This is a genomic window from Micromonospora sp. DT231, from assembly GCF_049847025.1.
GTDB lineage: Bacteria > Actinomycetota > Actinomycetes > Mycobacteriales > Micromonosporaceae > Micromonospora.
Genome location: NZ_JBNCNO010000020.1, coordinates 1 through 55,598, shown reverse-complemented (window position 1 = coordinate 55,598; position 55,598 = coordinate 1). Strand labels below are relative to the sequence as shown.

Here is a 55,598-nt window from a genome sequence, read left to right as displayed (position 1 = left end):
CGGACGGCCGAGCCTGGTTCTGCGACTGGACCTGGGTCTGCTCCGGGCCGGCCTGGTTCGACCTGGCCGGCCTGCTGCTCACCGCGTACGCCAGCGGCCTGGACGCGGACCGACTCTTCGCCGCGCACCCGGCGGCGGTGGGTGCGCCCCCGGACGCGCTGGACGCCACCCTGGCCGCACTGGCCGGCTACTACCTCACCGGCGCCGCTGCGGCACCCCCGACGGCCTCACCACACCTGCCCGCCCACCAGCGGTGGAGCGGTGAGCAGTCACTCGACTGGCTGTCGCGCCGTCAGGGTTGGCGGTGAGCCCTCGCGGGGGCCGGGGGCGTAATGTGGTGCCCGACGGGCCCGGTCCGTCCGCACGAGGACCGAGCCGTTTTGGCTCGTCCCGGGCGACCTGGTAACCTGGCTCTTCGCGCAGCGATGACGCATGTTCGTCATCTCGCGCAGAAGCTGACCAACCCGAGCTATCAAGACGAGGCTGTCGCGTGGCGAACATCAAGTCCCAGATCAAGCGCAACCGGCAGAACGAGAAGGCCCGGCTGCGCAACAAGTCGGTCAAGTCGTCGCTGAAGACCGCCGTCCGGAAGTTCCACGAGGCTGCCGAGGCCGGTGACGTCGAGAAGGCCACCGCGCTCATGCTGGACGCCTCTCGCAAGCTGGACAAGGCCGTCAGCAAGGGCGTGATCCACTCCAACCAGGCCGCGAACCGCAAGTCCGCGATCGCGAAGCGCGTGGGTGCGCTCACCGCCTGACGACTTCACCGTCAGACTGATTCGGAAAGCCCCGGGCCTCGGCCCGGGGCTTCCGTGTGTCCGCAGGCCGGCATCATGTCCGTGGAGCAGCCACCCAACCCGACAGGGTCGGCTCGCCCGTGCGGGTCAAGCTCAGCGGGACGGGTCGGCGCGGCGGGTGGGCGCCGGGTCGGCGGTGATCACCACGCCGCTGACGCTGTGCGAGATCCACTCCACCTGGGCCCGGCCGACCACCGGCTCCATCTGCCGGCGAAACCGATCCCGTTCCTGCTCGGGCACGAGCGCGGCCGACCGGACCACGATCGCGGCCACCATGTCGTTGAGCTTGACCATCGCCGCCACCACGACGGGCAGCACCAGCACCGCCCACCAGGTCACCAACTCGGCGAGGGCGAGCAGCACGGCCAGCGCGACGGTGCCCTCGAAGAAGAGGAAGCACAGCACGCCACCGGGGTTGACGAACCGCAGGCCCAGGAGTCGGGCGTAGAGCGGCCGATAGCGCTCCTCGTCGACGGCCAGAGTGGCCCACGCCGGGCGGTTCGTCCCCGTCACCTGATGCCGCCCTGCCGGGCTGCCGCAACCGAGAAGACCGCCCGCTCCAGGGCGTACGCCCGGTCGTCGGAGCCGCCCTTGACGGCGGCGTTGCACTCGGCGGCGACCTGCATGGCCCGGACCAGGCCCTCCGGGGTCCAGCCGCGCCCCTGCCGCTGCGCCCGCTCGATCTTCCAGGCGGGCATGCCGAGGCTGCTGGCGAGCTGGTACGGGCTGCCCCGTCCGGCCGACGCCACCCGGGCCACCGTGCGTACCCCGTCGGCCAGGGCATCCGCGATGGGCACCGGGTCGACCCCGACGTGCAGGGCCCAGCGCAACGCTTCCAGCGCCGCCGGGACGTCACCGACCATTGTGGCGTCCGCCACCGTGAAGCCGGTCACCTCGACCCGACCCCGGTAGTAGCGGCTCACCGTTTCGGCGCTGATCCGCCCGTCGGTGTCGGCGATCAGTTGGGAACAGGCGGCAGCCAGCTCGCGCAGGTCGTTGCCGACCGCCGCGATGAGCACTTCGGCGGCGTCGTCGGTGCATTTTCCACCAGCCCGGCGGATCTCGTCACGGACGAAGGCCACCCGGTCGCGGTGCCCCTTGAGCTTGGCCGCCGGGACGACAGTCGCGCCGGCCGCCCGCAGCCCGTCGGCGAACGCCTTGCCCTTGGCGGCACCCAGGTGCAGCACCAGCAGGTGGACGTCCGGGTCGGGGTTCTTGGCGTACGCCAGCAGCGCGGCGACCAGGTCCTTGCGGGCGTCCTGGCCCGAGCGCAGGATCAACAGTCGTCTCCCGCCGAACAGCGAAGGGCTGAGCATCTCGGCGATCTCACCGACGGTGAGCGCCGAGGCCTGATATTCGCGGACGTCCACCTCGGCGTCGACACTGCGAACCTTCGCGACAGCTTCGGTGACCGCGCGCGTGGCGAGTAACTCCTCGTCACCGAGGACGAGCACAATGGGGGCGAGGTTGGCGGCGGTCACGCCGCCCATATTCGCACGGCCCGCGTCGGGATCGTGCCTGCTCATTCGCTGCTTGGTCGGCGCAGCCCGCACACAGCGCAAATCCAGACATTCACCACAGTTGCCTATTTATTCCTCTTATCACCCGACCGGGCCGCCCTGGATCGGTGCGGGCCCGCGCGCAAGGTCGCGCAGAAATCCTGAATGCAGGGCCCTCGATCGTCAGGACTGCCGGCCTGGTGGCATTCCCCGGCGGGCGACTGCCAGGCCAGGTCCCGCCCGGACAGCCGCCAGGTCGCCGTCGGTGTCGGTCCGCAACACTCGGGCGCCTCCCCTGTTCAGCCGAGCGAGGAGGCTGGGATTCGGGTGCCCGTACGTGTTCCCGGCACCCACCGGCACCAGGGCGACGGCCGGCCTTACCGCGTCGAGGAACCCCGGATCCTGGTACGCCGACCCGTGATGGGCGACCTTCAACACGTCGGCCCGTAGGTGCCCCGGCGCTGCCCGCGCCAGCAGCGCGTGCTGCTCCTCGGCCTCCGCGTCACCGGGCAGCAGGATCCGCACCCCGTCCACCGTGGCGCGCAACACAAGTGAGTTGTTGTTCGGGTCGGACCTGGTGCCGGCCAGCGGGTACGGCGGGCCGAGCACCAGCAGGTCGACGCCCCCGACCGGGTGACGCGCACCGGCCACCGTGGTGAGCAGCGCGGACCGCCCGGCGGTCGCCGCCGCCCGGACCAGGTCCCGGCCGCTCTCCGGATCGGTCGAGGACGGGGTCAGCACGGCGCCCACCCGTCGCCCCCGGAACACCCCGGCCACCCCACCCACGTGGTCGGCGTGGAAGTGGCTGACCACCAACAGCGGCACCTCGCGTACGCCGAGCCGACGCAAGCAACCGTCCACCGCGCCCGGCTCCGGCCCGGCGTCGACCACCACCGCCCGACCGGGGGCGACCGGCAACACCACGGCGTCGCCCTGGCCCACCGCGCAGACCACCACCACCCACCCCGGCGGCGGCCAGCCGGCGAACACCAACCGCACCGGAAGCGCGCCGAGCACCGAGGCGACGCCGACGACCGCCACCAGTCGGCGTACGAGGGGGCGACGCACCGCGATCAGCAGCGCGACCGTCACCACGGTCAGCAGCAGCGCCCCGGGCACCCCGCCGGGCCAGGGCAGGGTGCCGCCGGGCAGCCGGGCGCCCTGGCGGGCGATGACCACCAGCCACCAGGCCGGCCAACTCGCCAGCCACGCGAGGAACTCGGCACCCGGCGGCCAGATCGGTGACACCATCGCCGCGAGCACGCCCAGCACGGTCGCGGGCGCGATGGCCGGCACCGCGAGGAGGTTGGCCGGCACCGCGACCAGGCTGACCGTGCCGGAGATGCCGGCGACCACCGGCCCGCAGGCCACCTGCGCGGCCGCCGGCACGGCCAGCGCCTCCGCCAGGCCGGGCGGCACGCCCCGCCGACGCAGCCCGTCCCGCCAGGGTGCGGCGAGCAGCAGCAGGCCACCGGTGGCCAGCACGGAGAGCGCGAACCCGGGATCCCCGGCCAACTCCGGGTCCACCAGCACCAGCACGGTGACGGCGGCGGCCAACGCGGGCAGCGCGGCGCGGGGACGACCGGCGGCAAGCGCGGCGAGCCCGATCGCCCCCATCGTCGCGGCTCGTACGACGCTCGGTGACGGGCGGACCAGAATGACGAAGCCCACAAGCGCCACCCCGCAGAGCCCGACGGCCAGCCACGGACCGGCCCGCCCCCACCGGGCCAGCAACAGCACCGCACCCACCACGATGGCGACGTTGCTCCCCGAAACGGCATTGAGATGTGTCATTCCGGTGGCCTGGAAGTCCTCCTCGACGGAGGGTGGCAGTCGGCTGGTGTCCCCCACGATCAGCCCCGGCAGCAGCCCGCCCGGGTCGTCGGGCAGCGGCGCGCAGGCCCGTTGCAGGCCGGCACGCAGGGTGCCGGCGGCGCGCTGCGGCCAGGAGGACGCGCCGTGCCGCTCGGGCGGGTCGTTGGTGCTGAGCACCGCCGCGGTGAGGTCACCACCGCGGGGGACGCCGAGCCGACCCTCGGTGGTGACGCGCTGCCCGGGCAGCAGCCCACGCCAGGCCGGGTCGGTGGCAAGCACGAGCAGCCGCACCGACGCGTGCAGTCGCCGACCGTCCGGGCCGGTGAGCCGGATCAGCTCGCTCGACACCAGCAGCATCCCCGGCCGACCGGCGGAACGGATCGGGCGCGGATCGTCCCGGACCACCACCTCCGCGGTGACCAGGGCGCGCTGCTCGGCCAGGGCACGGATCGGCGGTGCGTCCCGGATGGCGAGCCGGGCCGCGGTGGCCGCCCCCGCGCAGACCACACCGAGGCCGACCGCGACGGCGATCCAGCCGTGACGGCGCGCGGCGGCCCGCGGGCGGCCGAGGCGATCGAGCAGGTGCAGGGCGCCGCACGTGGTCAGGACGGCCGCGACCCCGGCCACCAGCAGAAGCGAGCGGGGGCCGAGATGCAGGCCGGCGAGCGCGGTGAGCCAGGCGGCCACGGCCAGCCCGGCGAGCCGCAGATCCGGTGGCGAGGTCTGGTTGTCGGCACCGCTCACGGAGCCGTCCGGCGGCGACGGGTTGCCACTGGCAGGGTGGCGGTTCACACCGTCACCAGGTCCTTGAGCTGCTCGTACCGTGCGTCGCCGATCCCGTCGACCTGACGCAGGTCACCGACGGCCTTGAACCCGCCGTGTCGGTCCCGGTGGTCGAGGATGCGCTGGGCGAGCACCGGCCCGACGCCGGGCAGCGCGTCGAGCTGCGCCAGTGTGGCGGTGTTGAGGTTCAGTGGTCCGGTGGCGGGTGTCGCACCGCCCGCCGCCGGTCCGCCCGGCACCGGCGGCGGCGTCACCCCGACCACGATCAGCTCGCCGTCGGTGACCTTGCGGGCGGGGTTGAGCAGCGCCACGTCGACCCCGGGGAGCGGACCACCGGCCGCCTGCACCGCGTCGGCGAGCCGAGAACCGGCCGGCAACCGCACCAACCCGGGCTTGCGGACCTTGCCGGCGACCGCCACCACCACCTCACCGGAGCCGGACGCGCTGGGGTCCCCCGCCGGAGTGGCCGCTACGGCCTCGCTGCCCAGTGGCACGACCGGCTCGGCGTGCGGCCGGGACCGCCAGGCCCATCCGGCGGCGGCCAGCACCACCACCGCCGCGACGACAGCCAGCGCCCGCACACCGCGTCGCCCTGGGTCGAACGCGCCGGGCCCGGACAGCCGCGGGGCCACCGAGCCTTCCACCGCAAGGGGTACGCCGGTCTCCGCCTCCGCCATCGGCGCCCCGGCCCGGGGTGGCAGCACACCAGCCAGAGGTACGCCCACGAGCGTTGCCCCTGCCGGGGGCGACGACACGTCCAGCGGCGCGTCCGTCAGCCGGCGCAGGCGCTGGCGTACCTCGGTCTCCTCGTCGTGTGACACAGGGCGACGCTATGGCGACGGCGAGGGCGGTGGGGTGTGACGACGTCGTCCTGTGGACAACCAGCACCACTGTGGACAACGCCCTGATCAAGCACAGATCTGCTAGTGGTCTCGGTGGCGGCCGGGGCATCGGTAGCAGACCAGCAAGCGGGCGCCGGCGAGGCTGCGCCGCCACCGCACGGGGCCACCGAAACCGCTGGCGCGGGGACTGTGGAGCGGCAAGGATCTGACGGCGGAGGTGGGCGGCGTGCAGGCTCCACTGCGGCACATATGGATCGACGGGCGCACCTTTGTGTGGCGGGCGGTGATTCACTGCGTGCCGGGCAGCGGCGACTGCCACCGGGGCATCCGCGTTCGCGCCTGGGGCGCCGGCAAGACCAGCCGAAAACTCGAGGTGGACCTGCTGTCGGTCACCGGGCCCTCGCGGTGGGATGCGTGTGCGACAGACGACAGCTACCCCACGGCCGCCGACGTGCGCGCGGTCATCAGCTATGCGCTGGAGAACGGTTGGCAGCCAGAGCAGCGGGGCGGGACGTTCGTGCTGTCCGAGGGCGAGCATGGTGCCCGGTTCTCGCTGCCGGGTTTCCTGCTGGTCGACCCCGTACGCACGGCCGAGAGCGCGGACCCCACGGCGCAGGTGATCCGCGCCTACGCGGCTCGGCAGGGAGGCTGACGGCCGGCGGGCTGCTCCACAGCCCCCAGGGCGCCGGGGTACGCCGTCTCAGTCGGGCATTCCGAGTGGTTCGGCTTGGGCCCGTTGGCGCTCGCCGTCCTGGCCGGCATCCGCGCGTTCGTGGCCGACGAGCACTTCGCCCGCTGGGCCTGGACCGCCATCGCCGTACTCATGCTGATCGCCTGCGCCGTCCACGTCATCTGGACCAGGAAGAGGCGGTCCTGAGCCCGGTCTGGAGGGCAGCCACAGGCATAGACCGTAGGGCGGGTGGTGCCGGCCCGGTGGAATGAGCACCAGGGCCGACACCCTCCTCGACGAGCGGGTGCGCCGCCGCCGACCTCGGTCACTACAGGTACGGCCGGGTAATGATCTCGATGGCGTGGCCGGCCGGGTCGAAGAAGTAGAAGCCCCGTCCACCGTGCTCGGTGTTGGTCTCCCCCTCGCGCTTCAGTTGCGGGTCCGCCCAGTAGGTGATGCCGCGCCCCTCGACAAACGCCAGGCACCGTACGAACAGTTCGTCGTCGACCAGAAACGCGTAGTGCTGCATCTGGATGTCCACCGGCGGCTCGGCGAACTGAAGCAGCTGCCCCTCGTCCAGTTGCACGTTGGCGAAGGGCCCCCACGAGGGCGCCTCCGGCAACTCGAACAGCTCCCGGTAGAACGCGGCCGACGCGCTCTTGTCCTTGCTGGCGATGATTGTGTGGTTGAACGTGACTGTCATCCGTACCGTCCTCTTGCCGGTCGATCCGTTGACCCGACCGGAGGCCCAGAGCCCTCCGCAGCCACAGCGATGACAAAGCCCCGAGGGCACCGACGCCCCGGATCCCGCACGAGAGACGCGCACATCGCGTCGATCTCGGCGTGGTGGCTGAAGTAGCCAGAACCTCCGGGGGGTAGGCCCATCTGGGGCGCGCACGGAGGCTAACACAGCGCCCCTGACCGGATATTCACCGCTTCTGGAACATCACCGAGGCGACTTCCGCCATAAGTTCGACCGCCCAATCAAGCTGTCGACAGTCGTCGCGTCCTCGGCACTCAAGGCACCCGCCCACCCGCCAGGGACGGTCGTTTGCCCGGGTCCAGTGAGCATTCAGTACGCGACGAGCCATGAACAGTTGGGTCGCCGCGGATACCGGTTCGTCGATTGGCATGGTCGACGCCTCTCGCGAGATCCGAAGTAGCCCGCCCGGAGGGAACCTCGGGGCGGGCAGACCAGACACCTCGGGAGTGCTGAAGTCCAGGAGCATCCGATCACTGTCTCACTGTATCCACTGTCTCAGTGTAGTCAAGTTCTCACTATCTCCACTTTGCCGTGTTGTCGCCTTGTCTCGATCGCAACCGGGCTGGAAACATGATCTCTGCTGAAGTCCAGGAGAATCGATCATGCCAACGAGACCGCCGCACTACCGCCGCGTGGCGGACGACATCGAGCAGAAGATCCGCTCGGGCGAATACCCACCGGGCCAACAACTGCCATCGGTGTCCGAGATCGGTGAGCTCTACAACGTGGCACGCTCCACGGCCTACCGTGCCGTCAAGGAGTTGCACGAGCGGGACCTGGTCTACGGTCAGCAGGGGCAGGGCGTCTTCGTCGCCGACAGGTAGATATCCGGTTGGCACGAACGATCCGCCGTCAGCGGGCCTCCGGGTCGAGGCCGAGCACGGCTCGTCCCCCGTCCACCGGCAGGACCACCCCGTTGACGAAGCTCGCCGCCGGTGACAGCAGGTACGCGACGGCCTCGGCCACCTCGTCGACCCGCCCGATCCGGCCCACCGGGTGCAGCCGATTCAGCTCGGCGTCGATCCACTCGGCCTGGGTGGGCTCCTGCGCGGCCAGGAATTCGGTGTGCCGTTCGGTGGCGATCGAGCCCAGCGCTACCGCGTTGGCCCGGATGCCGTACTTCCCGTACTCGACGGCCAGCGCCCGGGTCAGCCCCTCCACCGCGGCCTTCGCCGTCGCGTACGGCAGGGCGCCTGACACGGGCCGGCGGGCCTGGTGCGACGAGACGTTGACGATCGCGCCGCCGGCGGCGCGGGCCAGGAACCGGCGGACGGCCACCGCCGCGCCGACCACGGCCGGGCGGAGGTTCAGCCCGATCAGGTCCAGGACCGTGTCGGCCGATGCCGAGTGCAGCGCGGCGTCGCGGAACACCGCCGCGTTGTTCACCCAGCCGGTCAGGGGCGCCGCGCGTTCGGCCAGCTCGGCGGCATGCTCGGCCACCCGTTCGTCGGCGGCGTCGCCGAACACCGCGACGAGTCGGTCGGCGGCCGGGTGCCCGGTCAACCAGTCGGCCGCGTCGGCGTCGCGCTCCAACACGACGACCGTGGCACCGGTCGCCACCAGGCGTTCCACCACGGCCCGGCCGACGCCGCGACCACCGCCGGTCACCACACACGATGTGGGCACCGCTCAGCGCTCCGGTCGGCGGTGGACGACCACGCAGGCCAGCCCCGGGCCGGCGTGCGCGGCGACGACCGCGCCCGCCTCGGAGACGTACGTGTCGTGCAGCCGGTCACCGAGGCGTTCGGTGAGCGCGGTCCGCAGCGCATCGGCCCGTTGCGGCGCGGCCAGGTGATGCACCCCGAGATCCACATCGTCGTCCCCGGCCGCCTCGACGGCCAGGTCCACGAGCCGGGCCACCCCCCGGCTGGCGGTGCGGACCTTCTCGCGCAGCACGATCGCCCCGTCCGGCATGTGCATGATCGGCTTGACGGACAGGGCCGTGCCGAACAGCGCCTCCGCCGCGTTGATCCGGCCGCCTCGGCGGAGGAACTCCAGCGTGTCGACGTAGAAGAAGACCGTGGTGCGGGCGACCGCGGCGAGCGCCGCGTCGCGTACCCCGGCGAGGTCGACGCCGACCTCGGCGGCGGTGGCGGCCGCGATGGCCGGAAAGCCCAGCCCCATGCCGGCGGACTGGCTGTCCACGACCTCGACCCGGCCGTCCAGGTCGGCCGCGGCCAGGCGGGCGGCCTCAACCGTGCCGGACAGCGCGGCGGAGAGGTGCACCGAGACGATGCCGTCCGCGCCGGCGTCGAGCAGTTGACGGTACGTCCGGGCGAACTGGTCGGGCGCCGGGCGGGAGGTGGTGGCCGTGACCCGCCGGGCGCTCAGCGCCACGGTGGCATCGGCCGGCTGGGTTTCCACCCCCTCCAGCCCCTCCGCGCCGTTGAGCACGACCGTCAACGGGACCACCGTCAGCCGGCGCGCCCGCAACAGCTCAGGCGGAAGATAGGCGGTGGAGTCGATGACGACCGCGACGGGCATGCCCGGCACGCTAGCCGATCGAGACCCCCAGCGCCGAAGCGCGAGCGCTCAGATCGCGTCGACGGCGACCGGAGCGGTGACCAGGCCGACGTTGTGCGCCCGCAACTGCCAGCCACGGACGTCCTGGGGACGCCCGATCGCCGGCGCGCGGTCGTCGTGCCGTAGCTCGCTCCAGTGGCAGTTGGCCAGGGAACCGATGGTGCGCAGCACACCGGTGTCCCAGCCGAGCAGGTGACCGATGCCCTGCCGGGAGCCGCCCCCGTGGGTGGCGATCACCACAGTGCCGCCCGGTGCCGCGTCGGCGGCTTCCCGCAGCGCGGTGCCGACCCGCTCGCCGAGGTCGTGCAGGGGCTCCAGATCCGCACCCGGATCGGGGTCGCCGGCCCGCCAGCGGGCGTACTCCTCGGGGAAACGCTCGGCGACCTCGGTCAGGTGCAGACCCTGCCACTGACCGAAGTGCCGCTCGCGCAGCCTCGCGTCGGTGCGCACCGGAAGCCCCGTCAACGCGGCGAGCGCGGCGGCGGTCTCCACGGCGCGGCTCAGGTCGCTGGCCACGATGGCGTCGGGCCGCAGCGCCGCGAGCAGCGGCGCGGCGGCGCGGGCCTGGTCGCGACCCAGCTCGTTGAGGGGTACGTCGGTCTGCCCCTGGACGCGGTTGGCGGCGTTCCAGTCGGTGTTGCCGTGCCGCCAGACGATCAGTCGGGTCATTCGGCGGCGGCGGACCCGCTGGCGTCGGCCTCGACCAGGTCGCGATCGACGAACGGGATGGTGGGGCAGTCCTTCCAGAGGCGGTCGAGCCCGTAGAACTCGCGCTCCTCGGTGTGCTGGACGTGCACCACGATGTCGACGTAGTCGAGCAGCACCCAACGGCCACCACGCTCGCCCTCGCGCCGCACCGGCTTGGCCTTGTCCGGCAGCTCCAGCAGGCTCTCCTCGATGGCGTCCACGATGGCCAGCACCTGACGCTCGTTGGGGGCAGCGGCGAGCACGAACGCGTCGGTGATGGCGAGCTGGTCGCCGACGTCGATGATCGCGATGTCCTGCGCCTTCTTGTCGGCGGCGGCCTGGGCTGCCGCCATTGCCAGCTCGTGGGCGCGTTCGGAAACTGTCACCGTTCTCCTTCGATCAAGCGTGCGATGCTCCAAGCGTCTCATACCCGGCGACGCCCCGACCGCGCAGTTTCGGTCGGTTAGACGCACAAACCGGCCGAAACTCGGCGTGGTCAGCGCTGATAGAGGCTTCGCTTGGCGATGTACTGCACCACACCGTCGGGCACGAGATACCAGACCGGCTCACCTCGGGCCACCCGCGCGCGGCAGTCCGTGGACGAGATGGACATCGCGGGCACCTGGATCAGGCTGACGGTGTCCGCCGGAAGGTGCTTGTCGGTAAGCGGGAAGCCGGGCCGCGTCACCCCGATGAAGTGGGCCAGCTCGAAGATCTCGTCCAGATCCTTCCAGGACAGGATCCGTTGCAGGGCGTCCGCGCCGGTGATGAAGAACAGCTGCACCTTGGGGCCGTACTCGGCCTGGAGGTCGCGCAGGGTGTCGACCGTGTAGGTCGGACCCCGGCGGTCGATGTCGACCCGACTGACCTGGAAGCGAGGGTTGGAGGCGGTGGCGATGACCGTCATCAGGTATCGATCCTCGGCCGGGCTGACCGGTTCGTCAGCCTTCTGCCACGGCTGCCCGGTCGGAACGAAGACCACCTCGTCCAGGCCGAACCGGTCCGCCACCTCACTGGCCGCGACGAGGTGGCCGTGGTGGATCGGGTCGAAGGTGCCACCCATGATGCCGATCCGCCGGATATCTTCCTCCACCCGATGATCGTAGGCCGACCGCCGCGACCGACCACCCCGGCCCGGGCGAGCGCCCCACCCCGGCCGGCGTCGATCACCACGTGCGGCGATCGCGGCACGTGCGGGATCGCGGTGGGCCTACTCGTGTGCATATACTTGCGGACGAGTAATTGGAAGCGAGCGAGTCCGGAGGGCATCGTGCCGAAGCGGCGTAAGGTCAGCAACCTGCTCGCGTTGGCCGTGTTGTCCGCCCTGGTCCAGCGGCCGATGCACCCGTACGAGATCGCCACCGCGCTGCGCGCCTGGGGCAAGGACCAGGACATGGAGTTCAAGTGGGGCTCCTTCTACACCGTGATCCGCAACCTGGACAAGCACCACCTGATCGACGCGGTGGAGAGCGTTCGCGAGGGCCGACGCCCGGAACGCACCGTCTACCGGATCACCGACGCGGGGCGGGCCGAGCTTGTCGACTGGGCCCGCGAGCTGGTCTCCACCCCGATGCCGGAGCATCCCCGCTTCCGGGCGGGGTTGTCCGTTCTCGCCGCCCTGCATCCCGACGAGGCCATCGACCTGCTCCGTCAGCGGCTCGACCTCCTCGACGACGCGCTCCGGCGGGACCGCGAGACGCTCGACGCCCACCTGCGGGAGGTGCCGCGGCTGTTCCTGGTGGAGTCGGAGTACGACCTGGCCCTGCGGGACGCGGAGGCCGCCTGGCTGCGAGGGCTGCTCGCGGAGCTGACCTCGGGCAGCTATCCGGGGCTGGACACCTGGCGGGCCTACCACGAGACCGGCGAGATGCCCGCGGAGCTGACCGAGTTGTCCGAGAGAACCACCGCGCCGAGAGCCAGCAGCCGGGAAGCCGACTGAAGACGGCTCCGGCGGGGTGCGCCAACACCCCGCCGGAGCCCTTACCCCGAACCGATGCCTGGGAAGGCACCCGGCCCGAAGCGGCAACCAGAGGATAGCCGGGCTCCCTCCCAGGTCGGTCGCACGCGACCACACACCCCAGGGAGAAGAGCATGACCACGGTACGAACCGCGATCGTCATCGGCGGCGGCATCGCCGGGCCGGTGACGGCCCTCGCGCTGCACCGAGCCGGCATCACCGCCACCGTCTACGAGGCGTACCCCGCCACGGCCAACGGGGCCGGCGGCATCGGTGGCACCCTCGCCCTCGCGCCCAACGGCGTGGCGGCCCTGCGCCTGGTCGGCGCGGACGAGGCGGTGACGGCGACCGCCACCCCGATCACGCGCAGCGTCATGGCGGTCGGTCGACGCCGCATCGACCTGCCCACGCTGGCCGGGGTGCCGCCGCTGCGGGTGGTACACCGGGCCGAGTTGCACCGGGCGCTGCACGATCGGGCGGTCGCCGAGGGCGTCGGCTTCGCGTACGGCAAACGGCTCGTCGACGCCGAGCAGACCGACAGCGGCGTGACGGCCCGGTTCGAGGACGGCAGCACCGCCACCGCCGACGTCCTGATCGGTGCCGACGGCATCCGGTCGACAGTTCGTGGGCTCATCGACCCGGCCGCGCCCGGCCCCCGGTTCACCGGGCTGCTCAGCTTCGAGGCGGTCGCCCGGCACGAGGTGGACGTCGAGCCGGGCACGATGACGTTCGCGTTCGGGCAACGGGGCTACTACCTGTACTGGCCGGAGCCCGGCGGCGGCACCCGGTGGGGCGCCAACCTGCCGCAGCAGCGGCCGATGAGCCTCGTCGAGGCCCGTGCGGTGCCGGCGCGACAGTGGTGGGAGACGCTGCGTACCAGCTACGGCGACGACGACCCGGGCCGGGAACTCGTGACGACGAGCGACGCCGACGGGCTCCAGGTGGCCGGCTCGTTGCAGATCATGCCGCCCGTGCCGCACTGGCACCGGGGCCGGATGGTGCTGGTCGGCGACGCGGTGCACGCGCCGTCGAACAGCTCCGGACAGGGTGCCTCGCTGGCCATCGAGAGCGCGGTACAGCTCGCCCGCTGCCTGCGTGACCTGCCGGACGTGGCGGCGGCGTTCGACGCGTACGTGCGGCTGCGCCGGGCCAGGGTGGAGAAGGTCGCCGCCCGCGCGGCCCGGATCAACCACGCCAAGGCGCCGGGGCCGGTCGCCCGGACGCTGATGCCGCTGCTGATGCCGCTGATGGTGCGCACGGTGATGGACCCGGAGAAGACGATCGCCCACGAGCAGCGGTACGTCATCGACTGGGACGCGCCGGTCACGGCGGAGCCCGCGGCGCGCTGAGCTACGGGTGCGCGGTCGTCCTTGCTGATCGCGGTGGTCCTCGCTGATCGCGGTGGTCCTTGCTGATCAACTCGGGGTCCGGGAAATCGGAGTGTCGTACCGTCCCGGACCCCGCGCTATTCGTGGCGTCGAGTGGATCACGCGCGGCGAGGCGCGGCAGCGGCCCCCCACCAGCGGCGCCGCCGCCGCGCCTCACCAGCCTTACGCCGCCGCGGCGGCCACCGCCGTGCGGGCGACAAGCGCGCGGCGCAGGTCGTCGTCGGCGTCGGTGACCACCCGACGCAGGCCGGGGGTCAGGTCGTCGCGGGCCAGCAGCGCCGCGGCCGCCTCCCGGGTCGGCTGCGCCACGGCGTAGTGGGGAAACGCCAGCTTCGCGACCCGGTCGGCCGTCCACGGGGTACGCCGACGCGCGGCCGCCGGCATGTCGGTGAAGTACCGCTCGACGTACGCGGCGGTCAGCTCGGTCTGCTCGGGTTGCCAGAACCCCTCGGCGGTCGCCTCCAGCAGCCGGTTGGACAGCGCGGTGTCGCGCACGATGATGTCCCAGGCCGTCTTCTTCGCGGCCGGGTCGGGCAGGGCGGCCCGGCAGCCGGCGGCCCGTTGCGCGCCGGTGGAGCTGTTGTCGGCGGCGGCCTCGACGGCGATCTCCTCCTCGCCGGCCGCACCCAGCACCACCAACCGGTGCAGCACCGCCCAGCGCAACTCCGCGTCAACCCGCAGCCCGGCCGGCACGTCCCGGCCGGCGAGCCAGCCGACGAGCAGGTCCGTGTCGGTGGTCGCGGCGATCCATCCCCGGGCTGCAGCCAACTGCAACGACTGCCCCGCCGGCGCGCCGTCGAGCAGCCGCTGGCACGCCCCGGCGACCCGAGCCAGCGCCGCCGACCGGGCCAGAGGATCGAGGTAGCGGTCCACCAACGACCGGCTGAGCGTGAGCACGTCCTCCGCGATGATCACTTCGGTTTCGGCGGGCAGCGCGGCGGCCATCAGGTCGACCAGGCCGGCGACGGGCCGCTCGCCGTCGGTGGCCGCGTCCAGTGCCTCACCCCAGAGGAGCGCGCGGGTGAGCGGGTCGGCCAGGCGGGGCAGCATCAGCGCGACCGCCTCCGCCGACGCCGGGTCCAGGCGCACCTTGGTGTAGGTGAGGTCACCGTCGTTGGGCAGCAACAGCCGGGCCGCCTGCGTGCCGGCCAACGCGCCCAACACCGTCCGGCCGCCGTCGACCGCGGGGTCGATGTCGAGGTCGTCGCGCCGCACCGTGCCGTCCGCCTCGTAGCGGCCCACGCCGATGCGGTGCGGGCGCAGCACCGGGTGGGACTCCGGCGCGGTCTGCACCACTGCCACGTCGGCGTAGCGGCCGTCGGCGTCGACGGTGACCTCGGCGCGCAGGGTGTTGACCTGCGGCCGGCGCAGCCACACCTCGGCCCAACCGGACAGGTCCCGGCCGCTGGCTGTGGAGAGGCTGACCAGCAGGTCGGCGAGCGTGGCGTTGCCGAAGCGGTGCTCGGCGAAGTGCGCGTTCAGGCCGGCGAGGAACGCCTCGTCGCCGAGCCACGCGACCAGTTGCCGCAGCACGCTGGCGCCCTTGGCGTACGAGATGCCGTCGAAGTTGAGCAGGCCCTCGTCGGCGTCGGCCACCTCCGGCGGAGCGACCGGGTGGGTGGAGGGCCGCTGGTCGGCCGCGTATCCCCAGGCCTTGCGGCGCATGGCGAAGGTCGTCCAGGCCTGGTCGAAGCGGGTCGCCTCGGCGGTGACCCGGGTGCCCAGGTATTCGGCGAAGGACTCGTTCAACCACAGGTCGTCCCACCAGCGCATGGTGACCAGGTCGCCGAACCACATGTGCGCCATCTCGTGGGCGATCGTGGTGGCCCGGAGCTCCCGCTGGGTGTCGGTGACCGCCGAGCGGAACACGTAGTCGTCGCGGAAGGTGACGATGCCGGGGTTTTCCATGGCGCCGGCGTTGAACTCCGGCACGAACGCCTGGTCGTACTTGCCGAACGGGTAGCGCTCGGTGAAGAGCTGGTGGAACCGGTCCAGGCACTGCCGGGTGACGGTGAAGATCTCGTCGGCGTCGGCGTCCAGGTGCTCGGCGAGCGACCGGCGACAGTAGATGCCCAGCGGCACGCCGTCGTGCTCGGCGCGCCGCACGTGGTACGGACCGGCGATCAGCGAGAAGAAGTAGGTGGCCAGCGGCGCGCTGGGGGCGAACTCCCAGCGGCCCGGGGCCGGTGTGGCAGCCACCTCGGCATTGCCGGAGACCGTCCACTCCGGCGGCGCGGTCACCGACAGGACGACGGGAGCCTTGAGGTCGGGCTGGTCGAACGCGGCGAAGATGCGCTGCACGTTGTCGAGGAAGCTCACCGCGTAGAGGTAGGTCTCGCCGTCGGCCGGATCGACGAAGCGGTGCATCCCCTCGCCCGCGTTGGAGTACGCCATCTCCGCCTCGACGACAAGCGTGTTGTCCGCGGCGAGGTCGGTGAGCGGCAGCCGGTTGTCGGTCAGCAGGCCGGCGTCGAGGTCGCGGTCGTTGAGGCGTACCGCCAGCAGTGTGGCGGGCTTGAGCTCGACGAAGGTCGCGGTGCCGGGAGTCGCCCGGAACCGGATCTCGACATGGGAGCGGAACACCTCCGCGCCTCCGGTCAGGTCGAGGTCCACCTGATAGGACTCGACAGTAATCGCCGCGCCACGCGCGGTCGCCTCTACACGGGTCAGGCTCGGCATCCGCTTATCCTGCCCGATGGGGATCGACACCCGGTCACCACACGACCCTCGGCACTGGAGGAAAGAACAATGGCGCAGCACCCCAAGGGCGACTTCGACCTCTCTCGGGCGGTCTGGCAGCGGGCCGAAGGGGACACCTCCGACAGCGCCGTCGAGGTCGCCTTCGTCGACGATCTGATCGGGATGCGCAACTCGTCCGAGCCCGAGGGGCCGGTGCTGGTCTTCACGCAGGCCGAGTGGGACGCGTTCGTGGCCGGCGCACAGGACGGCGAGTTCGACCTGGACTGATCGCGCCCGCCACCGTGCGGTGGCCGCCGACCCGGGGCCGACGCCCCGGGTCGGCGGTCAGCCACGGGCGGGGCCATCGCCGTCGCCCCAACCGAGACCGCCGGGCCCCGGGGCGTGGTGGAAGCCCGGATGGTCGGCCACGTCGACGCAACGCTCGCCGTCCGGGCCGACCGCACCGCAGAACAGCCGCTCGGCCCGCTGCCAGGCGTCGGCCGGCGACAGGGCCGCCGCGCCGAGCGCCACCTCCGGGCGGAGCAGGGTCAAGGCCTCCGCGTACGCCACGGCCAGCTCGCGGGCCTCGACCACGGTGGGCGCGGTGAAGCCCAGGTGCACGGTGAAGAACCGGTGCGGCCGGACGGGCCGCCGAGGAGGCCCGATCAGTGGCCGCCCGTCACGGCCTGCGCCCAGTGCTCCGACCGTGCGCCGCTGCCGCCAGTGCGGCGATGTGTTGTCGCGCATCCGCCCCTCCCCGTGGTTGCCCCACCAGCAGCAAACCAGGTTCCGCCGCTCCTGGGAGGGGCCAGCCGGCGTGCCGTCGGTGCGGGGATTCAGCGGCGGCGAGGGGGGTATCCGCACCCGGCCGGTGGTGACCGGCCGCACCCGCGCGTGAGGAGGCCCGATGGCGACAATGCCCGTCGACCGCAGCCCGGACAGCACCCTCGCCCTGCTCCGCGCCGGCTACCGGTTCATCGGCGCGCGCTGCGAGCGGTACGGCAGCGACGTCTTCCAGACCCGGATCCTGCTCGCCCCGACCATCTGCCTGCGCGGCCGGCCGGCGGCGATGCTGTTCTACGACAACGAACGCTTCCAACGCGCGACAGCGATGCCGCTGCGCGTGCAGCGGACCCTCACCGGGCGGCGGGGCGTGCAGGGGCTGGACGGGCCGGAGCACACCGACCGCAAGGCCATGTTCATGTCGATCATGACGCCGGCCGCCATCCAGCGCCTCGGTCAGCTCTTCGACGACGAGTGGCGGGCCCGGATCCCCGCGTGGGAGGCCGCCGGGCCGCTGCCGCTCTACGACGAGTTGGGCCGCCTGCTGACAAGCGTCGTCTGCGCCTGGGCCGGGGTGCCGCTGCCCGCGTCGCAGGTCGAGCGACGCGCCGTCGACCTGCACGCGATGATCGAGGGGCCGGCGGTGGTCGGCCCCCGGCACTGGCGGGGACGGCTCGCCCGGCACCGCGCCGAACGCTGGCTCGCCGGCCTGATCGAACGGACCCGGGTCGGTCTCTTCCCGGCGCCGCCGGGGAGCGCCCTGGCCGTGATCGCCGAGCACCGGGACCGGCGGGGCCAACTCCTCCCCCGGCGGATCGCGGCGGTGGAGCTGCTCAACGTGCTGCGGCCGGTGGTCGCCGTGGACCAGTACATGGCGTTCGCCGCGCTCGCCCTGCACGACCATCCGGGCTGGCGGGACCGGGTCCGCGACGACGACCAGGCCACCGAGAACTTCGTCCAGGAGGTACGCCGCTACTACCCGTTCTTCCCGATGGCGGCGGCCCGGGTCCGGCACTCCTTCGACTGGCAGGGCCACCACTTTCCCCGGGGCCGGCGGGTGCTGCTCGACCTGTACGGCACCAACCACCACCCGGCCCTCTGGCCGGAACCGGAGCTGTTCCGGCCGGAGCGGTTCGCCGACCGACGCGTGGACCCGTTCGAGTTGATCCCGCAGGGCGGCGGTGACCACTTCGCCGGACACCGGTGCGCGGGCGAGTGGATCACCATCGACCTGATGAAACGGGCGGTCACCAACCTGACCAGCGCCATGCGCTACGACGTGCCCGTCCAGGATCTTGCCCTGGACCTGCACCGGATGCCGGCGCTGCCGCCCCTCGGTCTGACCCTCGACGTTCGGCGCGCCTGACCTCCGCCTCGCCGATCGTTCGACGGTGACCGGCGAGGCGGCGCGCGCAGCGGGTCAGGGGTGCAGGACGCTGCGGAGGCAGCCGTCCTGCTTCTTCTCGAACAGTTCGTACCCGTGTGCGCCCTGCTCCAGGGAGATCGGGTGGGTGGCCAGGTAACCGGGGTCGATCTCGCCGGCGGCGAGCCGGTCGAGCAGCATCGGGATGTAGCGCTGCGCGTGCATCTGCCCCATCCGCAGCACCAGGGCCTTGTTCATGGCCGCGCCGAGCGGGAACTTGTCGACGAGACCCGCGTACACGCCGACGATGCTCACCGTGCCACCCTTACGGCACGCCATGATCGCCTGGCGGACCGAGGTCGGCCTGTCGGTCTGCGACCGCGTCGCCTGCTTCGCCCGGTCGTACGCGTAGGTCGGCCCGACGTCGTGCGACTCCATGCCGACGGCCTCGATGCAGGCGTCCGGCCCGCGCCCGGCGGTCAGCTCCCGCAGCGCCTCCAGCACGTCGGTCTCGGCGTAGTTGATCGTCTCGACGCCGACCCGCTCGGCGGCGGTGGCGAGCCGGTCCGGGAACCGGTCGATCATGATGACCCGCTCGGCGCCGAGGAGTTGCGCCGACCGGGCCGCCATCTGACCGACGCCCCCGGCACCCCAGACGGCGACCACCTCGCCACCGGTGAGCCCGCAGAAGTCCGCCGCCATCCACCCGGTGGGCATCGCGTCGGAGGCGAACACCACCGAGTCGTCCGGCACCCCGTCGGGCACCCCGAACGCGCCGATGTCGCCGAACGGCACCCGGATGTACTCGGCGTGCGATCCGGAGTAGCCGCCGGCGGCGTGCGAGTAGCCCAGGATGCCGGCCGGCGAGTGCCCCCACAGCTTCTCGGTGAACACCGGCTGGGGGTTGGAGTTGTCGCAGAGCGAGTACTGCTCGGTCCGGCAGTACCAGCAGCCACCACAGGCGACCACCGAGCCGACCACCACCCGGTCACCGACCTTGTGCTGTCGTACGCCGGGCCCGGTCTCCACGACCTCGCCCATGAACTCGTGGCCGAGGATGTCGCCCTCCCGCATCGCCGGCAGGTACCCGTTGATCAGATGCAGGTCGGAGCCACAGACGCTGCTCGCCCGGACCCGGACGATGATGTCGCCCTCGGCGCGGATCCGGGGCTCCGGCACGTCCCGGACCGCCAGCTTGCCGACGCCTTCCCAGCAGAGTGCCCTCACGCCCGCCCTCCCGTCATCAGCTTCTCCCGGACCTTGTCGGTCGCCTTCTCCTGCCTCGGGCTCCGGCCGGACGGGTCGTCCCGGGTGTCCATCACCTGGCCGCACTCGACGAGCGACTTCACCCGCCGCAGGGTGTCCCGCAGCCCCTGATCGGGGTCGTCGCCGCCGATCAGGCCGAACATCCGGCGTACCGGGCCCGAGCGGTACCGCAGCTCGGCCCGGATCTCGGTGCCCCGGTCCTGGGGGGCGTCGGCCAGCTCGATGCGCCCCTCCTGCGGCACCGGCCCGTCCTCGACCCGCCACCGCAGCGCGCCCGGCCCGTCGACGGTGATCTCCGCGCGCCACTCCGTGTCGCCGCCGGCCCCGTCGCGGGCCACGCACCGCCAGCGCCGGTCGTCGAGCTGCTCCAGGGTGGCCCACCCGGCCAGCGCGCGGTCCAGCCGTTCCCGGTCGGTCCAGAAGCCGATCACCCCGTCGCGGGACCGGTCCACCGTCACCCCGCGACGCACCACGTACCAGCCGTCCTGCCGCTCCGGCTGATGCCGACGCCGTCGGCGGGCCACCGCCCGTCCCACACCGACAGCGGTGACCGCGGTGACGCCGAGCACCGCCCATCTCGTTCCGTTGTGTGTCATCTCGTCTCCTCCATCCGGACGTCCGGGGATGGACAGCTCTTTCCGGCAGCGCTACCCGACGTCCGGCGGTCGAAACAACATCTCCGTTTGATCGGCGGGAATGCGGGCAGGTGCTGCTCGACCACCGGTTCACCACTGTCCTGGCGAGGAGGCACGTCGATGTCCTTGTTCAGCCCACCTGGTGACGCCCGGCGCGCCGCGCGCCGGTGGGGCGTCGACAGCGACCGCGCCGGCGCGTCGCCGGTCCACCTGCCGATGACGTACGTGCTGCCGCTGCGCTGGCACGCCGACACCGGCCTGGCCGAGCTGACCGGCTACCTGCGGTGGCTGGCCGACCGGGTCGAGGTGATCGTGGTCGACGGATCCGCACCGGACCTGTTCGCGCGGCACGCCGACGCCTGGCGAGGGCTGGTCCGACACCTCCCACCCGACGCCACCGCCCGCGGGCTCAACGGCAAGGTGATCGGCGTACGCACCGGAGTGCGCGCGGCGGGCCACGAGCACGTGGTGATCGCGGACGACGACGTCCGGTACGACGAGGCCGGGCTGACCGCCGTGCACCGGCTGCTGGGCCGGGTCGACCTGGTACGACCGCAGAACTACTTCGACCCGCTGCCCTGGCACGCCTGGTGGGACACCGGCCGGACGCTGCTCAACCGGGCGCTCGGGGACGACTACCCGGGCACCCTCGCGGTGCGGCGCAGCACCTTCCTCGGCATGGGCGGGTACGACCCGGATGTGCTCTTCGAGAACCTGGAGCTGATCCGTACCGTCCGCGGGTACGGCGGTGTCGAGGCCAGGCCGGCCTGGCTGTACGTCCGCCGCCTGCCGCCGGATGCCGCGCACTTCCGCGGCCAACGGGTCCGTCAGGCGTACGACGATCTGGCCCAGCCGGCTCGCCTGCTGACCGCGCTCGCGGTCCTGCCGGGGCTGGCGGCGGCGGTCGCGTCACGCCGGCCCCGGCTGCTGCTCGGCGCGGCGGCCGGGGTGGTCGTCCTGGCCGAGGCGGGTCGTCGTCGCGCCGGTGGTGACCGGGTGTTTCCGCCGACCACGGCCCTGGCGGCCCCACTCTGGCTGGTGGAGCGCGGTGTGTGCGGCTGGCTGGCGGTAGCCCAACGGTTCCTGCGCGGCGGCGTCCGCTACGGCGACACCCACATCCGCCGAGCTGCCAACCCCGCCCCGCACCACCCCCTAACCCGCGCGATCTTGCACTTTCTGTCGCGACAAGACGGCCCGCAATAGGACAAACCCCCGACAGAAACTGCAAGATCGACGGGGTTGGGGCGGGGGCGACAGCTCGCGGGCACCGGGGTGGTGGCCGCGAGCTGTCGTCGGGGTGCGGCGGGCGGAGTTAGGGGCTTACCTGGTGGCGGGCCTGCTGGGCCTGGTCCTTGACGTCGTGCGCGGCCGACCTGCTGTCGTCCTTGACCGCGTGCACGGCGTCCTGGGCGGTGGACTTCACCGACTGGGCGGCCTGCTGGGCGGGCTCGCGCAGCTCCTCCTTGAGCTCGCTTGCCACCTCCCCCAGCTTGTCCTTCACCGCACCGCTGTGCTCGCCGACCCGCTCCTTGAGCTGGGTCGCGGCCTGCTGCTCGCGGCGGGACGCCGGGATCAGCGACGAGGCCAGCCAGCCGACCCCGAACGCGATCAGACCGGCGGCGAGAGGGTTGCCCTGGGACTTCTGCCGGATCACCCGTGGCGCGCTGTGCGCGGCGTCGCTGACGGTGGTCGCCGCCGAGTGCGCGGCGTCGCTGACGCTGGAGGCCGCCGACGAGGCGCGGTCGCCCACCGAGTGGGCCGCCTGGCCGGTGCCGTGGCCGAGGTCAGACGCGGTTCCCATGACCTTGTCCCTCACATTCTGCAGAGCGGAACGGGCCCGCTGCTTGCGGTCGTCGACGATGCGGCTCGGGCTGACCTTGTACGCCAACGCGTCCACATCGGAGCTGAGGCTGTTACGGGTGGCTTCGATCTCCCGGCGGATCTGATCGGGATCGGTGCTCATCGGGTGACTCCCTCCGGGTGCGGCTTGAGCGCGTCGGGGATCCGCTGCACGCTGTCGTTCGTCTGCTTGAGGCCGCGTACGTGCTGGGCGTTCTTCTTCGCCATGGAGTAGAGGACGGCGCCGATCGCGGCCCAGACGACGGCCACGATCAGTGCGGCCAGGCCGGAGTCCATGACGTTGTCCAGGAACTGCCACACGGCGATGGACACGAAGAGCGCCACCATGTAGCCGCCGAAGCCGGCACCGCCGAAGAGCCCGGCGGCCTTGCCCGCCTTCCGGCCCTCCTGACGGATCTCGGCCTTTGCCAGCTCCACCTCCTGGCGCATCAGCGTCGACAGGTCGGTGGTGACCTGACGCATCAGGTCACCCAGCGAGCTGCCCTTCACCTCCGCAGCGGTGTGCGGGGCACCCGCGTCGGGGTGGTATCCGGAGCCCAGGCCGGACCCCTGCGTCGGCGTGGTCATGCCGTCGCCTCCCTTCGGATGACTCGGCGGCTCACGGGCGGGGGGTGCCGCTGGACGGAACGCCCGGCAGCGGGTCGGTCTGCTGCACCGGCGGCAGCGGCTGACCGGTGCCGGAGTGCTCGGGGTAGCCGTCCCGGCTGGGGTCGGCGTAACCGCCGGGCGTCGGGTCGGCGTAGCCGCCGGGCGTCGGGTCGGCGTAGCCGCCGGGCGTCGGGTCGGCGTAGCCGCCGGACGTCGGCTCGGTCTGCGTGCCGGGGGTCGGGTCGAGGTAGCCGCCCGGCGGGACGGCGTCCGGCACCGCGCGGGGCGCGGGCGGCGGCGTCGGGATGACGGCGGTCCGCTCCGGGTCGTACGCCCCGGCGCCCCGGTAGGACGAGGACCCGTTGCCGGAGTCGTCACCGGCGGCGGAGACGCTTCGGGTCAGCCGGCCGGCCAACACACCGAGGACCGCCGCGCCGACCAGGAAGGTGCCGGGGTTGCGCCGCGCGTAGTCGCGTACCTCGGTGATCAGGTCGCCGGGCTCGCGCTGCTCCAGCCAGCCGGCGACGCCGTGCACCCGGTCGGCGGCCTGACGGGCCAGCTCGGTCACCGGGCCGGCCTGACCACCCTGCTCGGCCATCGAGCGCATCTCGTCGGCCAGTGAACGCAGCCCGCCGGCGGCCCGACGCTGCTGCTCACCGGCCTGGCCGGCGAGCTGGGTGCGGGCCTCGCCGTACACGTTGCGGGCCTGCCGGGCCGCCTCGCGGCCGACCTCGGTGCCCTGCTCCTTCGCGGTCTGGGCGACCGCGCCGCCAGCCTGCGCGGCTTCGGAGCCGACGTGGCGCACCTGGTCGCGGACGCCGCCGCCGTTCGTCGAAGCCTGCCCGTACGTGGAAGACGTAGATGAAGGATCGTAAGACATGATTTCCCTTCCGCTCAGAAAGTCGTCGCGGTTGTGCTGGGGGGATGCGGTGCGTTGCCGCGACCGCTGACCATTCACCTACCCTCGGTTTCGCCTTCCATACTTCTTCGTGCATTTCTCTGCGCGGCCGGCTGGATCGACTTCAAAATGGAGGATCGTCGGGCTGCGTCATGTCGCCGCTGCGGACAGTGCGGTTCGCGAGGGCTCGCAGAGCCACGGAGGGGGCAGCGATGGCACGAGACGTGCGAGGTGGCCGACGGGCGGGTCCACGACCCCGGGTCCAGGTGGCCGCGCTGGTCGTGGCCGGGGTCTTCCTGCTGATCGGTGTTCTCGGCTTCGTCCCCGGCATCACCACCGACTACGGCGAGCTGAGGTTCGCCGGACACCACTCGGACGCGCGACTGCTCGGGCTGTTCCAGGTGTCGATCCTGCACAACGCGGTACACCTGCTCTACGGGTTGGTCGGCCTGGTGCTGGCCCGCAGCGTCGCCGGCGCCCGCGTGTTCCTGGCCGCCGGCGGGGCGAGCTATCTCGCGCTCTGGCTGTACGGCCTGGGCATCGAGGCTGTCGACGCCGAGAGCGGGGCGAACATCCTGCCGGTGAACGACGCCGACAACTGGCTGCACCTCGCCCTCGGCTTCGGGATGCTCGCGCTCGGGCTGCTGCTGTCGAACCAGGCGGGCACCGGCGGGCGTCTGGACAACCCGGCCGATCGGCACTGACCTGGAAATTTGGGGTTTCCCGGGCACGCCGGCCGGGGTAATCGAGCGGCGAAGGAGGTGCGACATGCCTCGTTGGCTACGCGACAACGCCCTGGCCTTCGCCATGCTGGGCGCATTCCTGATCTTCCTGGTGTTGCAGAGCGTCTTCGGCTGGCAGACCCACAACGAGGAGCTGACCGAGTTCGGGGCCGCGCCGCTGAGCTGGCCGGCGTACCTGACGAGTGGGCACTTCGTCGAGTCGGTCTTCGAGAACTGGGAGTCGGAGTTTCTCCAGATGGGCGGGTACGTCCTGCTCACCGCGCACCTGGTGCAGCGGGGCTCGGCCGAGTCGAAGCCGGTGGACCAGACCGACCGACCGGAGGACGACGAGCGTCGGGCCACCCCACAGTCACCCTGGCCGGTACGCGCCGGTGGCCTGCCCCTGGTGATCTACCGCAACAGCCTCTCCCTCGCGCTGCTGCTGATCTTCGCCGGGTCGTTCGTCGGCCACCTGTTCGGTGGCACCGCCGCCTACAACAAGGAGCAGGCGCTGCAGAGCGGCGCTCCGCCGATCGGCGTGTGGGAGTTCCTCGGCACCAGCGACTTCTGGTTCCAGTCCATGCAGAACTGGCAGAGCGAGTTCCTCGCCGTCGGAGCGCTGGTCCTGCTGAGCATCGTCCTGCGTCAGCACGCCTCACCCGAGTCGAAGCCGGTGACCGTCGCTCACGCCAGCACCGGGGCGTGAGCGGCGGCACGGCCGTCAGGCCGCGACCGGCAGTCGCTTGGCGAAACAGACGCTGTACGGGTTGCCCACGTACTCGCCGTAGACCGGGATCCGGTCGTAGCCACACGAGGTGTACAGCGCGATCGCGGCCGGCAGGTAGGTGCCCGTCTCCAGGCAGACCACCGACTGCCCCTGCCGGAACGCACACTCCTCGAGTGCGGCGAGCAGTTGACGGGCGATGCCCCGCCCCCGGTAGGCGGGCCGGACGTACATCCGCTTGATCTCGCCGGTTTCGGCGTCGATCGACTGGAGCCCGCCACAGGCGACCGCCCGACCGTTCACCACCGCCGCCAGGTAGCGGACGTCGTCGTGGGGGACGAAGACCTGCCCATCCAACCCACCATCAGCCGTCAGCAGCTCACGCTGCTGTGCGATGACCAGGGCGGCGATCTCCGGATCGGTGACGGGCCGTGACTCGATCAGCATCACCCCACGCTAGGACTGGTGGATTTCGCGGAGGTTTCCGGAAATCAACCCAATCACGGAGCGCAACGGACTACTCGGCGTCGCCCTCGTCGGTGTCCTCGTCGTCGTCGGAGGCGTCCGCGCCCACCTCGTCCGCCGATCGCACCCGGCGAGCCTTGCGGGCCGCGAGCCGGTCCGCCGCGGAGAGCCGGTTCGACTTCTCCTCCAGGCGGACGTCGGTGCCCCGGTTGCCGGGTACGAATTCCACGCCGGCGTACAGCGTCGGCTTCCAGTCGAACTCGCGCTCACCGATCCGGACCAGATCACCGGGCTCCGCGCCGGCCTTGGCCAGCTTGTCCTCCACCCCGAGCCGGGCGAGCCGGTCCGCGAGATAGCCGACCGCCTCGTCGTTGTCGAAGTTGGTCTGCTTGACCCAGCGCTCCGGCCGGACACCGCGAACGGTGAACGAGCCGTCCGCCTCGGCGGTGATGGTGAACCCGTCGTCGTCCACCGCGATCGGACGGATCACGATCCGGGTCGGCTCGGCGGGCGGCGCGGCCTTGCGCTCCGCCTCGACCAGCTCGGCCATCGCGTACGTCAGCTCCTTGAGCCCTTCCCGGGTGGCCGCGGAGACCTCGAACACCCGGTAGCCGCGCTCCTCCAGATCCGGGCGGACGATCTCGGCGAGGTCCCGGCCGTCCGGCACGTCGACCTTGTTCACGGCGACCAGTCGCGGGCGGTCGGTCAGCCCGCCGTACTGGCTCAGCTCGGCCTCGATGGCGTCGATGTCGGCGACCGGGTCGCGGCCGGGCTCCAGGGTCGCCGAGTCGATGACGTGCACCAGCACGGCGCAGCGCTCGATGTGCCGCAGGAACTCCAGGCCCAGCCCCTTGCCGTTGGCCGCGCCGGGGATCAGACCCGGCACGTCGGCGACGGTGAAGGTGTGGTTGTCCATCCGGACCACGCCGAGGTTGGGCACGAGGGTGGTGAACGGGTAGTCGGCGATCTTCGGCTTCGCGGCGGAGATCACCGAGATCAGCGACGACTTGCCGGCCGACGGGAAGCCCACCAGGCCCACGTCGGCGACGCTCTTCAGCTCCAGCACGATGTCCAGCTGGTCACCGGGCTCCCCCAGCTCGGCGAAGCCGGGGGCCTTGCGCTTGGCGTTGGCCAGCGACGCGTTGCCCCGCCCGCCGCGCCCGCCCCGAGCGACCTCGAAGGTGGTGCCGGCGCCGACCATGTCGGCGAGCACGGTGCCGTCGGTGGTCTGCACCACGGTGCCGTTGGGCACCTTCAGCATCAGGGTGCGGCCGTTGGCGCCGTCCCGGTTCGACCCGGCGCCGCCCTTGCCGTTGTCGGCCTTGACGTGCGGGTGGAAGTGGAAGTCGAGCAGGGTGGTGACCTGCGGGTCGACAACCAGGGACACGCTGCCGCCGTGCCCGCCGTTACCGCCGTCCGGCCCACCGAAGGGCTTGAACTTCTCGCGGTGGATCGAGACACAGCCGTGCCCGCCATCGCCGGCCTGCAGATGCAGAACGACCCGGTCAACGAACGTCGCCACGGCGTCAATCCTTCCAGCGAGGTCCGACCCCGCACTTCGAAAAAAGCTAAGCGGGCCGGGACCCGGAGGTCCGCGGCCCGCTTAGCCGGAGAACTACTGCTGCGGAACGATGCTGACGGTCTTGCGACCGCGCTTGGTGCCGAAGAGGACCGCACCGGCGGACAGCGCGAACAGCGTGTCGTCGCCGCCACGGCCGACCAGGTCACCGGGGTGGAACTTGGTGCCACGCTGCCGGATGATGATCTCACCGGCGCTGACGACCTGACCACCGAAGCGCTTCACGCCGAGTCGCTGGGCCGCGGAGTCACGACCGTTACGCGAGCTGGACGCACCCTTTTTGTGAGCCATTGGAGGACGACCTACTTCCCGCTGGAGATGCCGGTCACCTTGACCTGGGTCAACGGCTGGCGGTGACCCTGGCGCTTGTGGTAGCCGGTCTTGTTCTTGAACTTGTGGATCCGGATCTTCGGGCCCTTGGTGTGCGCGGCGATTTCGCCGGACACCGCGACCTCGGCAAGCTTCGCCGCGTCGGTCACCAGGTCGTCACCGTCGACGAGGAGCACCGCGGTGAGCTTCACCGCGTCACCGGGAGCACCGGTGAGCTTCTCGACCTCGATCACGTCGCCCTCGGCGACCTTGTACTGCTTGCCGCCGGTCTTGACGATCGCGTACATCGGAGGCGGACTCCCTGTCGTTGAGGCTGCTGGCGGTCGTCCCCGCAGCGGCTCGCCGGGTAGCAGTGCACGGCGGCGTGGGCACACGGGAACTCGGCACACCAAAGGTGGGCCGCAGGCAAGAGTACGCCATCGCCGGCCCGGACCCCAAACCGGCCCACCGTGGGGCCTGTTTCACCAGGACCGGCGGGCCCGGACGGACCGCCCTGACGAAACAGGCACTGGTCAACGCGCGCAGAGCTGGTCGAGGCGTTGCTGGAGCCTGTCGAGTTCGGTCTCGTCGATGGACTCGACGTCGGCGCCGAGCGCGGCGACCTCGGTGCCGAGGTCGGTGAGCAGTGTCTTGAGCTGCGGATCGGTGGCCCGCTCCGACTGCTTGCGCAGCTCGCTCCGCCAGCCGGTCAACGCCGCCTCGGCCCGTACGCGGGCGGCCTCGGCCTTATCGCTGTCCCCGGCGCCCACCGCCGCGACCAGTTGGCCCAGCTCGGCCACGTACGTGCGGACGGCTGTGGTGCTGGCCTGCTGGGCGGCGGCACAAACCTCCGTGGCGACGCCCGCGGCGGCACCACTTGCCGACCTGCCGCTGGGCCCGGAGGCCGTGTCACCTGTGGTCACGGCGGCCGGATCGGACCCCACGCCCGTCGGCCGGTCGGCGGAGCAGCCGGCCGCGTCGAAGAGCACTGCGATCAGCGCGGTGACGGCGAGCAGACGACGCATCTTCTTCTCCTGACCAGGGACGGCCGATCCTGGGCCGGAGTGGCCACCACGGCGAGGTCCCTCCCCCGTCACTTTGCCGGGGAAGGGACCTCGTCAAACACTTGGCCGGTCAGGCGGTCAGGGACGCGTCCGCCGGCGGGCGCCACCCCGGCGTGAACGGCGGCGGCCGGCGCCACCCTCGGTGCTGTCCTCGTCGCCCTCGCCGTCGGCGAGCGCGTCCGGGTCGTCCGCCGCGGCCAGCCGGGCCGACTCCCCCTGCTGACTGTCGGAGATCGCCGGCGCGGCGGCGGTGTCCGCCTCGTAGCGGGACAGGTCGTAGCCCATGGTGTCCTGGTAGTCGGCGTCCGGCTCGGCGCTGGAGTCGGTGTCGACGTCGACGACCTCGACCACGGCCCGCTCGGCCGGGGCGTTCTTGCGCGCCCGGCGACGGGACGACGCGGTGCCCTGCTCGGCGGCCGGGGCGGCGGCCACCGACGAGGCGACAGCCTTGACCTTCTCCGCGGCACCGGCAGCACGCGCCTTCTCCGGAACCGGCTCGGTGTGCATGATGACGCCCCGACCCTTGCAGCACTCGCAGGTCTCGCTGAACGCCTCCAGCAGGCCCGCGCCGATCCGCTTACGGGTCATCTGCACCAGACCGAGCGAGGTGATCTCGGTGACCTGGTGCTTGGTGCGGTCCCGGCCGAGGCACTCGGTGAGTCGGCGCAGCACCAGCTCACGGTTCGACTCGAGCACCATGTCGATGAAGTCGATCACCACGATGCCGCCGATGTCGCGCAGCCGGAGCTGGCGGACGATCTCCTCCGCCGCCTCCAGGTTGTTACGGGTGACGGTCTCCTCCAGGTTGCCCCCGGAGCCGGTGTACTTGCCGGTGTTGACGTCCACCACCGTCATCGCCTCGGTGCGGTCGATCACCAGCGAGCCGCCGGAGGGCAGGAAGACCTTGCGGTCCAGGCCCTTGATGATCTGCTCGTCGATCCGGTACTCGGCGAAGACGTCGCTGGTGCCGACGTGCCGGCGTACGCGGTCGACCAGGTCCGGCGAGACGTGCGACAGGTACGACTCGACGACGTCGTACGACTGCTCGCCCTCGATCACCAGCTCGCGGAAGTCCTCGTTGAACAGGTCCCGGACCACCCGGATGACCAGGTCGGGCTCCCCGTAGAGCAGCGCCGGGGCGCCACCCTCGGCCGCCTTGGCCTGGATGTCCTCCCACTGCGCCTGCAGCCGCTTGACGTCGCGGGCCAGCTCGTCCTCGCTGGCGCCCTCGGCGGCCGTCCGGACGATCACGCCCGCGCCGTCCGGGACCAGCTTCTTGAGCACGTCCCGCAGCCGCTTGCGCTCGTTGTCCGGCAGCTTGCGGCTGATCCCGGACGCGTTGCCGTTGGGCACGTAGACCAGGTGCCGGCCGGAGAGCGCGATGTGGCTGGTCAGCCGGGCGCCCTTGTGCCCGATCGGGTCCTTGGTGACCTGGACCAGCACCGAGTCGCCGGAGCGGAGCGCCTGCTCGATCGAGCGGGCCCGCCCTTCCAGACCGGAGGTGTCCCAGTTGACCTCGCCGGCGTACAGCACCGCGTTGCGACCGCGGCCGACGTCGACGAACGCCGCCTCCATGCTCGGCAGCACGTTCTGCACCTTGCCCAGGTACACGTTGCCGGCCATGGTGCCGGAGGAGTTGCGGGTGACGTAGTGCTCGACGAGCACCCCGTCCTCCAGGACGGCGATCTGGGTCCGGTCACCGCGCTGGCGGACCGCCATCACCCGGTCGACAGCCTCCCGGCGCGCCAGGAACTCCGACTCGCTGAGAATCGGCGGTCGCGTACGCCGCTGCTCCCGGCCGTCCCGGCGGCGCTGGCGCTTGGCCTCCAGCCGGGTCGAACCGGACACACCCTGCACCTCGTCGACGGTCCGGCGCGGCTCACGGATCTTGACCACGGTCGGTACGCCGTCGTCGGCGGCACCCTCCGTGTCGCCCGCGCCCCGGCGACGACGACGCCGGCGGCGACGCGTCAGGCCGTCCCCGCCCTCGGTCTCCTCGTCCTCGTCACCCTCGGTCTCGACCTCGGCGGTCTCTTCCTCGTCGGCCTGCGCCGCCTCCTCGGACTCCTCGTCCTCGGCGTCGTCGGCCCCGCCCTTGCCCCGGCCCCGACCTCGGCGACCACGCCGGCGGCGGCGGCGCGCGGCGGCGCTGTCGTCGTCGTCCTCGTCCGCCTCGGCGGCCTCGTCGGCCTCCTCGGTCGGCTCCTCCTCGGCCTCGATCACCTCGACCGGCTCCACCGGCTCGACCTCGCGGCGACCACGCCGACGGCGGCGGGACGGCTCCGCGGCCTCCTCCACCGCCGGTTCCTCGGCGACGGGAGCGGGCTCGACCGGCCGGGTCACCGGCACGGCGTCCGGCTGGGGGGCCATGAACAGCACGGTGGGCGCGGAGAGCGCGGCCCGCCGACGACGGGTACGCGGCTGCTCCGGCTCGACCTCTGCCGGCTCGATCGGCTCAGCTGTCACACCGGAGACGGCAACACCCGGCGACACCTCGCCGGCGCTGGTCCAGGGCGACCCGGCGGCGGTCGCGCCCGGGATGTCGTTCAGTTCGGCCTCGGCCTCGCGCAGGTCGGAGGCCGCCGGCTCCTCGGCGACGACCGGCTCCTCGGCCAACTCCTCGACGGGCGGCTCCTCGGCGACCGGTTCCTCGACCGCGGGCGGCTCCTCGACGGCCGCCGGGGTGGCCTTCTTGCGCCGGGTACGGGTCACCTTGACCGGCGGAACCACGTCGGCCGGTGCCCCCTCCGCGGAGGACGCGACAAGCGGCTCCTCGGCGGTGGTCTCGACCGGAGTGGCCTTGCGCCGGCGCCGGGGGGTTTTGGGCGCGACGTCCTGGTCGCCGGAGATCGGGGCGAAGACCTCCGCCTGCGGCGACTCGGCACTGGCGGCCTCGCTGGTGGACGCCTCGGCCGGCGCGTCGGTCTGCTCCGGCTGGCTGAGCGGGGCGGCGCGACGCCGGGTCGCCCGGGTGCGTCGTACCGGCGCGGCGGGCTCGGCGCTCTCCGCGCCGTCCGGCTCCACCGAAGCCGAACCGACGGCCGTGGTGGGGGTCGCGACGGCGGCGCCGTCGGCCGTGGTGCTCTGGTCGGCGGTTTCCCCGGCCGGCTGTGAACCGGTCCGTTCGCCGCCCTCGGGCTCGTTCTCGAGCATGGACGTTCTCCAGTTCTGGCTACCCCGGGCGCGGGTGAGCGCTGCCACGCAGGGTCGCCGCAAAAGTGTTTCCGCCGGGCGCGCGTGGTGCGCGACCGCCGAAGTCTGCCTGCCAGAGCACGGACCGTCGGTCAGTGCCCAACGATGGCTGCCCCGTCGCGATCCGCATCCAACGGATCCACGATCGCACCCTGCGCGGTCAACGTGCCCTGAGCCAGCCGGGTCACCCTCGGCGAAACCGGCGGCTCCAGGTCGGCCACCACGCGGAGGCCGGAAAGGACGTCATCGGGCCGTACGGACGGGGTGACCTGCCGCACGACCAGTTCGAGTATCGCACACGGTACGGCCGGCACCCCGGAAGGCGTCGGCGTTGGCGTGAGGACATCGACAGATATCACCGCGGCACGGGCGTCGAAGGTGCGTCGGCCCTGCTTGGTCATCCGCTCCACCAGCACCTCGTCCGCCGCGAGGAAGGCGTCCACCGCGGCGCGGAGCACCTCGGTCTCGACCTCGGGCAACTCGATGTGCCAGTGCGACGCCTCGATCCGGTCCGGGAGGTTGCCCCCCTCGGCGATCACGGCGTCCAGAACGTCCAGCCCCGGCGAGAGCGCGGCGTCCAACGCGGCCCGCAACTGCTCCGGGTCGACAGCCGCCTGGAGAGCGATTTCCAGGTACTCCGCCTCACTCGCCACCCCGGTGGGCGCGGCGCTGGCGTAGGAGATCTTCGGGTGCGGGTGGAAACCCTGGGAGAAGGCGACCGGCACGGCGGCCCGGCGCAGCGCGCGCTCGAACGCCCGGGCGAAGTCCCGGTGCGAGGTGAACCGCAGCGGCCCGCGCTTGGCGTACCTGATGCGGACGCGCTGGACGACCGGTGCCTGGCCGCCCTCGGGTTGAGGCTTCTTGGCGATCGTGGGCTCCTCGGGTGTACCTGCGTGTCCGACCATCCTGGCGCAGGGCCCGTGACGGCGCGCAGCCGGGGCGGTCGTCCGGCACCGACGAACCGGTGCAAACAGTTCGACACCACCATGACCACCTGCCGGAACGCCGATGGCCGGCCGGGCGACCCGAAGGTCATCCAGCCGGCCACCATGATCAGGACCCGTTACCGCTCCCGGGTGGGGGCGCCGGGGGCACCCCTCCCGGCGGGCCGTAGCCCGGCGGCGCGTAACCGGACGGTGGGGGGTAACCACCGCTGGGTGGGGCGTACCCCGCAGGTGGCGGATAACCGGACGGCGGTGCGTAACCGGCGCCGGGTGGGGGGTAACCAGCGCCCGGCGGCGCGTACCCGCCGGGGGGCTCCTGGTCGAGCAGGTGGTCCGGCACGTTGGCCGCCAGGGCCGCCTCGCGACGGTACCGACGTCGGTTCCAGATCAGGAACACCACCAGACCCAGCAGCAGCGCCAGCACCACCGCGACGCCGATGACGACCACCATCACCTGCTGGTCGGTGGGGCCGCCACGGTCGCCGTGCTGGGTGACGTCGAACTCCTCGGTCGCGTCCGCGGTCGGCGCGGGCGCCGGCTGGGCGGGCGCCGTCTGCGCGGGTGCCGCGGCCGGGTCGAGCAGCGGGTTGGCGGCGACCGGCGGCACGTTCGCGCTCAGTGCGGTCACCGGGTCGATCAGGCCGAAGCCGTACTGCGGGTCGCGGCCGGCGGGACCGGCGTCCCGGGCCGTGCGGATGATCCGGTTGATCACGTTGGCGGCGTCGAGGTTCGGATACTTCGAGCGGATCAACGCGGCGATGCCGGAGACGATCGCGGCCGAGTCGGAGGTGCCGTCACCCCAGCCGTAGCCCTTGTCCCGGCCGACGTTGTAGATGTCATCGCCAGGTGCGGCGACCACGGCCTCGGGACCCTGGACCGACCCGGACCAGAACTTGCCGCCCCGGGTCGTCCCGGTCACGGCGATCACGCCAGGAACGCTGGCGGGAGCCTCGACCTTGACGCTGCCGTTGGCGATGTTACCGGCGGCGACCACCACGACGACGTCGTGCTCCCAGGCGTACTGGATGGCACTGACCTCTTCGGGGCTGACGGCCGACGGCTTGCCCAGTGAAATGTTGATCACCTTGGCGCCACCGTCGACGGCCATCCGGATGCCGCGGCTGACCAGCGCGTCGTTGTAAGGCGCGTCATCCTCTGCAGAGTCGTCCAGCCTGATGGGCAGGATCTTCGCGCCGGGAGCAATGCCGTCCACGCCGTCGGGGCCGGCGTTCGTCGCCGCGATGATGCCGGCCATGTGCGTGCCGTGCCCCTGCGCGTCGACCCGTCCGTCTCCGCTGCCGCCGTCGCTGCGGCCGCCGGGAAGCACCTGGCCCTTCAGGTCCGGATGGTTGGCGTCGACGCCGCTGTCGATCACGGCCACGACCACACCGCGCCCGGTGGACAGCTGGTGCGCCTGCTCCATCCGGAGCTCGTCCACATACCACTGCTCGGCTCGCCGAGGTGCCGCCGCCGCCGGCTGGGCGGCCCCCAGCACCAGGAGCCCCACCAGCAGGCAGGCCGTGACCGGCCGGAGCGCTCCGACGTTCAGTGTCATCCGTCCGTCCTCATCGCAGGATGCCCGGGGTCGCCCCGTCACCAGGACCCCACGGATCGTCGTCCTCAGTCAACCACGACGAGTGCTCCGAACCCGTGCCACCACCGCCGTGCCCGGCACCGCCCGCGCCGCCCATCATGCCGCCCATCCCGGCGCCGCCCATCCCGGCGCCGCCACGCGCGCCGCCCGCCAGGCCGGCGCCGCCCGCACCGGCGGCGGTGCGCAACGCGTTCGCCGCGCTCGTCATCGGCGGCACCTTGCCGTTACCGCCACCCACCATGCCGGGGATGCCGCCCATGCTGCCCACGCCGGCGCCGCCCAGGCCACCGCCACCGGACCCGATGCCACCGCCCGCGCCAACGCCGCCACCGAAACCACCGCCGGCACCACCGAGGCTGGCGCCACCGAGGCCGCCACCCGCGCCGCCGTATCCGGCGCCAAGGCCGCTGGGCGCGGCGCCGGCCAGACCGGTGCTGTAGCCGTCGTCGACACCCGGATATCCCGAACCGGTGGGCGGAGGGGTGAACGCGCCGGAGCCGCCGCCGGTGGAGGAGCCGTCGCCGAATCCGCTTGTCGGGGGCGGGGAGAACGGGCCGCCGACCGACGTCGGCCCACCGCTCAAGTCGGCGCCGCCGCCGGGCAACCGGCTGCCGATGTCCGGGCCGCCGCCGATGCCGCCGCCACCGCCACCGCCACCGCCGCCGCCGCCGATGTCAGGTCGGCCCTTCGGCGGCACCCGATCGTCAGGTCGGTAGTCGTCCTGATAGCGCCCCGGATCGCCCACCTGAAGCTTCGGACGCTCGGTGTAGACCGCCTGGGGCAGCGGCGACATCGCGGTGTTGGCCGCCTGCTGGTTGTCCCGGTACCAGTTGTCGAGGTGGTCCTTGGTGTCCCACCAACCACCCCGCTTCTGGTCACCCGCCTGGCCGTCGACCTTCATGGTCGCCTCCAGGTCGTCGGCCTTGTCGCGGAACGCGCCGTCGGCGTACGACCCGGGGTTGCTCTGGTAGTCCTTCCGCAGCGCGGCGAGGAAGCCCGACGCGCTCTCGCCGTCGCGGGCGTCGTCGAGCTCGGTGCCGTTGGGCAGGCTCCACTCGTTGATGCCGAAGTCGTCGCCCAGGGGGACCGGGATCGAGGCGACCGCCGCGCGGATGTCCTGCTCGATCCGCCCCAGCGCGCCGCTGACGTTCGTCGCGTCGGTGATCAGATCCTCGACCTGCTTACCGATCTCGCCCAGGTGCTCGCGATAGGCGTCGCCGCCGCTGCCCTTCCAACCGGCGAGCATGCCGGGCAGGCCGCCGACGTGCGGGCGCTCCTGGCCGGTCGCGATCGGGCCGACGAACGAACGGCCGACCAGCGCGTCCCGCAGCTGCGTCAGGCCGGAGGAGATGTTTCCCCACCCCTGCCCGACCGAACCGACCGTCTCCGGGTCGGCGGAAAGCGTCACCTCGCGGACGCACCGCTCCCAGGTTCCTCCAGCCATGACGTCCCCCTCAGGCCGTGTACGGGTAGGTGGGCGTGCCGCCGGCAGGGGGCGGCGGAGCCGCCGACTCGAGCAGCCGCTCGATCTCCTTGCCGTTGGCGGCGTTGCGTGCCTCGGAGTCCCGGAACGCCTTGGCGATGTCCTCGGTGCCCTTCTTGAGCGCGGCGAGTTTCTGGGAGAGCGTCTGGAGGTGCAGCTCCATGTTGCTCGTGGACTTGGTCAGCGCCTGCCACTGCATGCGGGCGTCCTCGTACGCGCCGAAGGGAGTGCCGCCCGGGACCGTCTGGGCGCTGTTGCTGTCGCCCTTCATCCGTTCCTTGACGCGCTCCATCTCATAACTGATGGTGTCGTCGACGTACTGCTTCAGTCGATCGACGTACGCCGCGGCGGCGTCCAGATCCTCGACGCTCACCTGTAGATCGCCGGTGTTCGGCGGCGGGATGGTCCCCATTGAGCTTCCTCCCCCGTTCCCGACCCGCCGGGTCGGTCCATGTCAGACGCAGCGTATCGACAGTGGCCCAGTCGGGGCAGCCCCGTCCGGACCCGTCGATTTCAGCGACGCAGCCGAGGCACCAGCAAAGCGATCGAGAGCCCGACCGGGATCATCACGCTCAGGAAGATGACCACGCCACTCCAGCCCACCTCGCCCCGCATCGCCTGCACGCTCTCGAGGACCAGCAGGCCCACCAGGACCAGAGCAACCACCGAGAGCATCACCAGTAGCACCCACGCGACATCACGGCTCATCGGTGGTCCTCCCGCGTGGTATCAGCGACATTGGATCGTTGAGGAAGGTGTCGACGTCAACGTCGACGCCTCGCCACTGCAGACCGGACATGACCTCCGCCCGCCGCTGCTCGGCAAGCGCCTCGGCCGCCCGGACCGCGGCCACCACGGCCTCGCCGAGGGTGACGGTGTCCACCGTACGGTGTGCGCGCGCGGCGACGGAGACGTCGAGCAGTTCCTTGGCGCCGGATACCGTGGCCGTGACCAAGCCATCCGCGGCGGTCCCGACGAACTGCTCGTGGACCAGTTGCCCGGTCCCGCTGGTAGCGGTCTCCAGCAGCGTCGTTATCTCCGTGACCAGTTGCGCGACATCGATACTTCTCATCAGAGCCCCCGGACAGCCTCTCGAAAGACGGTGATCGGATCCGGCGCGTCACCGTCCCAGTCCACCGGCGCCGCCACGACGTCGTCGAGGCTGGCCCGGGTGCCCTGCGCCGCGGCGAGCCGGGCGGCGGTCACCGCTTGGCGGCAGTGCGTGCCCAGGAGGTTGGCGGGCAGGTCACGGACCGCCCGCGCACTGATCCGTACGTCCGTCAACTCCCCTGCCCCGTCGACGACGGCGACGATCGTCGCGGTCTCGTCGAATCCCTCGTACGTCCGATCCTGGGCCTCGGCCACCGCAGCGACGAGATCGCGGGTGGCCTCCTGCGCCCGACGGATGGCCGGCTCGTACGCCTCGGTGCGGCCCACCTCCCGGACGGCCTCCATCGCCCTGCGGTAGGCGTCCTTCGTCACTGCCCCTCCGCCCGACCTGGTATCGAGATCTGCTTGTTCCAGCTCTCCGGGTCGCCGACGATCTCCCGGTAGCCGTCCCCGATTCGGGCGCTCTCCGCGTCGATCTTGCCCCCGGTCACCTCGAAACCCCCTCGAAGTCCGACCATCGCGGTGCCAATTGCGCTGCTCGCGCCGCGCATCGCCTGCATCAGGGTGACGATCGCGATCAGGATGCCGGACATGAACGAGGCCCAACTGCCGATGATCGCCCACTTGAGGGCGGGGCTGGCCGGCCCACTGCCGTTCGCGGCGAGGCAGGCGGCGATCGCGATGCCGGTGCCAGCCGCCCAGGCCCAGAAGAGCGACTCAAGGCCGTCTGCGACGTTGTTGCAGGCGGCCGAGGCCTCCTTGGCGAGTTCCGTGAGTGCCGCCAGGGGGCTGACCACCTTGGTTTCCAGGAAGCTGGTGAAGACGTCCGCCCCGGCACCCGTCCACAGGGGGTCGACCTGCCCGCGTAGTCGATCCAGCCGGCCGGTGAGGTCCGAGAACTCCCCCGCGAGGTCGGTCCACTTGTCGTCGGCCTCCTGGAACGGAGCCCAACTGCGGATGTTCATGACGGCGATCGGGCTGACAAAGGCCATCGCCAGCGCCCCCGCGCCGGATGGCTCGGCGGCCACCGCGAGCGCCCCGCCCAAGCCGATGATGATGGCGTCCAGGCCGATCGTGCGAGCCGTGTCGATGCCGGAAACGACGTTGTCCATGGAAGTTCGCCCCCGTGTGCCGTCGAAGAAGAACCGGGCCGGTCGCGGCGACGCGCTCAGTCCAGTGCGGTGTCGAAGGACTGACCGTGCCGCTCCTCCATCGCGCGGTAGTGCGCGACCACCCGGTCGAGCCCGTGCGCGACCTCGCCGAGCGCCGCGGCGAGCGCCGACACGGCCTGCGTGGTCGTCTCGTACATGTCGGCGTACGCGGCGGAGAAGCCGGCGTCGAACGCGGGTGCGGCCCCGGAGGGCAGACGCAGGTACTCGATGGCGGGGAGCGCTCCGGAGCGGAGCGACTCGGCCGACTCTGACATTTCTGAGGCGAGCTCACCGAGCTTGCCGGTGTTCATGGAGAAACCGGACACCGCGCCTCCTCCGTCCACGCCAGTCACCCGCCGAGCACGAAACCCGGCGGGTGTTGTATCGGCTATGGAGGTTAGCGGTCACCGCCGCCGGGCGCTGCCCCGCGAGCGGACGGTCAGGCCGGGTGGTCGCCGGCCGAGACCGGCAACCCGTCGCCGGCCGGGACCTTCATGCCGTTGCCGCCCAGCGGGGTGAGTGGCAGCAGCTTCTTGCCCGTCGGGCCGATCTGGATCTCGGTGTCCATCGACGGGCAGACGCCGCAGTCGAAGCAGGGCGTCCACCGGCAGTCGTCCTGCTCGAACTCGCTGAACGAGTCCTGCCAGTCCTGCCAGAGCCAGTCCTTGTCCAGGCCCGAGTCGAGGTGGTCCCAGGGCAGGACCTCCAGCTCCTCGCGCTGCCGGGTGGTGTACCAGTCGAGGTCCACCCCGAACGCGGGCAGCGTCTCGGCCGCCGCGTCCACCCAGCGCTGGTACGAGAAGTGCTCGCTCCACCCGTCGAACCGGCCGCCGTTCTCCCAGACCTTGCGGATCACCGAGCCGACCCGGCGGTCACCACGGGAGAGCAGCCCTTCGATGAGCGACGGCTCGCCGTCGTGGTAGCGGTAGCCGATGGCCCGACCCAGCGAGCGGTCGGAGTTGATGGCCTGCTTGAGGATCTTGAGCCGGTGGTCGATGACCTCCGGACGGTCCATCGCGGCCCACTGGAACGGGGTGTGCGGCTTCGGTACGAACCCGCCGATGGAGACCGTGCAGCGGATGTCCTTGGAGCCGGTCGCGGCCCGACCGGCCCGGATCACCTCGTGCGCCATTTCGGCGATCTCGAGGACGTCCTCGTCGGTCTCGGTGGGCAGGCCGCACATGAAGTAGAGCTTCACCTGCCGCCAGCCGTTGGTGTACGCGGTGACGACCGTACGGATCAGGTCTTCCTTCGTCACCATCTTGTTGATGACCTTGCGGATCCGCTCCGACCCGCCCTCCGGGGCGAAGGTCAGGCCGGTCCGCCGCCCGTTGCGGGACAACTCCTGCGCGAGGTCGATGTTGAAGGCGTCGACACGTGTCGAGGGCAGCGACAGCGAGACGTTCGTGCCCGCGTACTGCTCGGCGAGGCCCGAGCACATGTCGCCGATCTCGGAGTGGTCCGCCGAGGAGAGCGACAGCAGGCCGACCTCGTTGAAGCCGGAGAACTCCAGGCCCTCGCGGACCATCTGAGCGACAGTGGTGATCGACCGCTCCCGCACCGGCCGGGTGATCATCCCAGCCTGGCAGAACCGGCAGCCCCGGGTGCAGCCCCGGAAGATCTCCACCGCGTACCGCTCGTGCACCGTCTCGGCCAGCGGGACGAGGGGCTTCTTCGGGTACGGCCAGGCGTCCAGGTCCATCGTCGTGCGCTTGTGCACCCGGAACGGCACGTCCGCCCGGTTCGGCACGACCCGCTGGATCCGCCCGTCGGGGAGGTAGTCGACGTCGTAGAAGCGCGGCACGTAGACGCTCTCGGTGCGCGCCAGCCGCAGCAGCAGCTCGTCGCGGCCCCCCGGGGAACCCTCGGCCTTCCACTCCCGGACGATCGCGGTGATCTCCAGAACCGCTTCCTCGCCGTCGCCGAGCACCGCGGCGTCGATGAAGTCGGCGATCGGCTCCGGGTTGAACGCGGCGTGCCCGCCGGCCACGATCACCGGGTCGGCGTCGGTGCGGTCGGCGGCCAGCATCGGGATGCCGGCCAGGTCGATCGCGGTGAGCATGTTGGTGTAGCCCAGCTCGGTCGAGAAGGAGATGCCGAACACGTCGAAGTCGCGCACCGCCCGGTGCGCGTCGACGGTGAACTGCGGCACGCCGTGCGTGCGCATCAGCGTCTCCAGGTCCGGCCAGACCGCGTACGTCCGCTCGGCGAGGGTGTCGGGCAGCTCGTTGAGCACCTCGTAGAGGATCTGCACGCCCTGGTTGGGCAGGCCCACCTCGTACGCGTCGGGATACATCAGCGCCCAGCGCACGGCCGCCGCGGCCCAGTCCTTGGTCACCGCGCCCAGCTCGCCCCCCACGTACTGGATGGGCTTGGAAACCTGGGGCAGCAGCGGCTCGAGCTGGGACCAGACGGACGGCTCCAGGTCACGACTCGGCGTCGGAGACGCCGAGCTGGAGTCGTCGCGAGAGGTGGTCGCGGCCGCGCGCGGCGTCGTGGACGGGGCACTCATGATGCCCAAGGGTACGCGCCCGCCTGGCGGTGGCGACGCGGTACTAACCTCGGACCGGCGCGAGAGGAGATTGCCGCGATGCCCGAGCCCCAGCCGGGAGCACGGCCGGCCGACGGGAGCACCCCGGGCGTGGAGCCGGACCGGGATCCGGCGGCCGCCGATCAGCCGGCCTCCCCACCCGTACCGTCGGACCAGCCGGCACCGCCGGACCAACCCGCACCACCGGACCAGCCGGGACCGGCGGACCAACCCGCACCGGACCAGCCGGGACCACCGGACCAGCCGGGAACACCGGACCAGCCGGGAACACCGGACCAGCCGGGAACACCGGACCAGCCGGGACCACCCGAGCAACCGGCACCGCCGGACCAACCGGATCAACCGGGACCGCCCGTACCGCCGGACCAGCCACCAGCGCCGGACCGGCCGGAACCTAAGGACCGGCCCGAACCACCGACGCAGCCCCAGTCCCCGGATCAGCCCGCGGCCTCGGGCCGGTCCGAGCCCGCCACCACCCCGGAGGCCCCCGCGCCCAGGTGGACCGGCTCGGCGCCGGTGCCGCCCCCGCTGCCGCGCCGACCGGTGTGGGGCGAGTCGGCCGAGCCGACCCCGCCGGCGCCCCTGCCGATGGGGCCGCCGGAGCACCAGACGCCTGTCGACCCGTGGGCCGGCGTGGACACCGGCGGCTGGGACCTACCCTCCGCCGAGCTGCCGCCGTTTCCCTCACTACCGCCGACGATGCCGCATCCGACGCCGCCGGCGACCCGGCAGTGGCCCAGCAGCCCGCCCGCCCGCTCGGTCGGGTCGCACCCGGTCTCTCCGGCGGCCGCCCCGAGGCCACCGCAGGCCACCGGGCCCAGGATGCCGACCCGGCCGATGGCGCCGCCCGCGCCGCCGCCCGCGCCGCCCGCGGTGCCGAAGCAGCGCCGGGGCAAGCGGTCCGCCGCGCCGCCCGTGGCGCCACCGGCGGGGCCGCCGCCGGGCTGGCAGGCCCCCAGGGGGTCCACGCCGGCCCGCCGTCGTCGTCGTCGCTGGCCCTGGCTGCTGCTGCTCACCCTGGCCTGCTGTTGCGGCTGCCCCGCCTACTACGGGTTCCCGATCTCCGCCCAGTACCCGGTGCAGGCCGCGCTGCCCGCCCAGGTGGACGATCTGAAGCTGCGTCAGGACAGCCGCAGCACGGAGACCGCCCGGCAGTTGGAGAACGAGGTACGCAGCGAGCACCTGCTGGCCGAGGGCACCTTCGCCGGTGTCTACTCCACCTCGGGCGGCAAGCAGGTGACGGTCTTCGGCGGCACGGGTTTCCGGTTCAGCCCGGAGTCGGACGCGGAGGCGGAGATCAGCCGGCTCACCGATCGTTACAGCCTGGAGGCCCCGCAGAGCGTGGACACCGGCGTGCGGGGCCGGCACGAGCGATGCGCGGTCGGCCAGTCCGATGGCGGTGACGTCGTGGTCTGCACCTCTGTCGACTACGGCAGCATCGCCACCGCGGTGTTCACCCGGCTCTCCGTCGCCGACAGCGCCGCCCTGCTGGCCACCCTGCGCGCCCAGATCATCCAGCCCAAGGCCTGAACCCCGACCACCCAGCGTCGATCAGGAAGGCGCCCGCCGCACGAAGGCGGTGGACTTCCTGATCGACCGGGTGGGGTCAGGCCTCGCGGGTGGGGTCCGGGTGGACGCGCGGCGGGGCGTAACGGGGGACGTACTCCTGGCCGGTGAGCTTCTGGATCTCGTTCATCATCTCGTCGGTCATCTGCCGCAGCGAGGTGCGGTCCGTCGGCCGTCCGGTCAGGTCGATCGGCTTGCCGAACCGAATGATGATCTCGGCAGCGCCGGGGCGGGGCACCCGGGCGCCGATGGGCTGCGCCTTGTCCGTGCCGATCATGCCGACCGGGATGATCGGGACACCCGTCGAGGTCGCCAACCGAACCGTGCCGGTCCGCCCCCGGTAGAGCCGGCCGTCCGGCGAGCGGGTGCCCTCCGGGTAGACCACCACCAGGTCACCGTTCTTGAGCACCGGGATCGCCGCGTCGAACGCGGACAGCGCGGCCCGGCCGCCGCCCCGCTCCACCGGGATGGCGCCCAGGCCGGTGAGAACGAACTTGGAGATCGCACCCTTCACACCGGCGCCCTTGAAATACTCCGACTTCGCCCAGAACGCCAGGTGCCGGGGCACGACAGTGCCGAGGAACAGCTCGTCGGCCACCGACAGGTGGTTGCCGGCGAAGATCGCCCCGCCGCTCTTCGGCACGTTTTCCAGCCCCTCGACGGTCGGGCGGAACGCCAACCGCAGCGTGGGCCCCACGGCGAGCTTGCCGATGGTGTAGAGCAGGGGCACTGGTCCTCCGGCTGATCAGGTGCGAACAGGCGGTGTCACGGTAGCGGACGCCTCCACACCCCGCGGACGGAGGTGGTGAGGCGTCCGCAGCCGCATCTACGACCTGCGGACGGAGACCGTCACCCGGTCACCGTCGCCGACCTCGCCGGCGAAGCCGTCGACCCCCTCGGCGAAGTCCACCGAGTCGGCCAGCACCTCCCCGGACACGAAGTCGAGGTAACCGGCCACCGCCGCGCGTACCTCGTCGGAGGCCGACACCGACACCACGATCCGGTCCGACACGTCCAGGTCGGCGTCCCGGCGCGCCTGCTGCACGACACGCACCACGTCGCGGGCCAGCCCCTCGGCGGCCAACTCCGGGGTGACCTCGGTGTCCAGCACCACCACACCCTCACCGCCGGGCAGTGGCGCGGAGTTCTCGGCGTCGGCGGCGACCAGGCGCAGCTCGTACTCACCCTCGGCGAGGGTGACACCGGCGGCCACCGGGGCGCCGTCGACGAGCTCCCAGTCGCCCGCCTTGACCGCCTTGATCACCTGCTGGACCTGCTTGCCGACCCGCGGGCCGAGCGCCCGGGGCACCACTGTCAACACCTGCTCGCAGTACGCGGACAGCTCCGCGCTGAACTCCACCGCCTTGACGTTGACCTCGTCGGTGACCAGGTCGGCGAACGGTCGCAACTGCTCCGCCGCCGGCGAGGCCACGGTCAGCTTGGACAGCGGCAGCCGCACCCGCAGCCCCTTTGCCTTGCGCAGCGACAGCGCCGCCGAGGCGACCGCCCGGGTGGCGTCCATCGCGGCGACCAGGTCGTGGTCGGCCGGGAACTCGGTCGCCTCCGGCCAGTCGGTCAGGTGCACCGACCGCTCACCGGTCAGGCCGCGCCAGATCTCCTCCGCGGTCAGCGGCGCGAGCGGCGCCACCACCCGGCAGAGCGTCTCCAGCACCGTCCAGAGCGTGTCGAAGGCGTTGACGTCACCGGACCAGAACCGGTCCCGGGAGCGGCGCACGTACCAGTTGGTCAGCGCGTCCAGGTAGGACCGGACGGTGGCGCAGGCGCCGGAGATGTCGTACGCGTCCATCTGCGCGCCGACCGTGGCGACCAGCTCGTTCGTCTTGGCCAGCACGTACCTGTCGAGCAGGTGCGTCGAGTCGGTGCGCCGGCGCGCCTGGTGCCCGTCCGCGTTGGCGTAGAGCGTGAAGAAGTACCAGACGTTCCACAGCGGCAGCAGCACCTGGCGGACGGCGTCGCGGATGCCCGCCTCGGTGACCGCCATGTCGCCGCCGCGCAACACCGGCGAGGACATCAGCATCCACCGCATGGCGTCCGAGCCGTACGCGTCGAAGACGTGGTAGACGTCCGGATAGTTGCGCAGGCTCTTGGACATCTTGCGCCCGTCCGAGCCGAGCAGGATGCCGTGGCTCAGGCAGTTGCGGAACGCCGGGCGGTCGAACAGCGCGGTGGCCAGCACGTGCATGGTGTAGAACCAGCCGCGGGTCTGCCCGATGTACTCGACGATGAAGTCACCCGGGTAGTGGTGCTCGAACCAGTCCGCGTTCTCGAACGGGTAGTGCACCTGGGCGAACGGCATCGACCCGGACTCGAACCAGCAGTCCAGCACCTCCGGCACCCGGCGCATCATCGACCGACCGGTCGGGTCGTCCGGGTTGGGGCGGACCAGGTCGTCCACCGCCGGTCGGTGCAGGTCGGTGAGGCGTACGCCGAAGTCCCGCTCGATGTCGGCGAGCGAGCCGTAGACGTCCAGGCGCGGGTAGTTCGGGTCGTCGGACTTCCACGCCGGGATCGGCGAGCCCCAGAACCGGTTCCGGCTGATCGACCAGTCCCGGGCGTTGGCCAGCCACTTGCCGAACGAGCCGTCCTTGATGTGGCCGGGCGTCCAGTTGATCTCCTGGTTCAGCTCGACCATCCGGTCCCGGAACTGCGTCACCGCGACGAACCACGAGGACACCGCCTTGTAGACGAGCGGGGTGTCACAGCGCCAGCAGTGCGGGTACGAGTGGGTGTAGGTGTCCTGCTTGAGCACCACCCCCCGCTCCTTCAGCTCCCGGATCACCGGCTTGTTGACGTCGAAGACCTGCTCACCCTGGTACGGCGGGACCAGCGCGGTGAAGCGGGTGTGGTCATCCACCGTGACGATGGTCGGGATGCCGGCGGCGTTGCAGACGTTCTGGTCGTCCTCGCCGAAGGCCGGGGCGAGGTGCACGATCCCGGTGCCGTCCTCGGTGGTGACGAACTCCGCGCCGAGCACCTGGAAGGCGTTGTCGCCGGCCTGCTCGACGAGGAAGTCGTACAGCGGGGTGTAGCGGCGTCCGACCAGGTCCCGGCCGTACACCGTGCCGACCTGCTGGTACCCGTCCAACTCCTTGCCGTACGCGGCCACCCGTGCGGCGCCCACGACGTAGCGCTCGCCGTCGCGTTCGAGCACCGCGTACTCGATGTCCGGGCCGACGGCGAGCGCGAGGTTCGACGGCAGGGTCCACGGCGTGGTGGTCCAGACGCCCAGCTTGACCGGCCCCCGCACCAGCTCCGGCGCGGACTCGTCGGCGGTCAGCCCGAACCACACCGACAACGTCGGGTCGTGCCGGTCCCGGTAGACGTCGTCCATCCGGGTCTCGGTGTTCGACAGCGGCGTCTCACAACGCCAGCAGTACGCGAGCACCCGGAAGCCCTCGTAGATCAGACCCTTGTCGTGCAGGGTCTTGAAGGCCCACATGACGCTTTCCATGTAGTCCAGGTCGAGGGTCTTGTAGTCGTTGCTGAAGTCGACCCACCGGGCCTGCCGGTTGATGTACCGCTCCCAGTCCTGGGTGAACTCCAGCACGGAGGTGCGGCAGGCCTCGTTGAACCGGGCCACGCCCAGGTCGATGATCTCCGCCTTGCTGGTGATGCCGAGCTGCTTCTCGGCGACCACCTCGGCGGGCAGGCCGTGGCAGTCCCAGCCGAAGCGCCGCTCGACGTGCCGGCCGCGCATGGTCTGGTAGCGCGGCACCACGTCCTTGACGTACCCGGTGAACAGGTGACCGTAGTGCGGCAGCCCGTTGGCGAACGGCGGGCCGTCGTAGAAGACGTACTCGTTCTTGCCGTCGTCGCCGGCCGGGCGGGCCTCGACGCTGGCCTCGAAGGTCTTGTCGGCCGTCCAGTGCTCCAGCACCCTGCGCTCGACCGCGGGCAGGTCCGGGCTCGCCGGGACACCGGCGGCGGTCGGGTCGTGCAACGGATAGGCCATCGGGGGTCGCTCTCCTCATGCAGCTCACTCAACGTGGGTCTGCGAGGACGAACCTCCGGGTACGCCTCGACGGCGCGCCCGGGTGATCCGCGGTACCACCCCGCTTGGCGGCCACGATCGACCGCCCGCTCATTTACCGGCTGTGACGGGCCGCACCCGTCCGGTTCTACTGGGCCGGTCACCCGGCCGTTCTTCCGGAGGCTCACCGGTGATAGCCGGGTCATCGCCATACAAAGTCCAACGATACAAGACCCTCCCCCACCCCAGCCCCACCCGGCCCCACCCGGCCCGCCCCACCCCGGCCCCACCCCGGCCCGCCCGACGCCGTTGATCATGAGGTTATAGCTGTCCGCTGCGGCGTGTCGTGACGATAACCTCATGATCAACGAGCTGAGGGGTGGGTTGGGGTTGGGGTTGGTTGGGGGCATGACCGGGGTCACAGGGGCGGCTGTCACGGTTCGGCCCTGCTGGTCCGTCGTGTTGGTGTCCAACCGATCAGGGGAGGTAGCCATGCAGAGGATGAATCCCGGCGCGGTGGCGCCGAAGGCGTACCAGGCGGTCATGGGGCTGGAGAAGTACGTCCAGTCGAACGTCGACCAGACGGTGCTTGAGCTGGTGAAACTGCGAGCGTCGATGATCAACGGATGCGCGTACTGCGTCGACATGCACAGCCAGGACGCGCTCGCCAAGGGTGAGTCGAGCCGACGGCTGTTCGCGGTGGCCACCTGGCGGGAGTCGCCGTTCTTCGACGAACGGGAGCGGGCCGCGCTCGATCTCACCGACGCCGTCACCCGGCTCGGCGAGCACGGCGTGCCGGACGAGGTGTGGGACGCCGCCGCGAAGGTCTGGTCGGAGAAGGAACTGGCCGATCTCGTCCTCGCGATTGCCACAATCAACGTGTGGAACCGGATCGGGGTGACCATGCGGTTGGAGCCTCCGGCCCTCGCATGACCACTGCGGCATCAGATGCGGCCGGTGCGCTCCAGGCGCACCGGCCGATGCTGCTCGGGCTCGCGTACCGCCTGCTCGGCAGCCGGCACGACGCGGAGGACGTGCTCCAGGAGGCGTACCTGCGCTGGCACGGCGTGGACCGGTCGGCGGTGGAGGAACCGCGCCGGTACCTGTCCCGGGTGGTCACCCGACTGTCCCTGGACCGGTTGCGGGCCCGGCAGGCGGCCCGCGAGACGTACGTCGGCACCTGGCTGCCCGAGCCGGTGCCGACCGCGCCCTCGCCGTTCGGACCGTTGGACCGCGCGGAGCTGCGCGACTCGCTCTCCGCCGCGCTGCTGCACGTCCTGGAGCGGCTCACCCCGCCGGAGCGGGCGGTGTACGTCCTGCACACCGCCTTCGACGTCCCGTACGCCGAGATCGCCGAGATCCTGGACCGGACCCCGGAGGACTGCCGCCAACTCCACCACCGGGCGACCACCCGGATCCATCAGGAGCAGCGGCGCTTCACCGCCAGCCGGGCCGAACGGGAACGGTTGCTGGACGCGTTCCTCGCCGCCGCCCGCGACGGGGACCTGGCGAGGCTCACCGGCCTGGTCGCGGCGGACGCCACGGCCTGGAACGACGGCGGTGGCCGGGTCCGGGCCGCCCGCAACCCGGTCACCGGCGCGGACCGGATCGCCCGGTTCTACGCCGGGATCTACGGCCCGGGCCGGCCCATGACCGTGCAGCCGATCGAGCTGAACGGCGAACCCGCGGTGTTGATCACCCGTGCGGACGGCAGCCGGTACACGCTCACCATCGCCGCGGCCGACGGACGGATCACCGAGATCTACGTGGTCGGCAACCCGACGAAACTGCCGCCGGCCGACTGAACCCCCGGCGCCGCCGGCCCCGGACGAGTCGCGTCAGCCCAGCCCAGCTCGGGGAGTGTCAGCCCAGCTCGGGGAACGTCAGCCCAGCTCGGGGAACCAGAGCGCGATCTCGCGCTTGGCGCTGTCCGTCGAGTCGGAGGCGTGCACCAGGTTCTCCCGGTTGGACAGCGACAGGTCGCCCCGGATGGTGCCGGCGGCGGCCCGACGCCCGTCGGTGGCCCCGACCAGCCCACGGACCACGTCGATGACCTGGTCTCCGGAGAGCACGAGAGCGACGAGCGGACCGCTGGTCATGAAGTCCTTCAGCGGCGGGTAGAACGCCTTGTCGACGTGCTCGGCGTAGTGCTCGTCGGCGAGCGCGGCGTCCATCGTCCGGTGCACCATCGCGTCGATCCGCAGCCCCTTGCGCTCGAAGCGGGAGAGCAGCTCGCCGACCAGGCCACGGCGGACCGCGTCGGGCTTGATCAGAACGAGGCTGCGCTCATCCGGACTGTTGCTGGACACGCTGGGTTCCTCCTGTGCACGCTGAACGCCTGGGATCGGTACGGTCAGCGTAGCGACCCGGTCCCGGCGCCGGCGCGGCGGCCGGTCTTTCGCCCGGTGGCCGATCCGGCCTAGCCTGGCCCTGACCCCGGGAGGTCCACTGTGGCGAATGGCGGGAACCGGCCCATCGCGCCGGTACGCAAGCTGGTCGGCACGGTGCTGGGCACCGTGGCCACCTTCGTCGTCCTCTTCGGGCTGGGCATGACCAGTTGGGCCATCGTGGCTCTCGGGGTCGCCCTGCTGGTGCTGGCGATCGCGCTGGCGACCGTCCGCGGTGGCGGGCGCACCTGGGTGGTGGGTGTCGGGCACGTGCACAGCGCCTCCGAACCACCCACCCAGTACGCCTTCGGCCGCTGCGAACTGCAACTGGTGATCGACGCGCCCGGCCTGCCCCCCCGGTCCAAGAAGATCATCGAGCCGAGGGTGCCGGTCTCCAAGTGGCCGTCGCTGGGCCAGACCCTGCCGATCCGGGTCGCGTTGGACGACCAGCGGCACGTGAAGGTCCTCTGGGACGAGGTGCCCACCCACGCCGAGACCGCCGCCGCCGTCGCCGACCTCCCGCCGGAGTTCGCCGAGGCCGAGGCCATGGACGACGTGCTGATCCAGCAGGACGCCCCGCCGTGGGCCGACCGCGCCTCGGACGACGACTTCCGGGACGACTTCGGCGACCCACTCGGCGACCGCTTCCAGGACCCGCGCGGCCCCGACCCGGTCCGCCCCGACCCGGTGCGCGACGACCCGGGCGGCAGGTCCGAGGAGCGCGAGCACGTGGTGATGCACCAGAGTCCGGGCGGCCCGGTGGTGTTGGAGGGCGTCCTCGTCGAGCAGCAGGCCAAGAGCGGGCTGCCACGGCGGGCCACCCCTGCGCCGCGCCCGCCCGCCGAGGAGCAGTTCGACGAGCCCGCCGCCGACCGGAGCGACCTGCCCGAGGCCGACCGGACCGAGATGCCCCCGGCCGACCGGTTCGACGCGCCCCCGGCCGACGACCGGTTCGCCGACCCGCCGCCCGCACAGCGGTCCGGTCCGGGCGCGACCGACCCGCTGGACCCCCTGGATCTTCCGCTGGACGACCCCTCCCCGGTCGGGGCGGCACGGGAGACCGTCACCGACGCGGAGTTGGACGAGGCGATCTTCGGCTTGGCCGGGGATGCGGCCGCGGATCCGGCCGCGCCGATCAGCGGGGTGGGTCTCACCCTGCTGGTGACCGACCTGTCCCGGTCGCTCGACTTCTACCGCGACGTGCTCGGCTTCACCGAGGTCGACCAGGGCGCCGGCAACGCCGTACTCGCCTCCGGGACGACCCGGCTCGTCCTGCGCGAGGTGACCGGAGCCGCGCCCATCAGCCGCCGGCTGGTGCACGTCAACCTCGAGGTCAACGACATCGAAGCGGCGTACGAACGGCTACGCGGCTCGGGCGTCCGATTCACGTACGCGCCCCGGGTGGTCAACCGGGGCTCGAAGCTGGAGGTGTGGGCGGCGGCGTTCCGCGACCCGGACGGCCACGGCATCGCCCTCACCCAGTGGCGCGAACGCGCCGAGGCCTGACCCGGTCCGCGCCGCCGGGGCCGCCGGCCGGTCCGGCGTCAGCCGAGGATGACCCGACGGACGTGCAGCGCGTACGCCCAGACCAGGGCGAAGATTATGCCCAGGCCGAGCAGCGACCAGTGCAGCAGGCCGCCCAGCAGCAGCAGGCCCTGGAGCACCGTGCCGGCGTGCCACGCCCAGGGGCGGCGCATCATGCCGGCGAGAACGATGGCGGCCACCGCCAGTGCCACCACGGCACCGATGGCGGCACCACCGAGATCACCGCCGACCACGCGGATCGGCTGGATCGCCAGCAGCAGCACCAGCGCCTCCAGGCTGAGCGTGCCGGCGCCCAGGCCGCGGACCGCCCGCTCCGGGTTGCGCAACCCGGAGCGTCGCGGCTGCCCGGCGACGGGCTCCTCCGGCGGCGCGCTCTGATCAGCCGGCGAGCCGGTGACGCCCTGGTCGGCCGGGTCACCGGTGGCGGCGTGGAGGTCCCGCTCCGGGTCGGTCATCGCTTCAGCAGCCGACGGGCGTCGGCGACCGTCACCACCGACCCGGTGACCAGCACCCCGACCCCGCTGAGTTCGCCGGGGACGTTCTCCTCGGCCAGCGCCACCGCCAGCTCGATGGCGTCCGGCATCTCCTCGGCCGAGTCCACCCGCTCGTCGCCGAAGATCTCGGCGGCCAACGCGGCGAGTTCCTCGGTCGGCATCGCCCGTGGCGAGCTGTTGCGGGTGACCACCACCTGGTCGACCACCGGCTCCAGCAGCTCCAGCATGGCCTCCGCGTCCTTGTCGGCGAGTACGCCGACAACCGCCACCAGCTTGCTGAACGCGAACTCCTCCTGGAGGGCGGTGACGGTGGCCTTCATGCCGTGCGGGTTGTGCGCGCCGTCGAGCAGGACCGTCGGCGCGTTGCGGACCCGCTCCAGTCGACCCGGGGAACTGGCCGAGGCGAAGCCCTCCCGGACCGTCTCGACGTCGAGTTGGCGTCGGGCCCCGGCGCCCAGGAACGCTTCCACGGCGGCAAGCGCCACCGCGGCGTTCTGCGCCTGGTGGGCGCCGTGCAGGGGAATGAACACGTCGTCGTAGACGCCGCCCAGGCCCTGCAGGCTGAGCACCTGGCCGCCGACCGCGACCGCCCGACCCAGTACGCCGAACTCGCCGCCCTCCCGGGCGAGCGTGGCCCCGACCTCGGCGCAGCGTTCGAGGAGGGGACCAGCGGCCTCCTCCTCCTGGGCCGCCGAGATGACGGTGGCGCCCGGGTGGATGATGCCGGCCTTGGCCAGCGCGATGTCCTGGAGCGTGTCACCCAACCACTCGGTGTGGTCCAGCCCGATCGGGGTGATCACACAGACCCCGGCCTGGATGACGTTCGTGGCGTCCTCGGCGCCGCCGAGGCCCACCTCGACCACCGCGATGTCGACAGGAGCGTCGGCGAACGTGGCGAACGCCAACGCGGTCGTCATGTCGAAGTACGTCAGCGGCTCGTCCGACCGCGCGTCCACCAGCTCGGCAAGCGGTTTGATCTCCCGGTACACCGCGGCGAACCGCTCCTCGCTCACCGGTTCCCCGTCCAGGCTGATCCGCTCCCGGACGGTCTCCAGGTGCGGGCTGGTGTACCGGCCGGTGTGCAGCCCGTGTGCCCGCAGCAGCGAGTCGATCATCCGCGCGGTGGAGGTCTTGCCGTTGGTGCCGGTCAGGTGGATCGCCGGGTACGCCCGCTGTGGACTGCCGAGCAGGTCCAGCAGCGACTCGATCCGGTCCAACTCGAAGACCATCCGGGTGAACCCACGGGCGTTCAGCTCGGCCTCGACGGCGGCGAAATCGGTACGGTCGGTCACGAGGAAAGTGTCTCCAGAGCAGCGTCGATCCGGACCAGGTCGGCCTCGGCGGTGGCGAGCCGGTCGCGGATCTTCGCGACCACCGGTTCGGGGGCCTTACCGATGAAGGCCGGGTTGTCGAGCTTCGCCCGAGCCTGCGCGACCTCCTTCTCGGCCGCCGCGCGGTCCTTCGTCAGCCGGGCCCGCTCGGCGGCCACGTCGATCGACCCCCGGGTGTCCAACGCGACACCGACCGCGCCGGGCATGGCCAGCGTGGCGCTGGCCTGGAAATCGTCACCGGCCGGGTCGAGCCGGACCAGGGAACGGATCAGCGGCTCGTGGGCGTCGATGCCCGCCCCGGTCAGCCCGTCCAACCGGGCGGCCACCCGCTGGGTCGGGCGCAGCCCCTGATCGGAGCGGAACCGCCGGATCTCGGTGACCACGCGCTGCACACTGGCCAGCTCGGCCTCGGCGGCGTCGTCGACAAGCGACCGGTCGGCAACCGGCCAGGCGGCGGCCTGCACCGTCTCGCCGCCGGTCAGCGCGATCCACAGCTCCTCGGTGACGAACGGGATGACCGGGTGCAGCAGCCGCAGCAACTGGTCCAGCACGTGCCCGAGCACCCGGCGGCTGGTCTCGGCCCGCTCACCACCCTCGGCGAGCACCGGCTTGCTGAGCTCCACGTACCAGTCGCAGACGTCGTCCCAGGCGAAGTGGTAGAGCAGGTCACACACCTTGGCGAACTCGTACGCCTCGAACTGCTCGTCGACCTCGGCGGTGACGTGCGCCAGCCGGGACAGGATCCACCTGTCGACGGTGGAGAGCCGCTCGGCGGGCGGTAGGTCACCCGTGGTGTGCGCGCCGTTCATCAGGGCGAACCGGGTGGCGTTCCAGAGCTTGTTGCAGAAGTTGCGGGAGCCCTGGCACCACTCCTCGCTGACCGGCACGTCCTGCCCGGGGTTCGCGCCTCGCGCCAGGGTGAACCGGGTGGCGTCGGCACCGAACCGGTCGATCCAGTCCAGCGGGTCGACGACGTTGCCGAACGACTTGGACATCTTCTTGCCGTGCTCGTCGCGCACCATGCCGTGCAGGGCGACCACGTCGAACGGCTGCTTGCCGTCCATCGCGTACAGGCCGAACATCATCATCCGGGCGACCCAGAAGAACAGGATGTCGTAGCCGGTGACCAGGACGCTTGTCGGATAGAACTTGGCCAGGTCAGGGGTCTGCTCCGGCCAGCCGAGCGTGGAGAACGGCCAGAGCGCGCTGGAGAACCAGGTGTCGAGCACGTCCTCGTCCTGCCGCCAGCCGTCGCCGGTCGGCGGCTGCTCGTCCGGACCGACGCAGACGATCTCGCCCTGCGGGCCGTACCAGACCGGGATCCGGTGCCCCCACCACAGCTGACGGGAGATGCACCAGTCGTGCATGTTGTCGACCCAGGCGAAGTAGCGCTTGGCCAGCTCGGCCGGCTCGATGCGGACCCGACCGTCGCGGACCGCGTCGCCGGCGGCCTGGGCCAGCGGCCCGGTGTTGACGAACCACTGCAACGACAGCCGCGGCTCGACTGTCGTCTTGCACCGCGAGCAGTGCCCGACCGCGTGCACGTACGGCCGCTTCTCCGCGACGATCCGACCCTGCTCGCGCAACGCCGCCACGATCGCGGGCCGCGCCTCGAAGCGGTCCAACCCTTCGAACGGGCCGGGCACGGTGATCACGCCGCGCTCGTCCATGACGGTGATCGCGGGCAGGTCGTGCCGCTGGCCGATCTCGAAGTCGTTCGGGTCGTGCGCCGGGGTCACCTTGACCATGCCGGTGCCGAACGACGGGTCGACGTGCGCGTCGGCGACGATCGGGATGCGGCGGCCGGTCAGCGGCAGCTCGACCTCGGTGCCGATCAGGTGCTGGTAGCGCTCGTCGTCCGGGTGCACCGCCACGGCGGTGTCGCCGAGCATCGTCTCGGCCCGGGTGGTGGCCACCACGACCTCGTCGCTGTAGCGGATGGAGATCAGCTCACCGTCGTCGTCGGTGTGCTCGACCTCGATGTCGGAGAGCGCGGTGAGGCAACGCGGGCACCAGTTGATGATCCGGTTGGCCCGGTAGATGAGGCCCTCGTCGAAGAGCTTCTTGAAGATCGTCTGGACGGCGCGGGTCAACCCCTCGTCCATGGTGAAACGCTCACGGTCCCAGTCGACGGAGTCGCCGAGGCGCCGCATCTGCCCCAGGATCGCGCCGCCGGACTCGGCCTTCCACTGCCAGACCCGCTCGACGAACTTCTCCCGGCCGAGGTCGTGTCGGGACAGGCCCTCGGCGGCGAGCTGGCGCTCCACCAGGTTCTGGGTGGCGATGCCGGCGTGGTCCATGCCCGGCAGCCACAGCGCCTCGAAGCCCTGCATCCTCTTACGCCGGGTCAACGCGTCCATCAGCGTGTGCTCGAACGCGTGGCCCATGTGCAGGGAGCCGGTGACGTTCGGCGGCGGGATGACGATGGCGAACGGGGGCTTGTCGCTGTCGGCGGAGGCCCGGAAGTGCCCAGCGGCTACCCACTGCTCGTACCGTCGCTGCTCTACCTCGCCGGGCTGGTACTGGCCGGCAAGGGTCGGGGCGTCGGGGCGTCGGGCATCCAGTCTCTCGGTCACCTGACAAGTCTACGGAGGGCTTCCGCGGACCTGACGTGCGCCACCTGTGGTTCGCGTACGGTGTCGGCTATGTCCGACGCACATCTCACCGAGCGGTCGCGCGACGGCGGCCGCGAGCCGGTCGAGCTGACCGAAGAGCCGATCCAGTTGAGCACCCGGGACTCCGGGGGCGACCCCGACGAACACTCGGGCGGCTGGTCGAGACGACGCAAGATCGGTTGGACGGTCGCCCTCGTGGTCGGCCTGGCGGGCGCCGGCGTGCTGGGCGTCGCCGGGTGGCGGGTGGCGCAGCAGAAGGACACCGAGCTCACCTCGCCCCCGCAGGTGGCCGGCCTGACCCGGGACGACAGCGATCGAGCGAAGAGCACGGCCGACTACCTGCGCAGCGGTCTCGCGGCGGACATCGAACTGGACCGCAGCTTCGGCACCGTCTATCGCGATCCGGCCGACGAGAAGCGCTCCGTGCTCATCTTCGGCGGCACGACGCTGCTCTGGCAGCCCGAGCGGGACCTGGAGAGCCTGTTCCGCCTCATGTCGGACGAGACCGGCGCGGTGAGCGGCCTCCGCGAGATGCCCGCTGGTGACCTGGGCGGCGTGTTGAAGTGCGGCAGCACGAGCGGCGAGGGTGGTGACTTCGCGGTGTGCGGGTGGGCCGACCACGGCAGCGTGGTGATGGCGATGTTCCCCGGCAGGTCGGTCACCGACGCCGGGGCCCTGCTCCGCGACCTCCGCAAGGACATGCAGACCCGCGACTGACCCGACCCGCACCGGCCGCGCCTCGCCCCGGGACCCCGCCCGGCCTCGCTCGGGACCGTCGGCGCCCGGGCCCCCGTGATCGACTCGGCTTTGCTGATGTCGGGGTGTCAAGCAGCTGCGGATACCGCCGTTTCGGTGATCCCGAGTTGACCAACCGATACGTGGGGCAAACGCAGATAGGGCCACCCCGTTGGGGTGGCCCTATCTGAAAGATTGTCCGGCGGCGTCCTACTCTCCCACACCCTCACGAGTGCAGTACCATCGGCGCT

General features: G+C 71.9%; 56 protein-coding genes (1 of these 56 running past the window's edge). 17 read left to right on the top strand and 39 right to left on the bottom strand.

What is annotated here, in order from left to right; genetic code table 11:
- Both ACPXBU_RS33120 and rpsT read left to right on the top strand, forming a co-directional pair.
- Positions 1–308: the 3' end of a phosphotransferase family protein gene (locus tag ACPXBU_RS33120; protein ID WP_425761195.1), read on the top strand. 679 nt of this gene lie to the left of the window's left edge; the window shows 308 of its 987 coding nt (coding positions 680–987); its start codon lies off the left edge, out of view; it ends in the stop codon at positions 306–308.
- A gap of 182 nt (positions 309–490) precedes the next feature.
- Complete coding sequence (rpsT, locus tag ACPXBU_RS33115) at positions 491–757, top strand: 30S ribosomal protein S20 (RefSeq protein WP_425761194.1); 267 nt, start codon at positions 491–493, stop codon at positions 755–757.
- Positions 758–889: 132 nt separating this feature from the next.
- Here rpsT and ACPXBU_RS33110 read toward each other — a convergent pair whose 3' ends face one another.
- The 4 genes from ACPXBU_RS33110 to ACPXBU_RS33095 all read right to left on the bottom strand — a co-directional run bounded on the left by ACPXBU_RS33110 (position 890) and on the right by ACPXBU_RS33095 (position 5,714).
- Entirely contained in the window at positions 890–1,309 is a 420-nt protein-coding gene (locus tag ACPXBU_RS33110; RefSeq protein ID WP_425761193.1) for a hypothetical protein, read from the bottom strand.
- The gene (gene holA, locus ACPXBU_RS33105; RefSeq protein WP_425761227.1) at positions 1,306–2,286 is read right to left on the bottom strand and encodes a DNA polymerase III subunit delta; all 981 of its coding nucleotides are present in this window, start codon (positions 2,284–2,286) and stop codon (positions 1,306–1,308) included. Before holA ends, ACPXBU_RS33110 begins: the two co-directional genes overlap by 4 nt.
- A 192-nt stretch (positions 2,287–2,478) precedes the next feature.
- Positions 2,479–4,854, bottom strand: a complete 2,376-nt coding sequence (locus ACPXBU_RS33100) for a ComEC/Rec2 family competence protein (protein WP_425761192.1) — start codon at positions 4,852–4,854, stop codon at positions 2,479–2,481.
- A 44-nt stretch (positions 4,855–4,898) separates the two neighbouring features.
- Entirely contained in the window at positions 4,899–5,714 is an 816-nt protein-coding gene (locus ACPXBU_RS33095) for a helix-hairpin-helix domain-containing protein (RefSeq protein ID WP_425761191.1), read from the bottom strand.
- A gap of 247 nt (positions 5,715–5,961) precedes the next feature.
- Between ACPXBU_RS33095 and ACPXBU_RS33090 the strand changes: the two genes are divergently transcribed.
- The gene (locus tag ACPXBU_RS33090) at positions 5,962–6,387 is read left to right on the top strand and encodes an integrase (RefSeq protein WP_425761190.1); all 426 of its coding nucleotides are present in this window, start codon (positions 5,962–5,964) and stop codon (positions 6,385–6,387) included.
- 84 nt (positions 6,388–6,471) lie between these two features.
- Positions 6,472–6,612, top strand: a complete 141-nt coding sequence (locus tag ACPXBU_RS33085; protein WP_425761189.1) for a hypothetical protein — start codon at positions 6,472–6,474, stop codon at positions 6,610–6,612.
- Between the two features lie 121 nt (positions 6,613–6,733).
- On the opposite strand, the gene ACPXBU_RS33080 is transcribed toward ACPXBU_RS33085, so the two are convergent.
- Entirely contained in the window at positions 6,734–7,108 is a 375-nt protein-coding gene (locus ACPXBU_RS33080; RefSeq protein WP_393301428.1) for a VOC family protein, read from the bottom strand.
- Positions 7,109–7,770: 662 nt separating this feature from the next.
- Here ACPXBU_RS33080 and ACPXBU_RS33075 point away from each other — a divergent pair.
- Complete coding sequence (locus tag ACPXBU_RS33075) at positions 7,771–7,992, top strand: GntR family transcriptional regulator (protein WP_393375588.1); 222 nt, start codon at positions 7,771–7,773, stop codon at positions 7,990–7,992.
- 28 nt (positions 7,993–8,020) lie between these two features.
- Here the strand turns inward: ACPXBU_RS33075 and ACPXBU_RS33070 are convergent, their stop codons facing one another.
- The 5 genes from ACPXBU_RS33070 to nadD all read right to left on the bottom strand — a co-directional run bounded on the left by ACPXBU_RS33070 (position 8,021) and on the right by nadD (position 11,471).
- Positions 8,021–8,794, bottom strand: a complete 774-nt coding sequence (locus ACPXBU_RS33070; protein ID WP_393375590.1) for an SDR family NAD(P)-dependent oxidoreductase — start codon at positions 8,792–8,794, stop codon at positions 8,021–8,023.
- A 3-nt stretch (positions 8,795–8,797) separates the two neighbouring features.
- Complete coding sequence (locus tag ACPXBU_RS33065; RefSeq protein ID WP_425761188.1) at positions 8,798–9,652, bottom strand: DegV family protein; 855 nt, start codon at positions 9,650–9,652, stop codon at positions 8,798–8,800.
- A gap of 48 nt (positions 9,653–9,700) precedes the next feature.
- Positions 9,701–10,360, bottom strand: coding sequence for a histidine phosphatase family protein (locus ACPXBU_RS33060; protein WP_425761187.1), 660 nt, complete (start codon positions 10,358–10,360; stop codon positions 9,701–9,703).
- Positions 10,357–10,764: a ribosome silencing factor gene (gene rsfS / locus ACPXBU_RS33055; RefSeq protein WP_393375596.1), complete on the bottom strand. Its 408-nt coding sequence runs from the start codon at positions 10,762–10,764 to the stop codon at positions 10,357–10,359. Before rsfS ends, ACPXBU_RS33060 begins: the two co-directional genes overlap by 4 nt.
- 110 nt (positions 10,765–10,874) lie before the next feature.
- Positions 10,875–11,471 (bottom strand): nicotinate-nucleotide adenylyltransferase, encoded by a 597-nt coding sequence (nadD, locus tag ACPXBU_RS33050; RefSeq protein ID WP_357378495.1) that lies wholly within the window; start codon positions 11,469–11,471, stop codon positions 10,875–10,877.
- Positions 11,472–11,648: 177 nt separating this feature from the next.
- Between nadD and ACPXBU_RS33045 the strand changes: the two genes are divergently transcribed.
- Together ACPXBU_RS33045 and ACPXBU_RS33040 are read left to right on the top strand one after the other, a co-directional pair.
- Complete coding sequence (locus ACPXBU_RS33045) at positions 11,649–12,317, top strand: PadR family transcriptional regulator (protein WP_425761186.1); 669 nt, start codon at positions 11,649–11,651, stop codon at positions 12,315–12,317.
- A gap of 152 nt (positions 12,318–12,469) precedes the next feature.
- Positions 12,470–13,684, top strand: a complete 1,215-nt coding sequence (locus ACPXBU_RS33040; RefSeq protein WP_425761185.1) for an FAD-dependent oxidoreductase — start codon at positions 12,470–12,472, stop codon at positions 13,682–13,684.
- A 201-nt stretch (positions 13,685–13,885) separates the two neighbouring features.
- Here the strand turns inward: ACPXBU_RS33040 and pepN are convergent, their stop codons facing one another.
- Positions 13,886–16,402, bottom strand: coding sequence for an aminopeptidase N (gene pepN / locus ACPXBU_RS33035; RefSeq protein ID WP_425761184.1), 2,517 nt, complete (start codon positions 16,400–16,402; stop codon positions 13,886–13,888).
- A gap of 69 nt (positions 16,403–16,471) precedes the next feature.
- Here pepN and ACPXBU_RS33030 point away from each other — a divergent pair, with 69 nt between their 5' ends.
- A complete protein-coding gene (locus ACPXBU_RS33030) occupies positions 16,472–16,690 on the top strand; it encodes a DUF397 domain-containing protein (RefSeq protein ID WP_151488717.1) in 219 nt (72 codons plus the stop codon).
- Between the two features lie 57 nt (positions 16,691–16,747).
- Here the strand turns inward: ACPXBU_RS33030 and ACPXBU_RS33025 are convergent, their stop codons facing one another.
- Positions 16,748–17,149, bottom strand: coding sequence for a hypothetical protein (locus tag ACPXBU_RS33025; protein WP_393375604.1), 402 nt, complete (start codon positions 17,147–17,149; stop codon positions 16,748–16,750).
- Positions 17,150–17,309: 160 nt separating this feature from the next.
- Between ACPXBU_RS33025 and ACPXBU_RS33020 the strand changes: the two genes are divergently transcribed.
- Positions 17,310–18,551: a cytochrome P450 gene (locus ACPXBU_RS33020; RefSeq protein ID WP_425761183.1), complete on the top strand. Its 1,242-nt coding sequence runs from the start codon at positions 17,310–17,312 to the stop codon at positions 18,549–18,551.
- A gap of 54 nt (positions 18,552–18,605) precedes the next feature.
- On the opposite strand, the gene ACPXBU_RS33015 is transcribed toward ACPXBU_RS33020, so the two are convergent.
- Entirely contained in the window at positions 18,606–19,775 is a 1,170-nt protein-coding gene (locus tag ACPXBU_RS33015; protein ID WP_425761182.1) for a zinc-dependent alcohol dehydrogenase, read from the bottom strand.
- Positions 19,772–20,410 (bottom strand): cyclase, encoded by a 639-nt coding sequence (locus tag ACPXBU_RS33010; protein WP_425761181.1) that lies wholly within the window; start codon positions 20,408–20,410, stop codon positions 19,772–19,774. The genes ACPXBU_RS33015 and ACPXBU_RS33010 overlap by 4 nt, the downstream gene beginning before the upstream one ends.
- A 159-nt stretch (positions 20,411–20,569) precedes the next feature.
- Here ACPXBU_RS33010 and ACPXBU_RS33005 point away from each other — a divergent pair, with 159 nt between their 5' ends.
- The gene (locus ACPXBU_RS33005; protein ID WP_425761180.1) at positions 20,570–21,652 is read left to right on the top strand and encodes a glycosyltransferase; all 1,083 of its coding nucleotides are present in this window, start codon (positions 20,570–20,572) and stop codon (positions 21,650–21,652) included.
- A gap of 109 nt (positions 21,653–21,761) precedes the next feature.
- Here the strand turns inward: ACPXBU_RS33005 and ACPXBU_RS33000 are convergent, their stop codons facing one another.
- The 3 genes from ACPXBU_RS33000 to ACPXBU_RS32990 are packed head-to-tail and all read right to left on the bottom strand — an operon-like array spanning position 21,762 to position 23,777.
- Positions 21,762–22,412 carry a DUF3618 domain-containing protein gene (locus ACPXBU_RS33000; RefSeq protein ID WP_393375615.1) on the bottom strand — a complete coding sequence of 217 codons (651 nt, stop codon included), beginning with the start codon at positions 22,410–22,412 and terminating at the stop codon, positions 21,762–21,764.
- Positions 22,409–22,876: a phage holin family protein gene (locus ACPXBU_RS32995; protein ID WP_393375617.1), complete on the bottom strand. Its 468-nt coding sequence runs from the start codon at positions 22,874–22,876 to the stop codon at positions 22,409–22,411. The genes ACPXBU_RS33000 and ACPXBU_RS32995 overlap by 4 nt, the downstream gene beginning before the upstream one ends.
- Positions 22,877–22,907: 31 nt before the next feature.
- Positions 22,908–23,777: a hypothetical protein gene (locus ACPXBU_RS32990; protein ID WP_425761179.1), complete on the bottom strand. Its 870-nt coding sequence runs from the start codon at positions 23,775–23,777 to the stop codon at positions 22,908–22,910.
- Between the two features lie 230 nt (positions 23,778–24,007).
- Between ACPXBU_RS32990 and ACPXBU_RS32985 the strand changes: the two genes are divergently transcribed.
- Both ACPXBU_RS32985 and ACPXBU_RS32980 read left to right on the top strand, forming a co-directional pair.
- On the top strand, positions 24,008–24,499 hold the full coding sequence (locus ACPXBU_RS32985) for a DUF4383 domain-containing protein (protein WP_393375623.1): 492 nt from the start codon (positions 24,008–24,010) through the stop codon (positions 24,497–24,499).
- 64 nt (positions 24,500–24,563) lie between these two features.
- Positions 24,564–25,223, top strand: coding sequence for a DUF6766 family protein (locus ACPXBU_RS32980; protein ID WP_393375626.1), 660 nt, complete (start codon positions 24,564–24,566; stop codon positions 25,221–25,223).
- Positions 25,224–25,238: 15 nt separating this feature from the next.
- Here the strand turns inward: ACPXBU_RS32980 and ACPXBU_RS32975 are convergent, their stop codons facing one another.
- The 16 genes from ACPXBU_RS32975 to ACPXBU_RS32900 form a co-directional block, all read right to left on the bottom strand.
- Positions 25,239–25,688: a GNAT family N-acetyltransferase gene (locus tag ACPXBU_RS32975; RefSeq protein ID WP_393375628.1), complete on the bottom strand. Its 450-nt coding sequence runs from the start codon at positions 25,686–25,688 to the stop codon at positions 25,239–25,241.
- A gap of 70 nt (positions 25,689–25,758) precedes the next feature.
- A complete protein-coding gene (gene obgE, locus ACPXBU_RS32970; protein WP_425761178.1) occupies positions 25,759–27,228 on the bottom strand; it encodes a GTPase ObgE in 1,470 nt (489 codons plus the stop codon).
- 93 nt (positions 27,229–27,321) lie between these two features.
- A complete protein-coding gene (rpmA, locus tag ACPXBU_RS32965; protein WP_007464062.1) occupies positions 27,322–27,576 on the bottom strand; it encodes a 50S ribosomal protein L27 in 255 nt (84 codons plus the stop codon).
- A gap of 11 nt (positions 27,577–27,587) precedes the next feature.
- Entirely contained in the window at positions 27,588–27,902 is a 315-nt protein-coding gene (rplU, locus tag ACPXBU_RS32960; protein WP_007464063.1) for a 50S ribosomal protein L21, read from the bottom strand.
- Between the two features lie 225 nt (positions 27,903–28,127).
- Positions 28,128–28,619: a hypothetical protein gene (locus ACPXBU_RS32955; protein ID WP_425761177.1), complete on the bottom strand. Its 492-nt coding sequence runs from the start codon at positions 28,617–28,619 to the stop codon at positions 28,128–28,130.
- 117 nt (positions 28,620–28,736) lie between these two features.
- Positions 28,737–31,811 (bottom strand): Rne/Rng family ribonuclease, encoded by a 3,075-nt coding sequence (locus ACPXBU_RS32950; RefSeq protein ID WP_425761176.1) that lies wholly within the window; start codon positions 31,809–31,811, stop codon positions 28,737–28,739.
- Between the two features lie 131 nt (positions 31,812–31,942).
- Positions 31,943–32,755, bottom strand: a complete 813-nt coding sequence (locus ACPXBU_RS32945) for a TIGR03936 family radical SAM-associated protein (protein ID WP_425761175.1) — start codon at positions 32,753–32,755, stop codon at positions 31,943–31,945.
- Between the two features lie 148 nt (positions 32,756–32,903).
- On the bottom strand, positions 32,904–34,349 hold the full coding sequence (gene mycP, locus ACPXBU_RS32940; RefSeq protein ID WP_425761174.1) for a type VII secretion-associated serine protease mycosin: 1,446 nt from the start codon (positions 34,347–34,349) through the stop codon (positions 32,904–32,906).
- 10 nt (positions 34,350–34,359) lie between these two features.
- Complete coding sequence (locus ACPXBU_RS32935) at positions 34,360–35,832, bottom strand: WXG100 family type VII secretion target (RefSeq protein WP_425761173.1); 1,473 nt, start codon at positions 35,830–35,832, stop codon at positions 34,360–34,362.
- Positions 35,833–35,842: 10 nt separating this feature from the next.
- Positions 35,843–36,283, bottom strand: coding sequence for a hypothetical protein (locus ACPXBU_RS32930; RefSeq protein WP_425761172.1), 441 nt, complete (start codon positions 36,281–36,283; stop codon positions 35,843–35,845).
- 101 nt (positions 36,284–36,384) lie between these two features.
- Complete coding sequence (locus ACPXBU_RS32925) at positions 36,385–36,579, bottom strand: hypothetical protein (RefSeq protein WP_425761171.1); 195 nt, start codon at positions 36,577–36,579, stop codon at positions 36,385–36,387.
- Positions 36,569–36,943 carry a YbaB/EbfC family nucleoid-associated protein gene (locus tag ACPXBU_RS32920; protein ID WP_425761170.1) on the bottom strand — a complete coding sequence of 125 codons (375 nt, stop codon included), beginning with the start codon at positions 36,941–36,943 and terminating at the stop codon, positions 36,569–36,571. The genes ACPXBU_RS32925 and ACPXBU_RS32920 overlap by 11 nt, the downstream gene beginning before the upstream one ends.
- Positions 36,943–37,353 (bottom strand): YbaB/EbfC family nucleoid-associated protein, encoded by a 411-nt coding sequence (locus ACPXBU_RS32915; protein ID WP_425761169.1) that lies wholly within the window; start codon positions 37,351–37,353, stop codon positions 36,943–36,945. The genes ACPXBU_RS32920 and ACPXBU_RS32915 overlap by 1 nt, the downstream gene beginning before the upstream one ends.
- Positions 37,350–38,093 carry a hypothetical protein gene (locus ACPXBU_RS32910; protein ID WP_425761168.1) on the bottom strand — a complete coding sequence of 248 codons (744 nt, stop codon included), beginning with the start codon at positions 38,091–38,093 and terminating at the stop codon, positions 37,350–37,352. Before ACPXBU_RS32910 ends, ACPXBU_RS32915 begins: the two co-directional genes overlap by 4 nt.
- Positions 38,094–38,149: 56 nt before the next feature.
- The gene (locus ACPXBU_RS32905; protein ID WP_425761167.1) at positions 38,150–38,458 is read right to left on the bottom strand and encodes a hypothetical protein; all 309 of its coding nucleotides are present in this window, start codon (positions 38,456–38,458) and stop codon (positions 38,150–38,152) included.
- Between the two features lie 113 nt (positions 38,459–38,571).
- Positions 38,572–40,644: a TIGR03960 family B12-binding radical SAM protein gene (locus tag ACPXBU_RS32900; protein ID WP_425761166.1), complete on the bottom strand. Its 2,073-nt coding sequence runs from the start codon at positions 40,642–40,644 to the stop codon at positions 38,572–38,574.
- 555 nt (positions 40,645–41,199) lie between these two features.
- On the opposite strand from ACPXBU_RS32900, the gene ACPXBU_RS32895 reads away from it, so the two are divergent.
- Positions 41,200–42,213 carry a hypothetical protein gene (locus tag ACPXBU_RS32895; protein ID WP_425761165.1) on the top strand — a complete coding sequence of 338 codons (1,014 nt, stop codon included), beginning with the start codon at positions 41,200–41,202 and terminating at the stop codon, positions 42,211–42,213.
- A gap of 76 nt (positions 42,214–42,289) precedes the next feature.
- Here ACPXBU_RS32895 and ACPXBU_RS32890 read toward each other — a convergent pair whose 3' ends face one another.
- Together ACPXBU_RS32890 and ileS are read right to left on the bottom strand one after the other, a co-directional pair.
- A complete protein-coding gene (locus tag ACPXBU_RS32890; protein ID WP_425761164.1) occupies positions 42,290–42,979 on the bottom strand; it encodes a lysophospholipid acyltransferase family protein in 690 nt (229 codons plus the stop codon).
- Positions 42,980–43,075: 96 nt separating this feature from the next.
- A complete protein-coding gene (gene ileS / locus ACPXBU_RS32885; RefSeq protein WP_425761163.1) occupies positions 43,076–46,222 on the bottom strand; it encodes an isoleucine--tRNA ligase in 3,147 nt (1,048 codons plus the stop codon).
- Between the two features lie 510 nt (positions 46,223–46,732).
- Between ileS and ACPXBU_RS32880 the strand changes: the two genes are divergently transcribed.
- Positions 46,733–47,173, top strand: coding sequence for a carboxymuconolactone decarboxylase family protein (locus ACPXBU_RS32880; RefSeq protein ID WP_393375658.1), 441 nt, complete (start codon positions 46,733–46,735; stop codon positions 47,171–47,173).
- The gene (gene sigJ / locus ACPXBU_RS32875) at positions 47,170–48,045 is read left to right on the top strand and encodes an RNA polymerase sigma factor SigJ (protein WP_425761162.1); all 876 of its coding nucleotides are present in this window, start codon (positions 47,170–47,172) and stop codon (positions 48,043–48,045) included. The genes ACPXBU_RS32880 and sigJ overlap by 4 nt, the downstream gene beginning before the upstream one ends.
- A 78-nt stretch (positions 48,046–48,123) precedes the next feature.
- On the opposite strand, the gene ndk is transcribed toward sigJ, so the two are convergent.
- Positions 48,124–48,549 (bottom strand): nucleoside-diphosphate kinase, encoded by a 426-nt coding sequence (gene ndk / locus ACPXBU_RS32870; RefSeq protein WP_393375664.1) that lies wholly within the window; start codon positions 48,547–48,549, stop codon positions 48,124–48,126.
- A 141-nt stretch (positions 48,550–48,690) separates the two neighbouring features.
- On the opposite strand from ndk, the gene ACPXBU_RS32865 reads away from it, so the two are divergent.
- Positions 48,691–50,133, top strand: coding sequence for a VOC family protein (locus tag ACPXBU_RS32865; RefSeq protein ID WP_425761161.1), 1,443 nt, complete (start codon positions 48,691–48,693; stop codon positions 50,131–50,133).
- A 38-nt stretch (positions 50,134–50,171) separates the two neighbouring features.
- On the opposite strand, the gene ACPXBU_RS32860 is transcribed toward ACPXBU_RS32865, so the two are convergent.
- From ACPXBU_RS32860 to ACPXBU_RS32850, 3 genes are read right to left on the bottom strand one after another with little or no spacing between them, the layout of a single operon-like run.
- On the bottom strand, positions 50,172–50,627 hold the full coding sequence (locus ACPXBU_RS32860) for a DUF4233 domain-containing protein (protein WP_393375669.1): 456 nt from the start codon (positions 50,625–50,627) through the stop codon (positions 50,172–50,174).
- Positions 50,624–51,958, bottom strand: a complete 1,335-nt coding sequence (locus ACPXBU_RS32855) for a bifunctional folylpolyglutamate synthase/dihydrofolate synthase (protein ID WP_425761160.1) — start codon at positions 51,956–51,958, stop codon at positions 50,624–50,626. Before ACPXBU_RS32855 ends, ACPXBU_RS32860 begins: the two co-directional genes overlap by 4 nt.
- Complete coding sequence (locus tag ACPXBU_RS32850; protein ID WP_425761159.1) at positions 51,955–54,573, bottom strand: valine--tRNA ligase; 2,619 nt, start codon at positions 54,571–54,573, stop codon at positions 51,955–51,957. The genes ACPXBU_RS32855 and ACPXBU_RS32850 overlap by 4 nt, the downstream gene beginning before the upstream one ends.
- A 69-nt stretch (positions 54,574–54,642) precedes the next feature.
- On the opposite strand from ACPXBU_RS32850, the gene ACPXBU_RS32845 reads away from it, so the two are divergent.
- Positions 54,643–55,329: a hypothetical protein gene (locus ACPXBU_RS32845; protein WP_425761158.1), complete on the top strand. Its 687-nt coding sequence runs from the start codon at positions 54,643–54,645 to the stop codon at positions 55,327–55,329.
- Positions 55,330–55,598 lie beyond the last annotated feature (269 nt).

Excerpts from the sequence above, each read along its gene's own strand:
- holA (WP_425761227.1), bottom strand. The coding sequence starts at position 2,286 with ATGGGCGGCGTGACCGCCGCCAACCTCGCCCCCATTGTGCTCGTCCTC.
- ACPXBU_RS33080 (WP_393301428.1), bottom strand. The coding sequence starts at position 7,108 with ATGACAGTCACGTTCAACCACACAATCATCGCCAGCAAGGACAAGAGC.
- ACPXBU_RS33075 (WP_393375588.1), top strand. The coding sequence starts at position 7,771 with ATGCCAACGAGACCGCCGCACTACCGCCGCGTGGCGGACGACATCGAG.
- ACPXBU_RS33065 (WP_425761188.1), bottom strand. The coding sequence starts at position 9,652 with ATGCCCGTCGCGGTCGTCATCGACTCCACCGCCTATCTTCCGCCTGAG.
- ACPXBU_RS33060 (WP_425761187.1), bottom strand. The coding sequence starts at position 10,360 with ATGACCCGACTGATCGTCTGGCGGCACGGCAACACCGACTGGAACGCC.
- ACPXBU_RS33040 (WP_425761185.1), top strand. The coding sequence starts at position 12,470 with ATGACCACGGTACGAACCGCGATCGTCATCGGCGGCGGCATCGCCGGG.
- pepN (WP_425761184.1), bottom strand. The coding sequence starts at position 16,402 with ATGCCGAGCCTGACCCGTGTAGAGGCGACCGCGCGTGGCGCGGCGATT.
- ACPXBU_RS33030 (WP_151488717.1), top strand. The coding sequence starts at position 16,472 with ATGGCGCAGCACCCCAAGGGCGACTTCGACCTCTCTCGGGCGGTCTGG.
- ACPXBU_RS33025 (WP_393375604.1), bottom strand. The coding sequence starts at position 17,149 with ATGCGCGACAACACATCGCCGCACTGGCGGCAGCGGCGCACGGTCGGA.
- ACPXBU_RS33020 (WP_425761183.1), top strand. The coding sequence starts at position 17,310 with ATGGCGACAATGCCCGTCGACCGCAGCCCGGACAGCACCCTCGCCCTG.
- ACPXBU_RS33010 (WP_425761181.1), bottom strand. The coding sequence starts at position 20,410 with ATGACACACAACGGAACGAGATGGGCGGTGCTCGGCGTCACCGCGGTC.
- ACPXBU_RS33005 (WP_425761180.1), top strand. The coding sequence starts at position 20,570 with ATGTCCTTGTTCAGCCCACCTGGTGACGCCCGGCGCGCCGCGCGCCGG.
- ACPXBU_RS33000 (WP_393375615.1), bottom strand. The coding sequence starts at position 22,412 with ATGAGCACCGATCCCGATCAGATCCGCCGGGAGATCGAAGCCACCCGT.
- ACPXBU_RS32995 (WP_393375617.1), bottom strand. The coding sequence starts at position 22,876 with ATGACCACGCCGACGCAGGGGTCCGGCCTGGGCTCCGGATACCACCCC.
- ACPXBU_RS32990 (WP_425761179.1), bottom strand. The coding sequence starts at position 23,777 with ATGTCTTACGATCCTTCATCTACGTCTTCCACGTACGGGCAGGCTTCG.
- ACPXBU_RS32985 (WP_393375623.1), top strand. The coding sequence starts at position 24,008 with ATGGCACGAGACGTGCGAGGTGGCCGACGGGCGGGTCCACGACCCCGG.
- ACPXBU_RS32980 (WP_393375626.1), top strand. The coding sequence starts at position 24,564 with ATGCCTCGTTGGCTACGCGACAACGCCCTGGCCTTCGCCATGCTGGGC.
- ACPXBU_RS32975 (WP_393375628.1), bottom strand. The coding sequence starts at position 25,688 with ATGCTGATCGAGTCACGGCCCGTCACCGATCCGGAGATCGCCGCCCTG.
- rpmA (WP_007464062.1), bottom strand. The coding sequence starts at position 27,576 with ATGGCTCACAAAAAGGGTGCGTCCAGCTCGCGTAACGGTCGTGACTCC.
- rplU (WP_007464063.1), bottom strand. The coding sequence starts at position 27,902 with ATGTACGCGATCGTCAAGACCGGCGGCAAGCAGTACAAGGTCGCCGAG.
- ACPXBU_RS32955 (WP_425761177.1), bottom strand. The coding sequence starts at position 28,619 with ATGCGTCGTCTGCTCGCCGTCACCGCGCTGATCGCAGTGCTCTTCGAC.
- ACPXBU_RS32950 (WP_425761176.1), bottom strand. The coding sequence starts at position 31,811 with ATGCTCGAGAACGAGCCCGAGGGCGGCGAACGGACCGGTTCACAGCCG.
- ACPXBU_RS32945 (WP_425761175.1), bottom strand. The coding sequence starts at position 32,755 with ATGGTCGGACACGCAGGTACACCCGAGGAGCCCACGATCGCCAAGAAG.
- mycP (WP_425761174.1), bottom strand. The coding sequence starts at position 34,349 with ATGACACTGAACGTCGGAGCGCTCCGGCCGGTCACGGCCTGCCTGCTG.
- ACPXBU_RS32935 (WP_425761173.1), bottom strand. The coding sequence starts at position 35,832 with ATGGCTGGAGGAACCTGGGAGCGGTGCGTCCGCGAGGTGACGCTTTCC.
- ACPXBU_RS32930 (WP_425761172.1), bottom strand. The coding sequence starts at position 36,283 with ATGGGGACCATCCCGCCGCCGAACACCGGCGATCTACAGGTGAGCGTC.
- ACPXBU_RS32925 (WP_425761171.1), bottom strand. The coding sequence starts at position 36,579 with ATGAGCCGTGATGTCGCGTGGGTGCTACTGGTGATGCTCTCGGTGGTT.
- ACPXBU_RS32920 (WP_425761170.1), bottom strand. The coding sequence starts at position 36,943 with ATGAGAAGTATCGATGTCGCGCAACTGGTCACGGAGATAACGACGCTG.
- ACPXBU_RS32910 (WP_425761168.1), bottom strand. The coding sequence starts at position 38,093 with ATGGACAACGTCGTTTCCGGCATCGACACGGCTCGCACGATCGGCCTG.
- ACPXBU_RS32900 (WP_425761166.1), bottom strand. The coding sequence starts at position 40,644 with ATGAGTGCCCCGTCCACGACGCCGCGCGCGGCCGCGACCACCTCTCGC.
- ileS (WP_425761163.1), bottom strand. The coding sequence starts at position 46,222 with ATGGCCTATCCGTTGCACGACCCGACCGCCGCCGGTGTCCCGGCGAGC.
- ACPXBU_RS32880 (WP_393375658.1), top strand. The coding sequence starts at position 46,733 with ATGCAGAGGATGAATCCCGGCGCGGTGGCGCCGAAGGCGTACCAGGCG.
- sigJ (WP_425761162.1), top strand. The coding sequence starts at position 47,170 with ATGACCACTGCGGCATCAGATGCGGCCGGTGCGCTCCAGGCGCACCGG.
- ACPXBU_RS32860 (WP_393375669.1), bottom strand. The coding sequence starts at position 50,627 with ATGACCGACCCGGAGCGGGACCTCCACGCCGCCACCGGTGACCCGGCC.
- ACPXBU_RS32845 (WP_425761158.1), top strand. The coding sequence starts at position 54,643 with ATGTCCGACGCACATCTCACCGAGCGGTCGCGCGACGGCGGCCGCGAG.